Source organism: Pseudomonas sivasensis (assembly GCF_052938085.1).
Genome location: NZ_CP176442.1, coordinates 3,751,403 through 3,809,073 on the forward strand (window position 1 = coordinate 3,751,403; position 57,671 = coordinate 3,809,073).

Genomic DNA, 57,671 nt, shown 5'->3' on the forward strand with positions numbered 1-57,671 from the left:
CCGGCGCTCGCCCTCGTCCAGCAGTGGCGCATGCTCCAACACCGCCTGATCGTTATCGACCATGGCCTGCAACACGCGGGTGAAGTAGCCGACGTAACGCTGCATCGTCGCTTCATCGAACAGCGCCACGGCGTATTCCAGCGCGCCGATAATCGTGCCCTGCACTTCGCCGAGGTTCAGCGACAGGTCGAACTTGGCAAAGTGGCTGTTCTCCACGATGCCTTCCAGGGCCAGGTCGCCCAGGGCCAGGATCGGCGCGCTGCTGTCCTGCCAGGCCAACAGGGTTTGGAACAGTGGGCTGTGGGCCAGGCTGCGTACCGGCCGGGTGATTTCGACCACTTGCTCGAAGGGCAGGTCTTGATGGGCCTGGGCCGCCAAGGTCAGCGCCTTGACCCGCGCCAGCAGCGCTTCGGTAGTGGGCGCGCCCGAGGTGTCGATGCGCACCGCCAGGGTGTTGACGAACAGGCCGATGAGGCCTTCGACTTCAGTGCGCGTACGGTTGGCGACCGGCGAGCCGATCACCACATCTGCCTGCCCCGAGAGCCGCGCGAGCAAGGACGCCCAGGCGGTCATTACCGTCATGTACAGCGTGCTGCCATGGCGTTGGCTCAAGGCCTTGAGCCCGGCGGTGAGGCGCTCGTCCAGACGGATCTCCACGCTGCTGCCGGCGTAGTCCTGCTGCGCCGGGCGCGGGCGGTCGGTGGGCAGGCTGAGCAACGCTGGCGCACCAGCCAGGGCCTGTTGCCAATATCGGCTCTGGCGGTGAAGTACTTCGCCGCTGAGCCACAAGCGTTGCCACACGGCAAAGTCGCCGTATTGGATCGGCAGTGGCGGCAACGGGTCGGGCTGCCCATGGCTGAAGGCCTGGTACAGCGCCATCAGTTCGCGGGTGAGTACGCCCATGGACCAGCCATCGGAGACGATATGGTGCAGGGTCAGCAACAGCACATGGTGCTCGTCGGCCATCACCACCAGGCGCCCGCGCAGCAGCGGGCCGCGTTCGAGGTCGAACGGCGCCGACGCTTCGCCGTGGATCAACGCATCCAGCGCCTGTTGCGGTTGCGGGTGGCGGCGCAAGTCCTGCACTTGCAGCGGCAGCACGTCGTCGGCCGCGACGATCAGCACCTGGGCGTCGTCACCGTGCTGGGCGAAGCGGCTGCGCAGGGTTTCGTGCCGCGCAACGATCCGCGCCAGCGCCCGTTGCAAAGCCTGCACATGCAGTTGCCCGCGCAGGCGCAAGCCGATGGGTATGTTGTAGGCCGTGTTGGCGCCTTCCATCAACGCCAGGAACCACAAGCGCTGCTGGGCGAACGACAGCGGCACCGGCTCATCGCGGTTGGCCGGCAGGATCGCCGGCAAAGTGCTGCGACCGGCCTGGGCCAGCACGTCGGCAACGGCGGCCAGTTCGGCATTGGCAAACAGGTCGCTGAGCAACAGCTCCACGCCCAGTCGTTGGCGCACTTGGGACACCATGCGCATGGCGAGCAGCGAGTGCCCTCCCAGTTCAAAGAAGTGGTCGTAACGGCCGACGCGTTCTACCTGCAAGACATCGGCCCAGATCTGCGCCAGGCTGCTTTCGATCTCGCCCTCGGGCGTCGCGTATTGGCGGGTAAACACGGCGGCCCTATCCGGCGCCGGCAGGGCCTTGCGGTCGAGTTTGCCGTTGGCGGTCAAGGGCAGCGCGTCAAGCTTCATGAAGGCGACCGGGACCATGTAGTCCGGCAGGTGCGCCACCAGATGGGCGCGGATATCGCCCACCGCCAATGAGTCAAGTTGCGGGTTTTCGGTGTAGTACGCCACCAGCCGCTCGTCACGCACCAGCACCACCACTTCCTGCAAGCTCGGCAGTTGGTTGAGTTGGGTTTCGATTTCCCCCAGTTCGATGCGCACACCACGGATTTTCACCTGATCGTCATTGCGGCCCAGGTAATCGAGGTTGCCGTCGGGCAACCAGCGCACCAGGTCACCGGTGCGGTACATGCGTCCGACGTTGAACGGGTCGTCCAGGAAGCGTTCGGCGGTCAGTTGCGGACGGTTCAGGTAGCCGCGCGCCACGCCCTTGCCGCCCACATACAACTCACCCGCCACGCCCAGCGGCACCGGGCGTTGTTGCTCGTCCAGCACGTACACCGTGGCATTGGCGATGGGCTTGCCGATATGCAACGCCTGCCCCGCCTCGACCTTTCCGGAGGTGGCGACCACCGTGGCTTCGGTAGGGCCGTAGTTGTTGATCAGCTCAAACCGCTGCGCCCGCCCGAACTGCCGCAGACGATCGCCGCCGACCAGCAAGGTGCGCAGCGTCGGGTGCTCGATGTGCTGGCTGAAGGCGTACTCGGCCACCGGCGTCGGCAGGAAGCACACATCCAGCGGCTGCGCGCACCACCAGGCCAGCAGCGCGTCGATGTCTTCGGGGCCGTCGTGGGCCGGTGGCAAGTGCAGGGTCGCGCCGACACACAGCGCCGGCCACACTTCCCAGGCCATGGCATCAAAGCCGAACCCGGCGACGCTGGCGGTGTGGCGCCCGGCGCAGAGGTCGAAGGCGCGGCAATGCCAATCCACCAGGTTGGTCACGGTGTGGTGTTCCACCATCACACCTTTGGGCAGGCCGGTGGAGCCGGAGGTGTAGATCACATAGGCGAGGTTCGCGGGAGTCACGGCGACGCTGGGATTGCTCGCCGCGTGGTGGTGCCAGGTGTAGCGGTCCAGGTTGATCACCGGCACGTCCAGCTCGGGCAGGCGTTCGAGCAACGCGTGCTGAGTCAGCACCGCTACCGGGGCGCTGTCGCTAAGCAGGTAGGCGAGGCGCTCGGCCGGGTGGGACGGGTCCACCGGTACGTAGCAGGCGCCGGCTTTAAGGATCGCCAGCAACCCGGCCAAGGTGTCCAGTCCACGACGGGCGACGATGGCCACGCGGTCATCGGGTTTGACGCCCAGCGCCAGCAAGTGATGGGCCAGCAGGTTGGCTTGCCCGTTGAGCTCAGCGTAGGTCAGCGAGCGTTCAAGCTGCACCGCCGCGATGGCATGTGGCGTGAGAACGGCCTGGGCTTCGATACGCCCATGCAAGGTGGTGCCTTGGGGGAACTCGGCCTGGGTGGCGTTGAACTGTTCCAACAGCAACCGCTGCTCGACGGCGGGCACCACCGGCACTTGATTGAGCGCGGTTTCCGGCGCCTGCTCCAGGGCCGTCACCAGGTTTTCCAGGGCAGTTTGCAGGTAGGCGCAGACCCGCTGCGGGTCCACCTGGGTGCTGGCCAGCAGGCTCAGGCCAAAGCCTTCGCCCAGGTCATCGACGCTCAGGGTCAGTGGATAGTTGGTGCGTTCTTCAGCACTGAGGGCGGCGATGCCTTGCCACGCCGAGACGGCTTCGGCGCTGGCGGCGGGCGCGCTGTGGCGATAGTTGAGCAGCGCGCTGAACAACGGCGTCGGCGCGGTCACCCCACTGCAGCGCTGGGCCAGGGCCAGTGCCGCATGCTCGTGGCGCAGCAGTGTGGTGAGCCGACCATGGGTGGCCTTGACCCCGGCGCGCACGTCCTGACCGTCCACGTCCACGCGAAACGGCAAGGTGTTGATGAAGATGCCCAAGGCGCGGTCCGTGTCATGACTGCCTTGCATACGGCCCATCAACACCGTGCCGAACACCACCTGTTGCTTGCCGGCCAATGCTCCCAACACCTGCGCCCAGCCCAGGTGAAACAGGCTTGCCGCGCTTACCCCCAACTGCCGCGCCTGGGTGCGCAAGCGCTGGCTCAATAGCGCCGCCAAGGGCAGGCTGAGCTCGCTGATGCCCCGCGCATCGCCCTGCACATCCTGCAAGCCAAACGGCAAGGTCGGCTCGCTGATATCGCCAAGCATCTGGCGGAAGAAGCCTTCGTGTTCCTGCTCGCTGATGCCCAGCCGTGCCTGGGCTACATAGTTGCGAAACGGCACCGCCTGGCCCAACGCCGCGCCCTGCCCCAGCAGGCACGCCTGCATTTCATGGCACACCACTTCCAGGGCGCTATGGTCCAGGGCCATGTGGTGGAACAGCAAGGTGGCGACGATACGCCCATTGGCCGGGTCATCGGCACGCACCAAGCGCAGCAACGGCGCCTGGGTCACGTCGAGGCGATAGTGGCGCGCATCGAACAGGGCGTGCAGTTGGGCGGCGATCTCGCCATCCGCCGGGTCGAGTTGCAAGGCCTGCACCGGCAGGCGCGCCGTGCGCCACACCACTTGCGACGGCTGTTGCAGGCCATCCCAGACCACGCCGGTGCGCAGGATGTCATGGCGGTCCATCACCGCTTGCAGCGCCTGGGCGAACGCCTCGAAGCGCGCCAGACTGTCGAACGCGAACTGAGATTGCATGACGTACGGGTCGCCCTGCTCGGCGCTGACATGGTGGAACAGGATGCCTTCCTGCAACGGTGCCAGCGGGTAGATGTCCTGGATATTCGCCACGCCGCCGTCGACGGTGGCGACGATGCGGTCGATCTCGTCCTGGCTGAGGCTGGACAACGTCAGCATGTCCGGTGTGATGTGCTGGGCGCCGGCCGGGATGCCATTGGCCGGCACGTCGACTTCACCGGCCTTGGTGGCGGAATACTCGCCGGCCTTAATAAGCTCGATCAGCGCCGGTTTGTGCTCGCGCAAGGCGGCAAGGAGCGCCGGGTCACTCAACGCTTGCTTGTTGCCTTGCACCGACAACTGCTCGCCCTTGAGCGCCAGTTGAATGTCCTTGGTTTTCAGGGTTGCCAGCAGCTCTAAGAGGCTCACAGGACGATCTCCATTCGTTCGGTCATTGCGGCGTAGCCGGCCAGGGTCGGCTGTTCGAACAGCGCCCGGACGTCAGCTTCCATGCCTTCCTGGCGCAAGCGCCCGATCAAGCTCACGGCAAGCAGCGAGTGCCCGCCCAGTTCAAAGAAATTATCCTGGCGCCCGACCCGCTCCACGTTGAGCAACTCGGCCCACAGCTGCGCCAGCAGGATTTCGGTGTCGCCTTCCGGCGCTTCGTACTCACGCACGGTCAAGGCGTACAGGCCGGGCGCTGGCAAAGCCTTGCGGTCGAGTTTGCCGTTGGGGCTCAAGGGCAGCGCGTCGAGGTGCACGAACAGCGCGGGCACCATAAAGTCCGGCAGGTGTTGCAGCAGGTGAGCGCGCAGTGCATCGATCTCGGTTGGCGTACCGGTGTAGTAGGCGACGAGGCGATCCTCACGGGCGACCACCGCCGCTTCGCTGACCTGTGGGTGCTCAAGCAGACGCGCCTGGATTTCCCCCAGTTCGATACGCAGGCCACGGATCTTGACCTGGTCGTCATTGCGGCCCAGGTATTCGATAGTGCCGTCGGGCAAGTAGCGGCCAAGGTCGCCGGTGCGGTACATCCGACCCTCGTGGAACGGGTCGTCGAGGAAGCGCTCGGCAGTCAGCTCAGGGCGGTTCAGGTAACCCCGCGCCACTTGCACGCCGCCGATAAACAGCTCGCCGACCACACCCAGCGGCAACGGCTGCAACTGCGCATCCAGCACGTACATGCGCGTATTGGCGATGGGCTTGCCGATGGGAGTGTTGTCCGGCACGTCGGGGCGTGCGCAGTTCCAGGCGGTCACGTCCACCGCCGCTTCAGTCGGGCCGTACAGGTTGTACAGGCCGATCCCCGGCAACTGCGCCTTGAAACGCCGCACCAGGCTGCCCGGCAGCGCTTCGCCGCTGCACATCACCCGCACCAGCCCAGCCGCCTGGCTCACATCGCCATGGGCCAGGAACACATCAAGCATCGACGGCACAAAGTGCAGCGTGGTGATGTGCTCCGCCTGGATCACCTCACACAGGTACGCCGGGTCTTTATGCCCGCCGGGGCGCGCCATCACCAAGCGTGCGCCGGTGAACAGCGGCCAGAAGAATTCCCATACCGACACGTCGAAACTGAACGGGGTTTTCTGCAACACCGCGTCATCGGCGTTGAGGCCATAAGCGTCCTGCATCCACAGCAGCCGGTTGACCACCCCGGCGTGTTCGTTGATCACGCCTTTGGGCTGGCCTGTGGAGCCGGAGGTGTAGATCACGTAGGCCTGATGCCGGGCGGTCAGGCCCGGTACCTCGGGGTTGCTCAGCGGCTGATGCTGCCAGGTGTCCAGGTCCAGATTGAGCAGCGGCACGTCGCCCAGCAAGCCTACGGTGGCGTTCTGGGCCAGCACCACGACCGGCGCGCTGTCGTGCAGCATGTAGGCGATACGCTCCAGCGGGTACGCCGGGTCCAGCGGCACATAACCGCCACCGGCCTTGAGGATGGCGAACAGGCCGACGACCATGTCCAGGCCGCGCTCCAGGCAAATCCCCACCCGGGCATCCGGCTGCACACCCAGCGTGCGCAGATGATGGGCCAGGCGATTGGCACGCTCGTTGAGTTGTTGGTAGGTAAGCTGCTGCTCGCCCGCCTTCACCGCGATGGCGTGCGGCGTACGCTGAACTTGGGCTTCGAACATCCCGTGCAGGGTCTGGTCGAGGTTGTAGTTCACCTCCGTGGCGTTGAACGTCACCAGCAGTGTGTGTCGCTCCTCGGAACTCAGGATCGGCAGGCGATTGAGCGCCTGGTTCGGTGCCTGCTCCAGGGCCTCGACCAGCCCGGACAGGGCCACTTGCAGGTACCCGCAGACGCGTTGCGCATCGACCTGGGCCAACGCAGTCACGTCGTAGCCATCACCCAGGTCATCCACGTTCAAGGTCAGCGGGTAGTTGGTGCGCCCGTCGTTGACCAGGGTCTGCATACCTTCCCAGGCGTGTTGCGCCTCCTGGGAACGGGTGGCGCCGCCGCGATGGCGATAGTTGAGCATTGAGCTGAACAACGGCGCAGGTGCAGCCACCCCACTGCAACGCTGGGCCAGGGCCAGGGAAGCGTGCTCATGACCGAGCAAAGCGGTGAGCCGCGCATGCGTGGCGCGTACGGCGGAGCGTGCGCCCTGACCGTCGATATCCAGGCGCAGCGGCAACGTATTGATGAACACGCCCAGCGCACGGTCGGCCCCTTCACCGCCTTGCAGACGCCCCACCAACACAGTGCCGAACACCACACTCTGGCGCCCGGACGTGGCCGCCAGCACTTGGCCCCAAGCCAGGTGGAACAGGCTCGCGGTGCTCACCCCCAGCAAACGGGCCTGGGCACGCAGGCGGCGGTTGAGGTCGCTGTCCAGATGCAGGCGGTGCTCTTCGATGGCGTTACCGTCGCCGCGCACGTTTTGCAGGCCGAATGGCAGGGTTGGCTCGTCGACATCGCCGAGCAGGGTGCGGAAGAACGTTTCATGCTCCTGCTCACTCACCCCCAAGCGCGCCTGGGCCACGTAGTTGCGGTACGGCATCGGTGCAGCGGTCGGCGCCGGATGGCCCAGCAGATAACCCTGCATTTCCCGCAGCACCACGTCAAAGGCGGTGTGGTCGAGGGCGATATGGTGATAGAGCAGCACCACAACCACACGCTGGTTGGCCGGATCGTCGGCGTAGGCCAGGCGAATCAACGGCGCTTGGCTGATGTCCAGGCGGTAGCGGCGTGCATCAAAACGTTGATGCAGGCCGGCCAGTACATCGCCTTCAAGCTGCAGCTGTTCAAGAGGCAACCGGGCCTTGCGCCACACCACTTGCAGCGGTTGCACCAGCCCTTCCCACACCACGCCGGTACGCAGGATGTCGTGGCGGTCGATCACCTGTTGCAGCGCCTGGGCGAAGGCGTGCAGGCGCTCGACACTGTCGAACGCCAGGTGCGATTGCAGCAGATACGGGTCGCCCTGCTCGGCGGTGAGGTAGTGGTAGAGAATGCCTTCCTGCAACGGCGCCAACGGGTAGATGTCCTGCACATTGGCAGCGCCACCGGGCACCTGGGCCACCACTTGATCAAGGGTGGATTGGTCGAGTTCCACCAGCGACAACAGGTCCGGGGTCAGGCGCTGGCAGTCGATCGGGATGCGGTTGGCGGGCACCTGCACTTCGCGCCCACTGCCCACCGCTGCCGCCAGCGCGGCCAGGGTCGGCTGGCTGAACAGCACGCGCACATCGGCGCTGAGGCCGACCTGGCGCATGCGTTCGATCAGGCTGACCGCCAGCAACGAATGGCCGCCCAGCTCAAAGAAATGATCGTGGCGACCCACCTGCTCAACCTGCAACACCTCAGCCCAGATCACGGCCAGGGTGGTTTCCACTTCACCCTGAGGCGCTTCGTAGTCACGGGTCAGCAACGCGGCCTGATCCGGTGCCGGCAAGGCACCGCGGTCGAGTTTGCCGTTAGCGGTCAGGGGCAGCGCGTCGAGTTTGACGTAGGCCACCGGCACCAAAGCCTCCGGTAACTGCGCCTGCAATTGCTCGCGCAGGCTTTCAATCAGCAGCGGCTGTTGCTCGGTGAACCAGGCGATCAAGCGGCCTTCGCGCACCAGCACCACCGCGTCGCCGACGCCTTGCAGTGCCGCCAGGCGGCTTTCGATTTCGCCCAGTTCAACGCGCACGCCACGGATTTTTACCTGGTCATCGTTGCGTCCCAGGTACTCGATATTGCCATCGGGCAACCAGCGCACCAGGTCGCCGGTGCGGTACATGCGCCCGTCATTGAACGGGTCTTGCACAAAGCGTTCAGCGCTCAAGTCCGGGCGATTGAGGTAACCCCGCGCCACGCCGCTGCCGCCCACATAGAGTTCTCCGGCCACCCCCACCGGCACCGGACGCAACTGCGCGTCCAGCACGTATACGCTGGCATTGGCGATAGGTCGGCCGATATGCAGCGCCTGCCCGGCACGCACGCGGCCCGAGGTGGCGACCACGGTGGCTTCGGTGGGGCCGTAGTTGTTGATCACCGCAAAGCGTCGCTCCTGGCTGAACTGGCGCAGGCGGTCGCCGCCGATCAGCAGGATGCGCAAGGTGGGGTGCTGCAAGTCCTGGCTGAACGCGTATTCGGCCACCGGCGTGGGCAGAAAGCTCACGTCCAAGGGCTGCGCCAGCCACCAGGCGAGCAGTTCGTCGATGTTTTCGTTGCCCACATCCTCCGGCGGCAGGTGCAGGGTGGCGCCCACGCACAGCGCTGGCCATACCTCCCAGGCCATCGCATCAAAGCCAAAGCCGGCCACGCTGCTGGTGTGGCTGACGGCGTGCAGGCCAAAGGCTTCACAGTGCCAATGCACCAGGTTTTCCACGGTGCGGTGTTCCACCATCACGCCCTTGGGCTGGCCGGTGGAGCCCGAGGTGTAGATCACATAGGCCAGGTGGGCCGGTGTCAGGGCGGCGAGTTGCGGATTGCTGACGGGGTGGTGCCAGGTTGCGTGCACGTCGATGCTGGTGACCGCGCCCAGCAAGTCGCGGGTGCTCGCTTCGGCCAGCACCGCTACCGGTGCGCTGTCCTGCAATAAGTAAGCAATGCGCTCGGCGGGATACGCCGGGTCAATCGGCACATAACCGGCGCCGGCCTTGAGAATCCCCAGCAACCCCACCAGCATCTGCGGCCCACGACGGCAGCACAGGGCGACGCGGTCGTCCGGCTGCACACCCTGTGCGATCAGGTGATGGGCCAACTGGTTGGCACGGTGGTTGAGCTGCTGATACGTCAGCGACTCGCCGTCCTGTACCACGGCTATGGCATGAGGTTGACGGTCGGCCTGGATTTCAAAGGCACCCTGCACGGTGTGGCCGCTCGGGAAATCCGCAGCCGTGGCGTTGAACTCGCGCAGCAGGGTTTCGCGTTCGCTGGCGGGGAGAATAGGCAACTGATTGAGCGGGGTTTGCGCGGTGTTTTCCAGGCTATCGACCAAGTGTTCAACGGCATTGGCCATGTACTCGCACAGGCGCTGGGCGCCGATGCGGGGCAAGGCCAGCACGGTCAGGCCGAAGCCTTCGCCCAGATCGTCGACGCTCAGGGTCAGCGGGTAGTTGCTGCGCTCTTCACCGCCCAGCAACTGCACGCCTTCCCAAATACCTTGGCCGTCGCGGGCCATGGCGCCGGGATGGCTGTGACGGTAGTTGAGCAACGCGCTGAACAGCGGCGTAGAGGCCGCCACCCCACTGCAACGCTGAGCCAGGGCAAGGGACGCGTGTTCATGGCCGAGCAACGCGCTCAACCGTGCATGGGTGGCCTTGACGGCGGCGACCGCACTGACTGCGGTGTCCACCCGCAGCGGCAAGGTGTTGATGAACATCCCCAAGGCCCGATCCGCACCGTCGCCGGCCTGCATACGGCCCATCAATACGGTGCCGAACACCACGTCGTCACGCCCACAGACCAGCCCCAGCACCTGGGCCCAAGCCAAGTGCATCAGGCTTGCCGCGCTCACGCCCAGGCGCCGCGCCTGTTCACGTACGCGTTGGGCCAGCGCCATGGTCAGGGCCTGTTCGGCCTCTTCGATATCACGGCCGTCGCCCTGCACGTCCTGCATGCCGAAGGGCAAGGTGGGCTCATTGATGTCGGCAAGCATTTCGCGGAAAAACCGCTCATGCTCGTCGACGCTCACACCCAGGCGCGCCTGGGCCACGTAGTTGCGAAATGGCGCGGCCGCCGGCAAGTCCTGGCCGTGGTTGAACAGGAACGCGCCCATCTCCTGGCCGACCACGTCCATGGCGGTGTGGTCCAGCGCCAAGTGGTGGAACAGCAGGATAGCTGCCACATGCCCGTTCACTGGATCCTGGGCGTAAACCATGCGCAACAGCGGCGCCTGGGTGATATCCAGGCGGTAATGCCGCGCATCGAAACGGACGTGCAGCTGTTCGAGGATGTCGCCCTCGGCGGGATCAAGGTTCACCTCCTGCACCACCAGCTGCGCCTCACGCCAGACCACCTGCACCGGGCTGTCCAGGCCTTCCCAGACCACGCCGGTACGCAGGATGTCGTGACGGGCGGCGACCTGTTGCAGCGCGCCCATAAAACCGTGCAACCGCTCAAGGCTGTCGAAGGCCATGCGTGATTGCAGCAGATACGGGTCGCCCTGCTCGGCGCTGATGTGGTGGTACAGGATGCCTTCCTGCAAGGGCGCCAGCGGGTAAATGTCCTGCACGTTTGCCGCGCCGCCGGGGACATTGGCGATGATGCGGTCGATGGCGCTTTGGTCGAGTTGCACCAGGGTCAGCATCGCTGGCGTGATGTGGGTGCAGCCCGAGGGAATGCCATTGGCCGGCACCACAACCTCCCGACCACTGCCCACCGCCGCCGCCAGCGCCGCCAGGCTCGGCTGGTTGAACAGCACCCGCACATCCGCGCTCAGGCCCGCCTGACGCATGCGTTCGATCAGGCTGACCGCCAGCAGCGAGTGCCCGCCCAGCTCAAAGAAATGGTCATGCCGGCCCACAAGGTCGAGCTTGAGCAGGTCCTGCCAGATCTGCGCCAGCAGGCATTCCACCTCGCCTTCCGGCGCTTCATAACCACGGCTGAGCAGCGCGCTTGCATCCGGCACCGGCAGGCCTTTGCGGTCCAGCTTGCCGTTGGCGGTAAGCGGCATCAGCGCCAGCCAGACATAGGCCGACGGCACCATGTAGTCCGGCAACTGGCCTTGCAGGTGGGCGCGCACCGCTTCGATTGGCAGCGGCGCGGCGGCGGTGTAGTACGCCACCAGACGCTTGTCGCCGGGTTCGTCTTCGCGCACCAGCACCACCGCATCGTTCACGCCAGCGAAGGCTCCCAGGCAGGCTTCGATTTCACCCGGCTCGATGCGGAACCCGCGAATCTTCACTTGCAGGTCGTTGCGTCCCTGGTACAGCAAGGTGCCGTCGGCCTGCCAGCACGCCAAATCGCCAGTGCGGTACAGCACGCCCTCGCCAAACGGGTTCGGGATAAATTTTTCGGCGGTCAGTTGCGGCTGGTTCAAGTACCCCTTGGCCACGCCCGCGCCACCGATATACAGCTCGCCGACCGCGCCCAATGGCAACAGTTGCTGGCGCACGTCCAGCACATAGGCCTGGGCATTTGCCATCGGCCGGCCAATCGGAATACTGCCCTCGCCCAAGTGGGTAATTTCATGGGTGGTGGAGAACGTAGTGGCCTCCGTCGGCCCATAGCCATTGAGCAAGTGCCGGGGCTTGCCGTGCTTGAGCACGCGGCCGATCACCTGCGGGTCGAGCACATCGCCGCCGACGATCAGATAACGCAACTGCGGGAACACCGGGAGCAGCGCATCGGCGTACTGGTGGAACAACCCGGCGGTCATCCACAACACGCTGACGGATTGCTCCTGCAACAGCACGGCAAACGCGGCCTGGGACAACAGCACTGCCTGTTCGACCACCACCACGCAGCCGCCATTGAGCAACGGCGCCCACACGTCGAGGGTGCTGGCGTCGAACGCCGGGTTGGAAGCGAAGGCCACGCGGTCCTGAGGGTTGAACTCGGCATAGCCGTTATTGAGCACAAGGCGCGAGATCGCGCGGTGTGGTACCTGCACGCCCTTGGGCGCACCCGTGGAACCGGAGGTGTAGAGGATGTACGCCACGCTGTGGGAGGAAAGTACCAAGTCGAGGTTGCGCGGGGACAGCGCGTCCAGATTCAGCTCGGCCAGGGAGTTGAGCACCCGCTTCGCGCCACTGTCCTGCACGATAAACGCCTGGCGTTCCAGCGGCGCATTCACGTCCAGGGGCACGTACACGGCGCCACACTTGAGGATCGCCAGTTGGCAGATCAGCAGATCGAGGGAGCGCGGCAACGCAATCGCCACGCTTTCCCCCGGTTGCACGCCCTGGTTGATCAGGTGATGGGCCAGACGGTTGGCGCGGCGATTGAGATCGCGATAGCTCAAGGATAACTGGCCTTGCACCGCCGCCACGGCTTCGGGACGCGCCAGGGCCTGGGCTTCGAACAGTTGGTGCACGGTCAGTTGCGATGGGTAATCGCGGGCAGTGGCGTTGAATTCCACCAGCAGTTGGTTGCGCTCGGCAGGCGGCACAATCGATACGCCTTGCACTGGCGTGGTCGGCGCTTGTTGCAACGCGGTCACCAGATGGCGCAAGGCCGTGAGCATGTAGTCGCCGACGCGCTGCACGTCCAACGTGGCTACGCCTTGCACGGTCAGCGCGAAGCCTGTGCCCAGGTCATCGACGTTGAGCACCAGCGGGTAGTTGCTGCGCTCCTCGGAGCTCAGGATCTGGATGCCGGACGCCGCAAACGGGCTGTCTCCCGGCGCTTCATCCGGCGCGCTGTGGCGGTAGTTGAGCAGCGTGCTGAACAACGGCAATGAGCCCGGCACCCCGCTGCAACGCTGGGCCAGGGACAGCGACGCGTGCTCATGCCCGAGCAACTGCGCCAGGCGCGCGTGGGTGGCGCGCACGGCGGCTTGTACGCCGACTGCGCCGACGCTGACCCGCAGCGGCAAGGTGTTGATAAACATCCCCAGGGCGCGGTCGGCACCCTCGCCGCCCTGCATACGGCCCAATAGCACGGTGCCGAACACCACGTCCTGCTGACCGGAGACTTGCCCCAGCACATGCGCCCAGGCCAGGTGCACCAGGCTCGCGGTGCTCACGCCCAATTGCCGCGCCTGTTCGCGCAGGCCCAGGCTCAGGGCCGGTTCCAACGGCAGGTGCGCCTCGACAATGCCGCTGCCGTCGCCGTGCACATCCAGCAAACCGAAGGCCAGGGTTGGCTCGTCGATATCACCCAGCATCTCGCTGAAGAACGCTTCATGCTGGGCCTGGCTCACCCCCAGCCGCGCCTGGGCCACGTAGGTGCGGTACTGCACCGCGTCAGGCAGTTGCGCGCTGCGCCCGGACAGGCTGGCGCTCATCTCCTGCACCAGCACGTGTAGGGCGGTGTGGTCGAGCAGGATATGGTGCAGCAGCAGGATGCCGACGAAGCCGCCCGGCGCTTCGGCGTAGGCCAGGCGCATCAACGAGGCGCGGGACAGATCGAGGCGATAGTGGCGTGGGTCGAAACGCTGTTGCAGGTGGGCCAGGGCATCCACGCCTGGGGTTTCGACCCGCTCAACAGCCAACGGCGCCTGGCGGCAGACCACTTGCACCGGCTCGTCCAGGCCTTCCCAGAGGATCGCGGTGCGCAGGATGTCATTGCGTTCGATCACGCTGTGCAGCGCCTGGATAAACGCGTCCAACGCCGCTTGATCGTTGAAACCCAACTGCACCTGCAACACGTAGGGATCTCCGTCGGTGGTTGCCAGGTGGTGATACAGGATGCCGGCCTGCAACGGCGCGAGGCCGTAGATGTCCTGCACATTGCCGATGCCGCCGGGCACCTGTTGCAGGATGTGGTCGATGGCGGCCTGTTCGAGTTCGATCAGCGGCAGCATGTCCGGGGTGATGACGGGGCTGTCTGCGCGGATCTGGTTGACAGGCACCCGCACTTCCCGTTGCCCGCCCACCGCCGCGGCGAGTGCGGCCAGAGTGGGTTGGCCGAACAACACACGCACATCGGCGCTGAGGTCGACCTGGCGCATACGCTCAATTAGCTTGACTGCCAGCAGGGAATGACCGCCCAGTTCGAAGAAGTTGTCGTCGCGCCCAATGCGTTCAAGTTTGAGCAGGTCTTGCCAGAGGGTCGCGATGGCTACTTCAACGGGGCCGCGTGGCGCCTCGTAATCACGTCGGGCCAACGCGTCGGCATCCGGCGCGGGCAAGGCCTTGCGGTCGAGCTTGCCGTTGGGGGTCAGCGGGAAGGTGTCCAGCAACACGAAGGCGCTGGGCACCATATGGTCAGCCAGGCTCAGCCGCAAATGATCACGCAGCATCGCGACGTTGATGTCGCCTTCGGCGATCACATAGGCCACCAGGCGCTGATCTCCGGGCGTGTCTTCACGGGCGATGACTACGGCGTCGCGCACACCTTGAGCGGTGGCGAGGCGCGCCTGGATTTCGCCCAACTCGATACGGAAACCACGGATTTTTACCTGGTCGTCGTTACGTCCCAGGTATTCCACGCTGCCATCGGCCAACAGGCGGCCGAGGTCGCCGGTTTTGTAGAGGCGCTGGCCGGTGGTTGGGTTCGTCAGGAAGCGCTCGGCGGTTAATTCGGCGCGGTTCAGATACCCCCGCGCCACACCGGCACCACCGACGTACAACTCGCCGACCACGCCCAATGGCAGCGGCTCGCGCTGTGCGTCCAGCACATACAGTTGCAGGTCGGGAATGCGCACGCCAATCGGACTCACGCCCACCAACTGCGCATCCGCGGCGTGCAGCGCTCGATAAGTCACGTGCACGGTGGTTTCGGTGATGCCGTACATGTTCACCAGTTGGGTGCCAGCATTGATCGCCCGGGCGTACCACGGCTTGAGCATGCCCGGCTCCAGGGCTTCGCCGCCGAAAATCACTTGGCGCAGCGAGTGGGCCTGGGGGCTGTTGCCCTGGGCCGCAATCAACTGGCGGAAGGCGCTTGGCGTTTGGTTGAGGATGCTCACGCCCGCTTCGCACAACAGCGTGTAGCACTCGTCCGGCGAGCGGCTGACCAATTGCGGCACGATCAGCAACTGGCCGCCGTGCATCAACGCGCCCCAGATTTCCCACACGGAGAAGTCGAACGCGAAGGAATGAAACAGTGCCCACACATCGGTGTGGTCGAAGCCGAACCACTGCTCAGTGGCGCTGAACAGTCGCGCCACCTGGCGGTGTTCGATCATCACGCCCTTGGGCTGGCCGGTGGAGCCGGAGGTGTAGATCACATAGGCCAGGTGCTGCGGGCTGACCGCAACGTGCGGGTTGATCAGGGATTCACCGCGCAGGCCATTGAGGTCGATCTGCGCCAGTTCGCCCACCAAGTGACGGGTGTTGGCCTGCACCAGCACCGCCAGCGGTTGGCTGTCGTGCAGGGTGTAGGCGATGCGTTCCAGCGGATACGCCGGGTCGATCGGCACATACCCCGCGCCGGCCTTGAGGATGCCCAGCAGCCCGATGATCATTTCCGGGCCGCGCTCCACGCAGATCGCCACGCGGTCATCGGGGCGCACGCCCTGGGCCAGCAGGCGATGGGCAACCTGGTTGGCGCGTTCGTTGAGTTGACGATAGGTGAGGCGTTGCTGCTCGAAACGCAGCGCGATGGCGTCGGGATGGGCCGCGGCGTGGGCTTCGACGTGCTGGTGGATCAGGGCGGTGTCGGCGTAAGCGCGGGGGGTGTGATTGAGATGGTGCAGCAGGTGATGACGCTCGGTCTCAGGCAGGATGTTCAGGCCGCTCAGCGGCATCTCCGGTCGCTGTTCAAGGGCGTCGGCCAGGCTGTGGAGCGCTGTGTGCAGGTAGCTCGCCACACGGGTTGCGCCAATGGAGGCGTCCACCATCACTGTCAGCGCGAAGCCTTCGCCCAGGTCATCCACATTCACCGTCAGCGGATAGTTAGTGCGCTCCTCGGCACCCAGCACCTGGATGCCCTCGGCCACCTCGATCACCTCGGCCATATCCGTCGCGGCACTGTGGCGATAGTTGAGCATCGCACTGAACAGCGGCGTCGGCGCGGCGACCCCGCTGCAACGCTGGGCCAGCGCGAGGGATGCATGCTCGTGATTGAGCAATGTGGTGAGCCGCTCATGGGTGGCCTTGACCCCGGCGCGCACGCTCTGCTCGCCCACATCCACCCGCAACGGCAGGGTATTGATAAACATCCCCAACGCCCGCTCACCGCCCTCGCCCGCCCCCATGCGGCCGAGCATCACGGTACCGAACACCACGGCTTCACGGCCCGAGACCACGCCCAATACCCGGGCCAGCGCCACGTGCATCATGCTTGCCACGCTGACGCCCAAGGGCCGCGCGAGGCTGCGCAGGCGGCGGCTCAGATCAGCGTCGACAGGCATGCGCGCCTCGTCGATCCCCTGGCCATCGCCCTGCACATCCTGCAAGCCAAACGGCAGGGTCGGCTCATCAATGTCCCCCAGCATCTCGCGGAAAAACCCTTCATGGGCCTGCTCGCTGACGCCATGGCGCACCTGGGCGATATAGCTGCGAAACGCTACCGGCTCAGCGGCCTGGGCTTGCTGGCCGGCCAGGTACAACTGGATCTCGTGGCGCACCACATCCAGCGCGGTGTGGTCGAGGATGGTGTGGTGGAACAGCAACATCGCCGCTACCCGCTGATTGCCTGGGTCGTCGGCAAACACCAGGCGCAGCAGCGGCGCCTGACCCAAGTCCATCCGGTAAGTCCGGGCGTCGTAGCGGGCGATCAGTTGAGCCAGGGCATCGCCACCGCTGAAATGCGCTTCCTCACACGCCAGCGTCGCCTTGCGCCACACCACTTGCAGCGGCTCGTCCAAGCGCTCCCAGACCATGGACGTGCGCAAAATATCGTGACGGTCGATCACCCATTGCAGCGCCTCGGCAAAAGCGTGCAGGCGCGCGCGGCTGTCGAACACAAACTGCGCATGCAGCACGTAAGGATCGCCTTGCCCGGCCGAGAGGTGGTGATACAGCATGCCCTCCTGCAACGGTGCCAACGGGTAGATATCCTGCACATTCGCCACACCACCGGGGATGGCCGCGACAATACGGTCGATGGCCGTCTGATCAAGGCTCACCAACGGCAACATCTCAGGCGTGATGCGGTAAGCCGGGCTCAGCCAATCACCGCCATGCTCAGCCACCAGCGCCAGCAGGCTGGGCTTGTGAGCGATCAACTGATCCCACAGCCGGTCATCCAACGCCTCATCGTCACCGAGGATGATCAGATCGCCCTCTTCCAGTTGCAGACGGATCGCATGGGTGGAAATCGCTGCCAATAATTCGCTGAACTGCATGGGGGTAACCTGCCTGGTAAGTCACGGTGGAGGAGAAAGTCCGTTTTCAGCTGCCGTTTGAATCGGATGCGCTGTGCGCCCAACGTTAAAAAGCGGGCGCAGCCGGGGGCCTGGAGAGGCTTCCGGTAGGGGTAGGAAATTAAGGGATTTGGGGGGTGGGGGGTGACATGGGAAGCGGGGACAAGGGGACGCCGAGATGGTTCCGTAATTTTCTGCCGTTATCCGGCGAGCTGTTTGCGAGGTGTCTGGAGGATGCGGGGCGACTCATTCCTTTTGCACCAACAGGACAGCTAGACCGTAGGTCGTCAGGGAGGGTGCAAAAGGGATGCAACTTGACTGCAGAAAGGATGCAAATAGGATGCAAGAAGGCGGCAAAAAGGGTGCAGATAGGGTGCAAAAACACCGGCGCGAGGCCGGTGTCGAAAGTGTCAGATCAAGTTGAAACTTCTACAACTCACCAAACCTCATGGGTCTCGGCTCTGTAATTCTTTTCAATACGCTCAACAAGCAATGGCGCACTGATAATTCCTCTTGTGGAATGCTTCAGCTCTTCCGAGCTAATCTCTCTCTCCAGCGGAAGTGCTTCGCTTCCATTCCATAGCCAAATAGAGCCTCCCGGCCCGCCATTCCTGGAACGGAACGTAGGAAACACTTGTAACCTTTCGGGAACCGGAACATTTGCCACAGCGGATAGAAGGCCTTGATTTACCGCACTTTGAACAACAAAAAATGCGGAAAATTGTGGTTCACCATCAACAACAACCGAAAAATCTTTTGGTTTTTCAATATGAAATCCGGGGAAAACACTTATTAAAAAACCAAATTCCGGATGCTTATGAGTAACTTGCGCATATGCGACACCCCGCGAGGTTAACACCTGCAAAATGTCGCCCAGCTTTACCTTCTTAGCCATTTAAAATCCTTCATATCCAGCTTTTTTCAGCAGCTCGGCGCCGCGAATCAAACCCTGCTCATACTTAGTCGGGTTTTTGACAGACGATATAGAGTTAATCTTATTGATTAACGTGCCGTCATCTTTACCAAGGCCATGGTAGTCGATCAGTGTTTGCTCGACTGCCCGTGCGTCAGCACGTGAAAGGCTCTGTAAACCCTCTATTCTGTCAATCGTGATGCCTTTTTCTCTGAGGTGAGCTTGACCGCGCTTAACTATGTCGTCGGTTATTCCAACATAACGAGTCACGCCATCAACAACACAGTATAAACACAGGTCTTTCCGCCTATAGAGGCAACTTCACCTGCGCCTTTTGCACCTACTCAGGAATAATTTTCAACTCACTCCATAGTGGTTTTAGTCCTAGACTTTCCATATAAGTCCCATAGTCGAAAAAGGCCCTAACCCCAATGTCTTCGTATAAAAACCATGAGGCCTCGCACTCTTGACATACGAACAAGCAAGTGTTGTCAGCTATAATTTCAGCTTTGACAATATCTCCCTGCTCACACCTTGGACACAACATATAAAACTTCTCTATTTAACAGGATAGGCGGTAATGACCTGACTGGTCCCAGGCCGAACAATAATTTTAATACTCGTTTCTCCCGAAGTACCAATCGCTCGGCCCATCGGGACAACATATGCACCCGGATCACCTACTACAGGACTACCTTTCTTGAGCCATGCTTCATCGACAGCGCCTAAAATCTCTTTTCTGTCCATACTAAAGACGCTATGTGTTGTCTTGGCAGGATTCGGCTCCGCATGCTCTAAAACATGCAAAACTCTGTTTCCTTGAACCGATCCTTGTCCATAGTCTAGACCAGCTGGAGTTGTCCAAGTCCGGGTAGCCTTGTCAAACGTTAGCTCTACTGCACCACCTGTTACTTTTGCACCACCCGCCACAGCCCGTTTGTAAGCCACCCCCCCTGCAACAGTACCCAACCCTACAGCCAGCGCAACCTTAAGACTATCCGCAATGTCCTTCGCCTGGCTATCGCTCAGCTCCCATTTCGCCTTGATCGAATCGACCATGGCGCCGACTGAATGCTCGGTCGTGGCTGTCGCCAGCATTTCCTGGAATTCAAAATTGCCGTTGATGAGGTTCTGTACCGCATCCCGGGCACCGGGCGAGGCGTATTCAGCGATGTCTTTGATGGCGTCCAGATTCGCCATGGTGTTGGCGACTTCTTTGGACAATGCGGCACAAGACCTGGGATCAGCCTTGCAGCCGACAATAGCGTCAATGTCCTGCTGCAGGCTTAACTCTTTGAACTTACGTGTGGTGTCTTCGATGCAGGAGGCATCGGTGCAGCGGGTTATCTGTTTGGCGGCTCGCTCAAGTTGGTTGTGTGCCAGGTAGTTGTACTGCGTTGCGTTCTTTGCAACCCAACCGCCTTTCTCCAGCGCGGCCGCATCCGTATCTTCTTTTGCTGCAGCCGCTAACACGCCGACGATTTGTGAGCTCATCGTCAACAGGTTGTCATTCCCCTTGACCAAGGAATCCAGCTGGGTGACCAACGCCTCGCTTGCAGCGGCGGCCAAGGCGCCAGTTCTAAAGTCTCCGCCCGTGGCTTCTGCCAGCAGTCCACCGACCATGGCGTGAATCGCTACCTTCGGCGCCGAACCATCCGCGAGGACGTTTTTGGTGTAATCGCCCACCAGGTTGAAGCTGGCTGCAGCCAGTGTATTGAACAGCGCGTTTTTCAATGCATCACTGACGCTTGCGCCCTGCCCCAGCGCCTTATTCAGTAACAGAGACGTGCCATTCTGCAGCCCCTGATTGGCCGCAAATTGGCCTACGCCAGTCCAGGTGTTCAGCGAGCCCGATGCAGTGACTTTCTCTAGGGCCGTATTGGTTTGGGCCCCCGTCCACTGATCAAAATACCCCACAGTCAGACCAGCGGTGATTGCCGAAACGGCGTACCCATTCATCGCGTCGGAGGACGTCACGTCCTTGAAGACGGCGCCGAGATTGCCTCGGTTATTGATCGCGCTGACGCTGGCATTGGTAGAGGCGCCTGTTGCTACAGCACCTACCATGGCGCCCCCCACACCGCCCCCTGCGGCGGCGGCAGCCATTGGCCCGATAACCGCCGACATCACAATCGCGATGATGATTTGCGACGCAGGTCCTAGCCCCGAGTGGCTGTACTTGAAGCTGTCGTGCACCTCCCTGACTTGGCGCCAGTCCACATCACCGCGATTTTCTGCGTCCTTGAGCCAAGCCAGTTGTGGATCTGCTTTGACCATTGCCTCGATGGACTGGCTGACGGTCTGCTGATTAACCTGTTTGATATCGATCTTCAAACCTTCAACGGCCTTGATCGCAATACTGCCCTCGGCAACCAACTGACTTTGCCGCAGCGTTTCGTCGGTACTGCCCTTGCCCCTGGATGAAACCCAGAACGCGCTGTTGTTACTCTTCTCGTGACTCTCCTGGCGCAAATCCTTCACCGCCTCAAAGGTCACTGCACCACCGCTGCTAATGGTGATATCCGCACCACTCTCCAGCCGCGCGCCCTGGTACAACTGGTCGCCGCCACTGACGAGGTTGAGGCTGCCGCCGGTGCTGATCTGGCTGCCGACAGCGCGTACGTCGGTGACTTCATCGCGCTGGGTTTTGATCGCGCCAAAACTGCCCTTTTTCTTGTAGTCGTACAGGCTGTAGTCGCTGTCATTGGCGCTCAATAACTCCAGTTGTCCGCCCGCGATCAGGTAAGCATCCTTGCCGCTGGTGACTTGGCTGGCATGCAGCAGGATGTCTTGCCCGGCCGTTGCCGTGAGGTTGCCGGCCGCGTTGAGTTGGCTGCCGACTTGGCGCACTTGGGTGGTTTGTTCGTGGGTCTTGGCACCGTTGCGTTTGCTGTGTACCTCGTGGTCGGTTTCGTTGGCGGCGGCAAGTAGGTTGATGTTTCCGCCGGCGGCCACGCTGAGGTCTTTGCCGGCATTGGCCTGGCTCGCCAACAGCGTGATGTCGCCGCCGGCTTGCAGGCTCAAGTTGCCGGCGGCGTTGACGTTGGCGCCAAGGTGTTCGGTACGGCTGTGTTGGGTGACAAGGTGCCCGCCGTTTTGCGTGGTGCGCACTTGCTGGGTGTCGGTGACAGCGATGAGGTTGATATCGCGGGCGGCGGTCAGGCTCGCGTCGCCGCCGCTGCTGATGGCGCCTCGGTTGTTAATGTCGCGCCCGGCATCGAGAGCCAGTTGCTGGCCCGCGCTGATCTGGCTTGCGTGATCGAGATGGGTGATGAGCGTGCCGTCACCCTGGTATTGGGCGTGGGCGGTTCGCTCATTGACGATGTCGCCGGTGAGGCTGGTGAGGTCCACATGGCTGGCGCGGATTTCGCCGGCCATAGCGTTGCGGATGCTGTCGGTGGCCAGCAGGCTGAGGCGTTCGCCTGCAGTCATCGAGCCACCGTTGAGCAGGCTGCCATCAGCCATGGCGGTCAGGTCCTGGGTGGCCCTGAGCGTGCCGACACTGACGATATCGCCGCCGCTGACCAGGTTGATGTCCTGGCCCTGCACCAGGCTGGCGCCACGCAGGTTCTGGTGGTTAACCGTCGCCAGGTACAACACCGGTACCAGCACGTCTTCGCCTTGTACCTGGCGTTTTTCCATCCATACGATGTCGTGGGTCAGCGCGGCGACTTGTTGCGCGGTGAGGCCGACGCCGACGCTCAGTTGCAAGCTGTCGCGCGCGCTGAGGCCGTTGTCCATCAGGTGACGAAACTGCGCTTCATCGCTGTTCTGACCATCGAGAAAGCGTTGCCCGGTCTTGGCCAGCACGGCGTCACGGATCAGGCGACTTTCGTAGTAGCCGTCGCCGAGGCGGCGCCACGCCTCGTCGGTGTTGTAGCCGATCTTATCGAGCAGGTACTGGGAACTGAGGAAATTGCCCAGGTGGGTGAACAGCGGGTTGGTCTCGATGAGGTACGGGCTGCCGGGATCCTTGCTCGGGATAAACAGGCCGTACTCGCCGCTGGGCAAGTGAAACTCAGGCGGACGGGTCAGGTCATCGCTGAGGCGGTCGGGGCTCAGTTCAAGGTCATTGGGGTTGTGGCCGACCTCACCAATCAGCTGCGCCAGGGTGTTTTCGCGCAGGGTGCCATTTTGCAGGTATTGCGTGGCGTTCAGGTTGAGGCTGCCGCCCGCTTGAAGGGTGGCGGCGTACACTTCTCGGCCGTCTTCACGCCAGGTTGTGAGGGTGCCGGGGTTGCTGAAGCCGGGGCCTTCGGAACGGGCCTTGAGTTCGGCAAAGCGCAACGGATCAAAAGGCGCGCTGTTGAAGGCCGGCAGGTCGTGAAACTCCATCTGGTCCCACAGGGCTTTGTCGATGCGCCCAGGGGTGCCGATGATCGTGCTGGACAGGCCGGTTTGTGAGGCGGCGCCCTGGTTGAGCAAGCGACGCGCGCTGAGGTGCATGTCGCCGTTGGCGGCCATCAGGCTGTAGCGGTTTTCCAACGTGTCGGCGTCGATATACAACTGTTGACCGGCCACCAGGCGGGCAGCCTTGGTGGAGCCGGGAGCGGCGGTTTCTCGCCAGGTTTCGGTGATGTAGATGGTGCCGCGCTTGAAGCTGTCATCGCCGTCACAGTGCTGACCACAAACCCATTGAATGCTGCCGCCGACCAGTTCGCGCTCAAGGGCAAGCACCGTGCGGGCGTTCTCGAATTCACGCGTCTTGATGTGCAGGTTGCCTTCGCTTTCCACGGTGCCGGACAGGTTGCGAAAGCTCGTCGCCTGGCCGCCGTCGGCGGCGGCGAAACTGAAATCGCCTACGCTGTAGACGTCGCCTTCGAGGTTGCTGAAATGCTCGCCGCGTATGTGCAAGTCACCGCCGCTGAACAGCAGTCCGGTATTGGCCACGTTGGCGCTGATCAGCAGGCTGCCTTGACTGCCCAGGCTGCCGTCGTTATTCAGTTGGGTTGCGTTGAGCTGCAGGTGACGGGCCGCACTCAGCACACCGAGGTTGTGCAGCACATCACGTACGCGCAGTTGGATGTCGTTGCCGCTGAGGATCTGGCCGTGGTTCTGGATGAGGTTGCGGGCGCTGAGAGTGGCATCGCCCTTCACGGCGATCAGGCCACTGTTGTGCAGATCTGCGTCTAGGGTGAGTTGCAGGTCACCATCGCTGAGCAGTTCGCCGCTGTTGTCGAAGGTGTTTGCGGCGAGGGTAATGTTGCCTGCCGCAACGGTCTTGCCGCTGTTGCTGACAGCATCGGCAATGAGATTCAGGTGGCCTTCGGTATGGAGCGTGCCGCTCTGGTTGTTGACCTGTTGAGCCGATAGGCTCAGTTCGCGGGCGGTGACGATCTGCCCGCTGTTGTTTATTTGTTGGCGGGCTTCGATCTTCGCGCTGTCTGCAGCGATGTTGCCGCTGTTGTCGACAACAGCGGTCTTGATGTCCAAATGGCCGCTTGCGTTGAGCTCACCTTGATTGTCCAGGCGTTCGGCGGTGATCCTGAGTTGCTTGCCGGCAATACGCTGGTCCTCCTGAATCCCACTGACCACCTTGCCCTGATTGCTCACGGTTGCCGCTTGCAAGTGCACATTGCCTGCACTGGCGAGGGTGTGCTGAACCACCAGATCGCCCTTCGCCTGCAGGTCCACATCTCCTGCCGCAAAGGTCGGGCCTTGCAACTCAATTGACGCGGCCGTGGCGTTCAACGCGCCGACGCTGGTGGTGTGGGCCAGGCTCAGGCCACCGTTGGCATTGATGACTATGTCCCCGGCAGTACTCGCCATATCCCCGGCCAGCCTTACGCCCACGCCTTGTTCCGTGCCAATCAGACGAATCGCCCCGGCATACATGCCGCCAAGGGCGCTGGCGTCGATGGCCAGTTGCGGCTTTTCGCGACCATCATCGGCATGGGCACGAGTCTGCAGGCTGTCGGCGCTGACGTCATTGCGGCCGGTAATGATGTTGAGCTGGTCGGCGTGCAACTGCGCATTGAGTTTGGCGGTGCGAGTGATCAGATCGAATTGGCCGACATTGCGCGCATTGAGTCCGGCGCCTTCCAGGGCGATATCACCGCCGTCCACGCGAAAGTGATCCAGACGCCCGCCGTCCAATACTGGTTTGCCAGTGGTCAGCGTCGCCCGTGGCGTATTGATAAAACCGCAGCCATTGCAGGTGATGCCATGGGGGTTGGCGACAATCACGCGCGCAGCCTGTCCGGCCACTTCGGTGTAGCCCCCCAGGTGGCTGCGATTGCCACCGGTGACCTCATTGAGAATCACGCTGGCTGCCTGCCCCTGCAAGCCGGGGTTGCCGAGGATCACCCCACCGAGCTGGGTGTTTTGCGTGGCATTCGTGGCGTTGTTTAGGATCAACCCGTTGCTGCCGACGTTGTAGTCGGTGAACAGGTTATGGGACAAGCCGCTGCCGTTGGGACCGGCGATATTGACCACCGGCACGCCATTGGGCGCTTGATCGATGCTGGTGCCGGGGCTGGCGGGGTCGACGCTCAGTTGCGCGGCAGCCGAGACGATCGGGTTGAGAAACAAAATACCTGCGAGGCTCAGGGCCAGGCACTGGTTAAAGGGGCTGCGCGCGTCCATAGGCAAGGTTCCTTGTTGTTAGAAGAAGAGGTCGATTCGGGCGTACATCGGGTGCTCGCGGTGCTCGATCACGGCCGGGCGCTCCAGAGCACGGGCGAATACCAGCGATGCGGCAAGGTGCCGGCCGCGCGCGCTGAGTTCCCAGGCATTGCCAGTGAGGCGCCCGGCCACGTCGGGGTTGTGCGGCCCACGGCGAATAACCCCAACGTCGTAGCCGAAGCCGACGCCCACTTCGTGCACCCACGGGCGCAAGGCGTCCCAACCCACGGCGTGGCGCCAGCGCAGTTGGCTGCGCCAGTAGCCGCCGCTGTTGCCCGAGAGATTCTGTTCGCTGAACCCGCGCACCGCGCCAAAGCCGCCGACGCTGAGGCGTTGTGGCCCATAGAGTTCGTCTTCGGCACGTTGGCCGGTGGCCAGGCTGTCGACGCTCCAGTGTTGGTCCAGCCAGCGAAAGGACTGCAGGTAACTGAGGGTCAGGCTGTATTTCTGATAGCGGGAGGTGGGGGCGCCGGAGCGTGTGGAGAGGTCGCGCTGGGCGTCCAACGCGCCGATGCCTTGCTGCCAACCGGCATCAAGGTTGAAAAACGCATTGCCGATGCGACGCCCATGGTTGACCCCCAACTGGCGCTCAGTGATGCGATGGCTGGACGTGCGCAACAACGCGTCTTCCAGGTAGTTACGTGTACGCAGGTGGCTCAGGCCGATGTTGAGCGCGGTCTTGCCGAGGTTGTCGCGGTGTAGCACGCGTTCGGCGCGAAGTTGCTGGGTGGAGGTGTCGCCGGACAACGCGAAGGCAAAGCCGGACGCGTCATTTCGGGTGCGGTAATAGCTTTGGCTGTGGCTGAAATTGAAGGTCCACCAGCCATACGGCAAGCTGTAGAACAGGCTTTGGCTTTCGGAATGTCGCCAATGGTCGCTGACCGTGTCACGGTTGGCGCGCAGGCTCAGTTGGTCCGCCAGCCCCAAAGGGCTGTCCCATTCAAGGCCAAGACCGGCCTGCTGGCGGCCGGTGCTTTCGTCTCCATGGTTGTTGCGGTTAGCCGAGACGCGCCAGGGCTTGAAGCGTTCGCCCTTGAGTGCGACACGGCTACCGCCCACCGCTTGGCCCGGCATCAACTCAAGCTGCGGCTGGCGCGAGGGCAAGCGTCCCAGCTGATCGACCCATTGCTCCAACTCGCGTAGATCCAGCACGTCACCGACGCTGCCAGGAAAGGTCATGGCTGACTCGGCGGGACTGGCCAGTGATGAGCTGTCGAGGCCTTCGAGGCGCCCTTCCACCACGATGATTTTAAGCTCGCCGTTTTTCAGGTCTTGCTGCGGCAGGTACGCCCGGGTGGTGACGTAGCCACGGCGTAGGTAATGGTCGGTGAGGCTTTTGAGCACCTCGTTTAGCTGAGGAACGCCAAGGCAGCGCCCCGACCAGGGAGCAAGCAAGGCCTCGCGCTTTGCCTCGGAGAGCAAGGTGGCACCTTCAACGGTGATGCGCGTGAGGGTCACGCACTGGCCGTCTTCAACCAGAGCAGGTGCTTTGCGTACTGCGGCTTTTCCAGGAAGGTTTTGCAGTTCATCCAGACGTCGACGCTGCTCTTCCAGCACTTGCTGTTGTCTTTCGCGGGCCAGCTCTCTGTCGCCCGGTAAGGTTTGCGCCGCGGCAAGAAGTGGACCGCAGAGCAGCGCCACGCCAAGTAACGCGGGTCGTAAAACGGCTGACATCCTTTTCACCCTCACTGGTACTCATATGGAAAGAGCACGCAGCTTGCCGAGGCTGAATCGGTTAAGGAAAAGCGGAAAGGTTACAAAAATCCCAGGATTGCGAAGGGTATTCCTACGTCTGTCGCACAGCGCTCAGGACACCGTCAGTTTTTTCCTAAAAGTGTGGGAAAAGATGAGGCTCTTGGCGGGAAGAAAGATGAAAAAAATAAAAGTGTGGTTTTTTCTCCCACTCAAAATCTTCAAACCTACAAGCGCAGTGGAAAAAGGAAAGTCGATGGGTAGATCAATCTCTCAGAGAGGTAAGACAGGACGCTTAACCATCAGGCTTTTGCGCTTACCTGAAAACGAAAACCGCAGATTAATACCCCGCAGCTACCGTTTTACATCGTAAAAATCGTAGTTTCATCGACAAGCGGTCACGCTTCCCGCGCCTTGACCTTCAAATGCCGCGCATACCACGGCCGCTTCGGCACGCGCTTGAACAACCCTGTGAGCGCATCGTCGTCGGCACCAAAGGTAATACGCAACGCGAGCTTCATGGTCTCCGGGTCCATTTCCATCGACTTGCCCATTTGCAACCCCGGCGTGGTGCTGCAGCCGTGGGTGTCCGGGCCGAGCCACGGGTCGCCGACTTCGACCCAGCGGCCCGGGGCGAACCAGGCTACGCCGTTGACCTCCAGCCGCCTGACTTCGCCTGGATTGAAGCGTTCATGGGCGCGGAACCAGTCTTCGATGCGGTCGTCGATCCAGCCGTGGAAGTGCCAGAACACCGGGTTTACGTGGGAGGAAAACGGGTCGCCAAGGAAGTCGTTTTCGGCGGCGTACCACCGCGCGGCAAAGTCTGCCGGGTCGCGGGCAAAGGGCACTGGCGCGCCGTTGGAGGGATCGCGGGGCACGGAGGCCCAGCGCATGTGCAGCCAGTCGTGCAGGCCCAGTTCCATCTCGGAACCCAGTTGGCCCAAGGTGTATTTGGCCAGGTAACGCGGGTCGCGGTATTGGGACTCCCAGACCTGGAAGTTGCTGTGGTACGTCTCTTGCGACTTGATGTCGCTGACCCACTGGGTGTATTCGCTGTCGTCGGGGGCCAACCAGGTGGGCGGCAAGGCGAAGCCATCGTGGTTGTCGAAGTAGCGCACAAAGCCCAGGCGATCACGCTCCAGCGCCGGTTGCGGTTCGGGGAAGGCCGGCCAAGAGGGTAAGTCCTGCATGGCGCGTGCAGTGCCGAGCATGTGCCGATGCATAAAGAAGAAATCGATGCCCGAGCCGTTGCGATCTTTGCGCTTGCCACGGGCGTCGCGCTCCTGGCCCCGTGGGCCGGGTTGCCAGCCGATGCCGCGCAGGGCATCGCGTTTTTCTTCGGAGAGTTTGTGCCATTGGTCGCGAGTGGCGTGCCACAGCTGGTGGAACAGGCGGTGTTCGGGGGCGATCAGCCAGGCGAGCAAGGTCGGGTTGTGACCGATGCGCTCGCGGGCTTCAGGAAACAGCTGTTTGTGGGCGATAAAGCGGTTGTCGCGTTCGGTCAGGGCCAGGGGGCGATTCAAGTCGAGGATCTGCCCGCTGAGGGTGCCGCTGCCGGCGTTGCCGAAGTCGGCCCAGACTTCATCAAGGGTCATCTTGAATTCATAGGCGGGCCTGCCATCGGCCGAGTCGCGGTCGATCAAGCGCCAGTAGAGCAACGCGCCCTCGCCCGTCAGCAAATCGCCCAATACCCGGTAACGCGGTTCGCCTTCGGCACGCAGGTTGGCGGCGGTGTCCAGGTAGCCGCGCAGGCCTCGGCCACGGGGGGCGATGTCGAGCAGCAGTTCCAAGCCTTGCAGCGGCAGGCCCTTGAGGCCAGCGTCGCGGCCTTCCAGGCGCAGGCTCCAGACGCCACGCAAGGTATTGGCCAGTTGCTGGCCGGCGGTGTCGGCCAGATCGACCGTGGCTTCGCCGGGGGTGATGGGGAATTCTTCACGCGTCCACTCGCGATGGGCATAGAAAGCTGCCGGCACAGCGGCGCCGGTGAGCGCGAGGCCTGCGATGAACCCACGTCGAGAGATGGTCATTGTTTACCTTAGGAAACGGCTTGATCAGAGCTAGAACGTTTGCTGGCAGGGGAAATTTACCGCCGCCGTCTCGCCCGCCTAAATTTCCCCGCTCATCGCTCGTTCTTCCCAGATAGCAAAGGCCTCAACTGACTGAGATGGCAATGACAAAATCACGTTCGAAAAAGGCGCTGTATATCGGCCTGCCGCTGGCCCTGGCCGTCGGCGCTGGCTTGCTGGTCTGGGATCACTGGTTCAGGGGCAACGCCGGCTACTCGCTGGAGGTGATCAAGCAGGCCAACGAGATGCAGGATCGGTTGTTGTCGTTCGACAGCCATATCACTGTGCCGGTGGATTTCGGCACCGCAGGCAAAGAAGCGGACAAGGACGGCAGCGATCAATTTGACCTGGTCAAGGCCAGTCGGGGCCGCTTGTCCGGCGCCGCCCTGACCATCTTCGGCTGGCCGGAAATCTGGAACGGCCCGAACGCACCGCACAAGCCCACCGAAGGGTTTGTCGAAGCGGCACGCCATGAACAGGAAGTGCGCTACAAGATCATCAGCGCCATGGTGCGCGACTTCCCCAATCAGGTCGCCATCGCCTACACCCCGGACGACTTCCGGCGCCTGCATGGCGAGGGCAAGTTCGCGATCTTTATGAGCATGCTCAACGCCTACCCGCTGGGCAACGATCTGAACCAGTTGGACCTGTGGGCCGCGCGCGGCATGCGCATGTTCGGCTTCAGCTATGTGGGCAATAACGCCTGGTCGGACTCATCGCGCCCGCTGCCGTTCTTCAATGATTCGGTGGATGCGCTCGACGGGCTGTCCGACATCGGCAAACAAGCCGTGCACCGTCTCAATGACCTGGGTGTGATCATCGATGTGTCGCAGATGTCGACCAAGGCCCTGGAACAGGTGGCGCAGCTGAGCCGCACACCAATGGTGGCGTCCCACTCGGCGCCGCGTGCGGCGGTGGATATCCCGCGCAACCTCAGCGACAAGGAATTACAGCTGATCAAGCACAGTGGCGGCGTGGTGCAGATCGTGGCCTTCTCGGCCTACCTGCGCCCGCTGAGCCAACCAACCCAGGACAAGCTCAACACGCTGCGCGCCCGTTTTGACCTGCCGCCCCTGCCGAACCTGGCCATGGCCCTGATGCCAGGCGATCCCATCATCGCTGCCTGGCCCGAGCAGCGGTTCGGCGAGTACGCCAGCGCGCTGTACGGCATCCTCGACGAGGAACCCAAGGCCACCCTCAAAGACCTGGGCAACGCGATCGACTACACCGTGCGCAAGATCGGCATCGACCACGTCGGCCTGTCTTCAGACTTCAACGACGGGGGTGGCATCGACGGCTGGAACAACGTCGGCGAAATCCGCAACGTCACCGCCGAGCTGATCCAGCGCGGCTACTCCGAAGCCGACATCGCCAAGCTGTGGGGAGGCAACTTCCTACGGGTCTGGGACCAAGTGCAAAAAGCCGCCAAACCATTGGCCAACCGTTAACCCTCTAGAAGCCAGTCCATGACCGACCGCCGTACGTTTCTCAAGCAGGCTGGGGTACTTGCCGCCAGCCTGCCGCTGGGCGCTGCCATCCTGCCTCAGGCGCAAGCAGCCGTAACACAAGACCCATGGACCGGGTTCAAGCGACTGTTCAACCAAGACCCGGACTACCTGCACTTCTCCAACTTCCTGGTGACCTCGCATCCCAAACCGGTACGCGAAGCCATTGAGCGTTACCGCGCACAGATCGACCGCAACCCAGGGCTGGCCATGGACTGGGACTTGCAGGAAACCTGGAAGCGTGAAGGCCAGGTGCGCGAATGGGCCGGCCGCTACCTGAAGGCCTCTCCCCCGCAGATCGCCTTGACCGGCAGCACCTCCGAAGGGCTGGCGATGATCTATGGCGGGATCAAGGTACGGCCCGATCAGGAAATCCTGACCACGGTTCACGAGCACTACGCCACCCAGAACGTGCTGGACTTTCGTGTGCTCAAGCAAGCCACACAGGTACGCCGGATCACACTGTTCGACAACGCCAACCAAGTCTCTGTCGATGAAGTACTGGGCAATATCCAGCGCAACATCCGCCCCAACACCCGTGTGTTGGGCATGACCTGGGTGCAGTCCGGCAGCGGCGTGAAGCTGCCCATCGGCGAGATCGGCAAGCTGGTGGACGAGCACAACCGCAACCGCGATGAGCAAGACCGCATCCTCTACGTGGTGGATGGCGTGCACGGCTTCGGCGTGGAAAACCTCGATTTCCCCGACATGCACTGCGACTTCTTCATCGCCGGCACCCATAAATGGATGTTCGGCCCGCGCGGCACCGGTCTGGTGTGCGCCCGCGACCCCGAGAACAAATACGTCACGCCGATGGTGCCGACCTTCTCCGAGGACAAGGACTTCGCCACCAGCATGACGCCTGGCGGCTACCACGCCTTCGAGCATCGCTGGGCCGCAGATGAAGCCTTCAAGCTGCACTTGCAGTTGGGCAAGGCCCAGGTGCAGACACGCATCCATGGACTGAATACCGAGCTGAAAGACCAATTGCTGGCGCAGCCACAGGTCGAGCTGGTCACCCCGCGCAACCCCGCGCTGTCCGCCGGCTTCACCTTCTTCCGAATCAAGGGCCAGGACAGTGAAGCAGTGGTGGCCCACATGATGAAACACCGTGTGGTGATCGATTCGGTGGACCGTGATGTCGGCCCCGTGATTCGCACCTCGCCTGGCCTGCTCAATAACGCCGACGAAATCCAGCGGTTCATGACCCTGCTGCGCCAGCGGGTGTGACGCTCACTTTTCCCTTTGAACGAGATGCCCACATGATTCCATTCCGACTCAAACCCTTGACCACCCTGGCGCTCACCGCCCTGTGCAGCGCCCTGCTGCCAGGCGTGGCCCAGGCCGCCGCGCCACAGCCGGGCAAGGTGTTCAAGGACTGTAAGGACTGCCCGGAAATGGTCGTGCTGCCCGCCGGCACCTTCACCATGGGGACGCCTGAGGACGAGGTCGGTCGCGAGCCGGATGAAGGCCCGATGCATGACGTGACCTTCGCCAAACCGTTCGCCATGAGCCGCTTCCACATCACTGCCGGTGAATGGGACAGCTATGTGCGCCAGACCGGCGTGAAGATCGCCAATGGCGACACCCGCCCCGGCCGCGAATGCATCGCCAGCAAGCCGCGCTATCCACAAGGCCCGCGTCAGCCGGCGGTGTGCATGGACATGGACGACATCAAGGCCTACGTCGCCTGGCTGTCGAAAAAGACCGGCCAACACTACCAAATGGTCAGCGAAGCCCAGCGCGAATACGCCGCCCGTGCCGGCTCCACCGGGCCTTTCCCATTCCCCTTCGATGAAGGCAAGGGCTACAGCATCGCCGAACACGCCAACACCTACGGGCCTGCGGACGGCTACAGCTACTCGTCGCCAGTGGGCAGCTACCCGCCCAACGCGTTCGGCATGTACGACATGCACGGCAACGTCTACGAGCGCGTCGCCGACTGCGAACATACCAACTACATCGGCGCCCCTGCCGACGGCAGTGCCTGGGTAGAACCTAACTGCGAGTCCTATCAGATTCGCGGCAATGACTGGGGTGAAGCACCGGTATTTTCGCGCTCGGGCAACCGCAACACTATCTACCCGCAGACGCGGGGCGACTGGATCGGCTTCAGGGTTGTGCGTGATCTCTGATTACGCACACTGAAACCGGCAAAAAAAAACCGCCTGGCATGAGCCAGGCGGTTTTTTTATGTCTGGAGGGCGCCGGCACACGTGCCGGCTCCCGGTGGATCAGAACGCGTACTTGGCGTTGATCATTGCGTTGCGAGGTTCGCCGTAGGAGCCCGAATTGAACGTGCCCATGCCGTCGTAGTACTTCTGGTCAAACAGGTTGTTGACGTTCAGCCCCACACTCAGGTGGTCATCCACTTGGTATTTGGCCAACAAGCCAACCACGGCGAACGGATCCTGCGTTGCCTTGTAGTAAGGGCCGGAGTAGTTGATTTGCGACGCAGCGTACATCTCGCTTTGCCAGGTCACGTTGCCACCGACAGTCAACTTGTTCCACTCACCCGGCAGGCGATAAGTAGTGCCGAACTTGAACTGGTTGATCGGCTGGTTGGTCTGCACCCGCCCCCCGTCCTTGTCATGGGACTCGCGGTAGGTATAACCACCAAACACGTTCCAGCCACTGACCACTTCACCCGAGATCTCGGTCTCGACGCCACGGGTGTTGGTACCACTGATGGCCTTGTACACAGCGCGGCCCGAAGAATCCGTGCCCGACTGTTCCGGCGTGTTCTTCTGATTAATCTCAAATACCGCAACGCTCGCGTTCAGCGCGCCGTCGAAGAACTCACCTTTGAGACCGATCTCGTAGTTGTCGCCTTCAAGCGGCGCCAGCGAAGTGCCCGACGCTGTTTTGTAGAACGTCTGCGGCAAGAAGATGCTGGTGTAGCTGGCGTACGCCGAATAGGTGTCGTTCAGCTCATAGACGATACCGGCATACGGCGTGACAACGCCGGTCTTTTTGGTCTTGTCGGTCGTCTTGGTGCCATCGAGATAGTTCTTGACCTCGTCATCCTGATTCCACCAGCTGAGCCGGGTACCCAGAATGATGGTCAGCGGATCGAACGGTTTCAAACGCAGGGCGCCGTACATGCCGGTCTGCTGCAAGGTCGTGACGGTACCGCCATCCTTTTGATACTCACGATTGCCGTACTCACGGCCGTCCCAGTTGAAAATATTCGCCGAACCGTAGTCGCCGTCATCATTGTGGCTGGCGTAGTTAGGGAAGTTCAGGTGAGTGCGCGATGCACTGGCACCCACCACCAACTCATGCTCGCGACCGCCCAGGTTGAACGGGCCGGACGCATAGGTATCGAGCGTATCCTGGGTCTGGTAGCTGTCCAGGCGGTAAATAAATACGCCCGTACCTTCACCGGTCACAGGGTCAGGGTAGCCGCCACTTGCCGATGCGCCCTGGCCTTTACGGTAGGAGTATTGATGGCTGTAGGCAGTCTTCAGGCTCCAGTCATTGTCCAGCTTGTGATCAAGCATGGCGGTGAAGTTATAGCTGGTGTTGTCCATGTAACTCGAACGCGAGGCCGGGTTGAATGAACGGGAGAAATTGGTTTGCTTGCCATTGCTGAAGAACAGCGGGATATGCCCGTAGCTGGTGCCTTCGGCGTCGTTGTTCTGGTAGTCGAGGCTAGTGCGCAGCGTAGTGCTGTCGTTCAGATCGATATCCAACGCGCCGTACATCACGCGCTTTTCCTGGCTGTACCAGTCAATGAACGAATTTTGCTTCTGATAAGCCGCGACGAAACGTCCACGCACATTGCCGGTTTCTGTCAGCGGACCCGAGACGTCAACTTCGGAGCGGTAACGGTCCCACGCCCCCGCTTCTCCGGAAACGTAGGCCTGGAAGTCCTTGGTCGGACGCTTACGCACCAGGTTGATGGTGGCCGACGGAGTGCCCGCACCGCTCATCAGGCCGGTCGCGCCGCGCACCACTTCGACACGGTCATAGATGGCCATGTCCGAGATTGCGCCTACGTATTGCTGGGACTCGTTGGCCACCTGGGACGGGATGCCGTCGTACTGGAAGTTCTGGATCGCAAAGCCACGGGAGTAAAACGTGTAACGCTCACTGTCGCGGTGGTTGATGCTGATACCCGGCGTGAACGCCATCACTTCGTTAAGCGTCGAAAGATGCTGGTCGTCCATCAGTTGACGGGTAATCACGCTCACCGACTGCGGCGTTTCGCGCAGGGACAAGGGAAGCTTGGTGGCGGTGCTGGTCGCCCCCGTGGTGTACGAACCGGTGTTTTCAGTCGTCTCCCCAAGACCCTCGGCACTGATCGTGGTCGCGCCCAGGTTCAGCGCCGAACCGCTGGATGGCGCCATCACGATATAGCTGCCGCTGGCTTCGCGACTGGCCTGCAAGCCACTGCCCGACAACAGTCGAGACAGGCCTTCATCCACGCCAAACTGCCCTTTCAACCCTGGAGTGGAGCGCTGGCTGGCGATCGCTGGATCGTAGGAAATCGAGACACCGGCCGCCGAGCCGAATGCCATCAGCGCATCCGATAATTTCCCGGCCGGAATCGCGAAGGCAACCTTGCCGGCTTCGCTCTGGGCAAGTGCGACGCTCGGCATCAATGTGGCGGCAGCCGGCACAGCCAGCGCGGCGCCCAACATCATCAGACGCACGGTCTGCGGCAATTTCTTCAGCGCGTAATGCTTGGGCGTAGACAACCAAAGGAGATAAGGCATCGACAGCAATCCTTGAACAATGAGGCGTGTGTTTGGCAGAAATTAGTGGCGTCTTTGAGCGCCTCTGGTTAATAAGACGGTTCAGGTAATGAAAACCAGACTCATTTACCTGCTTTTTTTTACCACCCCTCTAAACGCGCTCAACCCTCAACCGCCAGGGGCATTGAGGGTCGAGCACGCCTGCTCATAGAAATGAAAGCGTCCATGGGAAGGGAACGGCGCACCGGCCTACGGGTGCCGGCCATGAAACATGGCCGCATCCAATCTATAACGTGGGGCTGGCGGACAAATTTAGGGCCCGCGCCCAACGCAATGAGGCTAAATCGCGCCGTAGTCGAAACGTCTTCTACAAAAGCCCGTGAGCGATCAAATGGATCGCCGGGCCTCCACTCGCCCTTAGCACGTAGCCACGTCGCGACCGAGGTAGTTTCATGACTGCAAAACCGCGTAGCGCCCTCAGCGAACTCTTGAGCCTGCTCAAGCCCTATCGCTACACCGTCATTCTGTCGATTCTGTTCGGCATCCTTGGAGGGGTGAGCGTCACGGCTCTGCTTGCCACGGTTAACCAGGGCCTGCACAGCGAGTCCGGCCTCACCACCGCAGTGGTCCTGGCCTTTGCCGGGCTGTGCCTGCTCGCCCTGCTCAGCAGCATTGCCGCCGACATCGGCAGCAACTTAGTGGGCCAAAAAGTCATCGCCAGGCTGCGCAAGGACCTCGGCGCCAAGGTGCTATCAGCGCCAATCGAACAGATCGAACGGTACCGCAGCCACCGCCTTATTCCGGTACTGACCCACGACGTCGACACCATCAGCGACTTCGCCTTCGCCTTCGCTCCGCTGGCCATTTCCATCACCGTTATCCTCGGCTGCCTGGGCTACCTGGCGAGCCTCTCGCTGCCGATCTTCATCATGACCCTGCTGGCCATCGGCATCGGCTCGGCGATCCAGTTCATCGCGCAAAGCAAAGGCATCAAGGGCTTCTACGCCGCGCGGGAAGCGGAAGACAACCTGCAAAAGCATTACTCGGCCATCGCCGAAGGCGCCAAGGAACTGCGGATCCATCGCAAGCGCCGTCACGCCATGCTGACCCGCAACATCCAGGCCACCGCCGACCACATCTGCGACACCCACGTGCGCTCGATCAATATTTTCGTGATCGCCAAGAGCCTGGGTTCGATGCTGTTCTTTGTGGTCATCGGCCTGGCACTGACCCTGCAATCGTTCTGGCCCAGCAACAACCCGGCCATGATGAGCGGCTTTGTACTGGTGCTGCTCTACATGAAAGGCCCGCTGGAAAACCTGATCGCCAACCTGCCGATCATCAGCCGCGCGCAGATCGCCTTTCGACGCATTGCCGACCTGTCCGAACGCTTCTCGTCGCCGGAACCGCACTTGCTGCTTGACGCCGATGAGAGCCGCACGCCGACCATGAAGCATCTGGAATTGCGCGACGTGCAATACGCGTTTCCGCCCGTGGAAGGCAGCGCGCCCTTCAAGCTGGGCCCGGTGAACCTGACCATCGAGCCTGGGGAAATCCTGTTTATCGTCGGCGAAAACGGCTGCGGCAAGACCACCCTGATCAAACTGCTGCTGGGCCTGTACACCCCGCAGCAAGGTGAGATCCGCCTCAACGGCACAACGGTGGACGCCCTCGGCCTGGATGATTACCGGCAGATGTTCACCACCATTTTTGCCGACTACTACCTGTTCGACGAACTGGTGCAAAGCGATAAAGCCCTGCCGGACGACGCCAACCAATACCTGGAGCGCATGGAAATCGCGCACAAGGTCAGCATCCGCGATGGCGCTTTCACCACCACCGACCTCTCCACCGGGCAGCGCAAGCGCCTGGCGCTGATCAACGCCTGGCTCGACGAGCGTCCAGTGCTGGTCTTCGACGAGTGGGCCGCCGACCAGGACCCGACCTTCCGCCGCGTTTTCTACACAGAGCTGCTGCCGGACCTCAAGCGCCTGGGCAAGACCATCATCGTGATCTCCCACGATGATCGTTACTTCGATATCGCCGACCAACTGGTGCGCATGGAAGCCGGGCGCGTCATTACCGAAAAAGCCTTCGCCTGACCTCCCCCTCCGGCGAGCGCCCTGCCGCTCGCCGCTGCCTGCCAAGTCCCACGTCACACCTAAATCTCGTCGGCCACGCTTCGTCTTTCTGACAACGCATATTTACGCAGCCGATGGCGACGAGACCAAACATGAACCCACTGAATCAACTCCCCGACGACGACTTGCTGGCTTTGTTGATGGCCGACGACGTCGGTTCAGAGCATTCCATCAAGGCTTCCACCCATCGCGGCCCCACTCCCCTGTCCTTCGCCCAACAACGCCTGTGGTTCCTGCAACAACTCTCGCCCGACAGCAGCGCCTACAACCTGCCTAACGCGCTGCACCTGCGCGGCCCGCTGGATACATCGGCGCTCGCCGCGGCCTTGCAGCAGATCATCGACCGGCACGACGTGCTGAAAACCGCGTTCCAAACCGTCGATGATGAACCCCGGCAAGTGCTTGACCCGCAAGCCCGCATCCACGTGCGCGAAGAGGACCTCTCAGGCCTGGCACCGCACGCCCGTAGCACCGCCGTGACTGAGCGGCTGGCCGCCGAGGCCGGTGCACCGTTTGACCTGGGGCAAGCCCCGCTGATTCGCGCCACCCTGATCACCCTTGAGCGCGACGAGCATATCCTGCTGTTGAACATGCACCACATCGTCTCGGACGCCTGGTCCAACCCGATCCTGATGCACGACCTGATCCAGGCTTACCAACGCGCCTGCCAGGGCGATACCACGCCGCTGGCGCGACCTGCGATCCAGTACGCGGACTACGCCCGCTGGCAGCGCGAGGAGTACCCGAACACACCCGAACAACAGCGGGCCGCCGACTATTGGGCCGGTTACCTGGGACGAGAGATTCCCACGCTGGACCTGCCTACCGAGTTCCCCCGCAATGCCGAACAACAACACCGTGCCGGCAATCTTCAACTGTCAGTGCCCACAGCCCTGAGCCAACAGTTGCACAGCTTCTGCCAGCAACAGGACCTGACGCCGTTTATCGTGCTGCTGGGCACCTGGCAACTGCTGCTCAGTCGCTACAGCGGCCAGCAGGATTTCACCGTTGGCGTGCCGAATGCCAGCCGTAATCAGAGCGAGACCCAGGACCTGGTGGGGTTCTTCGTCAGCAGCCAGATCTATCGCACGCAACTCACCGACGACCTGACCACAGGCGAGTTTCTCCAAGCGCTGCGCCAGCAATCGCGGGCGGCGATGGAACATGCCGACTACCCGATTGAACTGATCATCGAGCGCTTGCAGCTGCAACGCAGCACCCAGGCCAACCCGTTGTTCCAGACCCTGTTCAACTGGCGGGTGAGCCAGGATCAACCGGCCGCTCTGACGCTGGGTGAGCTGAGCCTGGCGTTCCTGCCGGTGGCGCAACATGAGGCCAAGTTCGACCTGTCGATGGACGTGGACTACACGCCACAACAGATCACGGCGAGCATCGAGTACAGCACGGCACTGTTCGGCGCGGCGACGATTGAACGCCTGGGACAGCACTGGCTGCGCTTGCTGCAAAGCCTCGTTGACGGGCCGCAGCGGCGACTGGCCGAACTGCCGATGCTCGACCACGCCGAGCAACATCAGATGGTCAGCGCATGGAACGCCACCGCCACCCACTACCCGCTGCACTACAGCGTCCAGCAACTGATCGAAGCCCAAGTGGCGGCCACACCCAATGCCACGGCGCTGGTGTTCGGCGACCAGCAGCTGAGCTATCACCAGCTCAACCAGCGCGCCAACCAGCTCGCCCACAAGCTTATGGAACTGGGCGTCGGCCCCGATGCACTGGTGGGTATCGCCACCGAGCGCAGCCTGGAGATGGTCATCGGCCTGCTCGCCGTGCTCAAGGCCGGCGGCGCCTATGTGCCGCTGGACCCGGAATACCCGCAGGACCGCCTCAGCTACATGATCGAGGACAGCGGCATTGGCCTGCTGTTGACCCAGCAGCATCTGCTCACGCAGTTGCCGATTCCGGCTGCGCTGCCGGTGCTGACCCTCGATCAACTGGACGTCAGCGCTTATGCCGACACCAACCCGGAGGTCGCCGTTGACGGTGAAAACCTGGCCTACGTCATCTACACCTCAGGTTCTACCGGCAAGCCCAAAGGCGCCGGCAACCGGCATTCGGCCCTGACCAACCGGCTGTGCTGGATGCAACAGGCCTATGGGTTGACCGCCGACGACACGGTGCTGCAAAAGACCCCGTTCAGCTTCGACGTGTCAGTGTGGGAGTTCTTCTGGCCGCTGATGACAGGCGCCCGTTTGGCCGTTGCCGGGCCTGGCGATCATCGCGACCCGGCCATCCTGATCAGCCTGATTCAGCGTTACCAGGTCACGACCCTGCACTTCGTGCCGTCGATGCTGCAGGTGTTCCTGCTGGACGAACAGGTCGCCCAGTGCACCGGCCTGACACGCATCATCTGCAGCGGCGAAGCCTTGCCGGTGGACGCCCAACAACAGGTGTTCGCCAAGCTGCCGAACGCCGGGTTGTTCAACCTCTACGGCCCCACCGAAGCCGCCATCGACGTAACCCACTGGACCTGCCGCGAAGAAGGCAAGGCCAGCGTGCCGATTGGCCAGCCGATCGCCAACCTCACCACCTACATCCTCGATGCCGAACTGCAACCGGTGCCCGCCGGCGTCATCGGCGAGTTGTACCTGGGCGGCGAAGGCCTGGCCCGGGGTTACCACCGCCGCCCTGCCCTCACCGCCGAGCGCTTCATGACCAGCCCGTTCGGTGATGGCCAACGCCTCTACCGCACCGGCGACCTGGCCAGCTACCGGCCCGACGGCGTGATCGAATACCGTGGCCGTATCGACCACCAGGTAAAAATCCGTGGCCTGCGCATTGAGCTGGGGGAAATCGAAACCCGCCTGATGGAATTGGACTGCGTGCGCGAAGCGGTGGTGATCGCGGCTGACGGGCAGTTAGTCGCCTACGCCGTGCCCGCTCAAGCCCGTGACGCCGCTGAATTGCGCAGCGACATCAAACACCGCCTGAGCGAACACTTGCCCGACTACATGGTGCCGGCCCAGTTGATCTTCCTCGACCAACTGCCCCTGAGCCCCAACGGCAAACTGGACCGCAAGGCTCTGCCGAAACCCGATGCAAACCTGCTGCAAAAAGCCTACGTGGCGCCGCAGAGCCCACTGGAGCAGCAGATCGCTGTCATCTGGCAAGACGTGCTCAAGCGTGAAACCGTCGGCCTGCACGATGACTTCTTTGAGCTGGGCGGTCATTCACTGTTGGCTACCCAGGTCGTCTCCCGTGTGCGTCATGCCCTGAACACCGATGTGCCCCTGCGCAGCCTGTTCGAGTGCAGCACCTTGCAGGCGTTCGTCGCCACCTTGGCCCAAGAACCGGTCCGCCACGAGCCGCCCTTGGTCCGGGTCGCACGCGACCAGCCGCTGCGCCTGTCTTACGCCCAGGAACGCCAGTGGTTCCTCTGGCAACTGGACCCTCAAAGCACCGCGTATCACATCCCGGCGGCCCTGCGCCTGCGCGGCCATCTGGACACCCAGGCACTGCAGCACAGCTTTGAGCACCTGATCGAGCGCCATGAAAGCCTGCGCACCTCGTTCACCCAGGACGGCGAGCGTACCGTCCAACAGATCGCCGCCCACGCTCCGCTGGCGATCACCGTCGAGTCACGGCTGGGCGCAGACGAGCAGGCGATCCAGGCGTGTGTTGAACACGAAATCCAGCAGCTGTTCGACTTGCAGCATGGCCCGCTGCTGCGGGTCAAACTGCTGAAACTGGCGGATGACGATCACGTCCTGATCCTCACCCAGCACCATATTGTCTCCGATGGCTGGTCGATCAACGTGATGATCCAGGAGCTGATTGCCCTGTACGCCGGTTTCAGCCAGCAGCAACCGGTCAGCCTGCCTGACCTGCCCGTCCAGTACGCCGACTATGGCGTGTGGCAGCGCCAGTGGATGGAGGCCGGAGAGCGCGAGCGCCAACTGGCCTACTGGACCGAGCAGTTAGGTGGCGAGCAGACGGTATTGGAACTGCCCGCCGACCACACCCGGCCGTCGGAGCAAAGCTACCGCGGCGCCCAATTGGAACTGGCGCTGGGCCACGAGCTGAATCAGTCGCTCAAGCAATTGGCCCAGCAGCAAGGCGTGACGTTGTTCATGCTGTTGCTGGCCTCGTTCCAAACCCTGTTGCACCGCTACAGCGGGCAAACCGACATCCGTGTCGGTGTGCCGATTGCCAACCGCAACCGCGTGGAAACCGAAGGTCTGATCGGTTTTTTCGTCAACACCCAGGTGCTGCGCGCAGAGCTCAACGGCCAGGCGCGGTTTGTCGACGTGCTGCAACAGGTCAAACACCACGCCTTGCAAGCCCAGGCTCACCAGGACCTGCCCTTCGAGCAACTGGTGGAAGCCCTGCAACCGGAGCGCAGCCTCAGCCACAGCCCGCTGTTCCAGGTGATGTACAACCATGCCGGCGTGCAGCCGCAAAACAGCGTCAGCCTGCCCGGCCTGAGCCTTGAAGTCTTGGAAGGCACGCTACCCAGCACCCAGTTTGACCTCTCGCTGGACACCGCCGAGTCCGCCGACGATCTGCTGGCCACCCTCACCTATGCGATCGACCTGTTTGAAGCTTCAACCGTCCAGCGCCTGGCCGGGCATTGGCAAACCCTGTTGCAGTCCATCGTCCGTAACCCGCAGCAACGCCTGGGTGAACTGGACATGCTTGGGCATGAAGAACGGCACCTGATGCTCCATGACTGGAGCAGTGCCACCCTTGATTACCCAAGTGAACAACGGGTCCATCAACTGTTTGAAGCCCAGGTGGCGAAGCAACCATCAGCCCCGGCCTTGCTCTTCGAAGACCGCCAGTTGAGTTACGCCGAACTCAACGCCCAGGCCAATCGCCTGGCTCGCCATCTGGTGAGCCTGGGCGTCGGGCCCGACGTGCTGGTGGGGATTGCCGTGGAGCGCGGTCTGGACATGATCATCGGCTTACTGGCGGTGCTCAAGGCCGGTGGCGCCTACGTGCCCCTGGACCCTGAATACCCGCAGGATCGGTTGCTGTGCATGATCGAAGACAGCGGCACGCAACTGATGCTGACCCAGAGCCACTTGCGCGAACGCCTGACGATTCCTGCCGAGGTGGCGCACCTGTGCCTGGACCAGAACCAAGCCTGGGTCGATCTGGACGACAGCAACCTGGTCAATCGCGCCCATGCCGATAACCTTGCGTATGTGATGTTCACCTCCGGCTCCACTGGCCGGCCAAAAGGCGTGGGCATCAACCAGTCCTCGCTGACTCGCCATGCCTACGTGTCGTTGGGGTTCTTCAATCTCAATGGCGGCGACCGCATCCTGCAGTTTTCCACCTTCAACTTCGACGGTTTCGTCGAGCAGCTGTACCCGGCCCTGATATGCGGCGCGTCGGTGGTGCTGCGCGGCACCGAAATCTGGGACACCGAGACCTTCTACCACGCCCTGATCAAGCACCAGATCAGCGTGGTCGACCTCACCACGGCCTACTGGAACCTGCTGGCCAAGGATTTTGCCGCGGCTGGCCCACGGGATTACGGGCGCCTCAAGCAAGTGCACGCCGGTGGTGAAGCCATGCCGCCAGAAGGCCTCGCCGCGTGGAGCCAGGCCGGCCTTGGCCACGTCAAATTACTCAACACCTACGGCCCGACTGAAGCCACGGTGACGGTCACGGCCCTTGATTGCACCGACTATGTAACCGGCGCACGCCCCACGCCCTTGACCATGCCCATCGGCAAGGTCCTGGCCGGACGCAGCATCTACCTGCTGGACGACAGCGGTGCCCCGGCGCCGATTGGCGTGGTGGGCGAACTGGTGATCGGCGGCGAGTTGCTGGCGCGGGGTTATTTCAATCGCCCGGACCTGACGGCCGAGCGCTTCATGCCCGACCCGTTCAGCCAAAGTGGCGGCCGCTTGTACCGCACCGGCGACCTTGCGCGCTACACCCCCGACGGGGTGATCGAGTACGTCGGCCGGATCGACCATCAGGTGAAGATTCGCGGGTTCCGGATCGAGTTGGGCGAAATCGAAGCCCGACTGCTGGAGCACGACATGGTGCGAGACGCCATCGTCCTCGCCCAACCGGCCGCCAGCGGTTTGCAGTTGGTGGGTTATGTGGTGCCCGAGGCCACGGCCGTGCCGCACGCAGAGCTGCGCCAGTCGATCAAAGCCGCGCTGGCAGCCGTGCTGCCGGACTATATGGTCCCGGGCTTCCTGATGTTCCTTGATGTATTGCCCCTGAGCCCGAACGGCAAGCTGGACCGTAAAGCGCTGCCCAAGCCGGATGCCAGCCAACAGCAAAACCACTATGTGGCGCCGCGAACGGCCCTGGAAATCCAGGTCGCCGGAATCTGGCAAAGCGTGCTCAACCTTGAGCAGGTGGGCCTCACGGATGACTTCTTCGCACTGGGCGGCCATTCGTTGCTGGCGACCCAGATCATCTCCAGGGTGCGTCAGGCCCTGGGGCTGGATGTGGCCCTGCGCAGCCTGTTCGAACGCAGCGTGCTGGGGGATTTCGTCGCCGGCCTGGACGGTCGCGCGCGGCAGCATGAGCTGCCATTGGTGCCCGTCGAACGCACTCAATCGCTGCCCCTGTCCTACGCACAGGAGCGCCAGTGGTTCCTCTGGCAATTGGACCCGCACAGCGCCGCGTACCACCTGCCGGCCGCCCTGCGCCTCAAGGGCACGCTGGATGTCGCGGCGCTGGAGCACGCGTTCAATCAACTGATCGCGCGTCACGAAGCACTGCGCACCACCTTCGTGGTGGACAACGAACACCCCCGCCAAATCATCGCCGACCAGGCACCGCTGGCGTTGGTGGTCGAGACGCTGAACGGCACGCCGGACGACGCCACGATCAAGGCCTTTGTGGAGCACGAAACCCGGCAACTGTTCGACCTGCAAAACGGCCCGCTGCTGCGGGTCAGGCTGCTGCGTCTGGCGGACGATGAACATGTACTGGTACTGACCCAGCACCACATCGTTTCCGATGGCTGGTCGGTGCAGTTGATGGTGGAGGAACTGATCAGCCTGTACGGCGCCGCCCAATCTGGACAGCCTCACGCACTGGCACCGTTGCCCATCCAGTACGCCGACTATGCCGCCTGGCAACGGCAATGGATGCAAGCCGGCGAGCGTGAACATCAACTGGCGTACTGGACCGGCCAGTTGGCCGGTGAACACAGCGTATTGGAGTTGCCGACGGATCGCCCGCGCCCGGCGGAGCAAAGCTACCGAGGTGCCCACCTGTCAATCACCCTGGCGCCCGGCCTGGGCGATGCCGTGCACGCCTTTGCCCATCGCGTTGGCGTGACGCCGTTCATGCTGTTGCTGGCGTCTTTCCAGACCCTGTTGCACCGCTACAGCGGCCAAAACGATATCCGCGTCGGTGTGCCGATTGCTAACCGCAACCGGGTCGAAACCGAGGGGCTGATTGGCTTCTTCGTGAACACCCAAGTCATGAAAGCCGAGTTCAGCTCGCACCTGCGGGTCGAGGCTCTGCTGCAACAGGTCAAGCAACATGCATTGGATGCCCAGGCGCATCAGGACCTGCCATTCGAACAACTGGTGGAGGCCTTGCAACCGGAACGCAGCCTCAGCCACAACCCGCTCTTCCAGGTGATGTTCAACCACCAGAGTGCCGACAAACCCAGCGCCACCGAACGTCCGTCACTGCCTTCGGCGTTGCAGGTCGAGGGATTGGACTGGGAAGGCAGCACCTCGCAATTTGACCTGACCCTCAGCACCAGCGAATCGGCCGAAGGCTTGAGCGCGACCCTGACCTACGCCACCGACCTGTTCAACGCCACCACCGTCGAGCGCCTTGGGCGGCATTGGCAACAGCTGCTGCACAGCCTGATTGGCGACCCACAACAGCGAGTTGCAGATTTGGCGATGCTCAACCACGCCGAGCAACATCAGATGGTCAGCGCATGGAACGCCACCACCACCCACTACCCGCTGCACCACAGCGTCCAGCAACTGATCGAAGCCCAAGTGGCGGCCACACCCAATGCCACGGCGCTGGTGTTCGGCGACCAGCAGCTGAGCTATCACCAGCTCAACCAGCGCGCCAACCAGCTCGCCCACAAGCTTATGGAACTGGGCGTCGGCCCCGATGCACTGGTGGGTATCGCCACCGAGCGCAGCCTGGAGATGGTCATCGGCCTGCTCGCCGTGCTCAAGGCCGGCGGCGCCTATGTGCCGCTGGACCCGGAATACCCGCAGGACCGCCTCAGCTACATGATCGAGGACAGCGGCATTGGCCTGCTGTTGACCCAGCAGCATCTGCTCACGCAGTTGCCGATTCCGGCTGCGCTGCCGGTGCTGACCCTCGATCAACTGGACGTCAGCGCTTATGCCGACACCAACCCGGAGGTCGCCGTTGACGGTGAAAACCTGGCCTACGTCATCTACACCTCAGGTTCTACCGGCAAGCCCAAAGGCGCCGGCAACCGGCATTCGGCCCTGACCAACCGGCTGTGCTGGATGCAACAGGCCTATGGGTTGACCGCCGACGACACGGTGCTGCAAAAGACCCCGTTCAGCTTCGACGTGTCAGTGTGGGAGTTCTTCTGGCCGCTGATGACAGGCGCCCGTTTGGCCGTTGCCGGGCCTGGCGATCATCGCGACCCGGCCATCCTGATCAGCCTGATTCAGCGTTACCAGGTCACGACCCTGCACTTTGTGCCGTCGATGCTGCAGGTGTTCCTGCTGGACGAACAGGTCGCCCAGTGCACCGGCCTGACACGCATCATCTGCAGCGGCGAAGCCCTGCCGGTGGACGCTCAACAACAGGTGTTCGCCAAACTGCCGAACGCCGGGTTGTTCAACCTCTACGGCCCCACCGAAGCCGCCATCGACGTAACCCACTGGACCTGCCGCGAGGAAGGCAAGGCCAGCGTGCCGATTGGCCAGCCGATCGCCAACCTCACCACCTACATCCTCGATGCCGAGCTGCAACCGGTGCCGGCCGGTGTCATCGGCGAGTTGTATCTGGGCGGCGAAGGCCTGGCGCGCGGTTACCACCGCCGCCCTGCCCTCACCGCCGAACGCTTCATGACCAGCCCGTTCGGTGATGGCCAACGCCTGTACCGCACCGGCGACCTGGCCAGCTACCGGCCCGACGGCGTGATCGAATACCGTGGCCGTATCGACCACCAGGTAAAAATCCGTGGCCTGCGCATTGAGCTGGGGGAAATCGAAACCCGCCTGATGGAATTGGACTGCGTGCGCGAAGCGGTGGTGATCGCGGCTGACGGGCAGTTAGTCGCCTACGCCGTGCCCACTCAAGCCCGTGACGCCGCTGAATTGCGCAGCGACATCAAACACCGCCTGAGCGAACACTTGCCCGACTACATGGTGCCGGCCCAGTTGATCTTCCTCGACCAACTGCCCCTGAGCCCCAACGGCAAACTGGACCGCAAGGCCCTGCCGAAACCTGATGCAAACCTGCTGCAAAAAGCCTACGTGGCGCCGCACAGCCCGCTGGAACAGCAGATCGCGGCCATCTGGCAAGACGTGCTGAAACTGGAACGCGTCGGCCTGAACGACAATTTCTTCGAACTGGGCGGTGACTCCATCATCTCCATTCAGGTGGTCAGCCGCGCCCGCCAGCAAGGCATCGCCTTTACACCCAAGGAACTGTTCCAACACCAGACCGTGCAAGGCCTGGCCAGCGTGGCCCGTGTCGGCGCAAGTGCCCAGGTGATCGACCAGGGACCAGCCGCCGGCCCGCTCACGTTGCTGCCGATTCACCAGGTATTTTTTGAAACGGCGATCCCTGAGCGCCATCACTGGAACCAGTCGGTACTGCTCCAACCTGCGCAACCGCTGGTGGCCGAGGCACTGCAACAGGCGTTGCACGCGGTGATTGAGCACCACGACGCCCTGCGTTTGAGCTTTGAGCAACACCCCGGCGGCTGGAGCGCCCAGTACCGGCCAATGGTCGACTGGCAGTTGCAACAGGTTGACGCCACCGCCGAGCAATTGTCGGACCTGTGCGATCAAGCCCAAGGCAGCCTCGACCTGCAACACGGCCCGCTGATCCGCGCCTTGTTGATCCACTTGGCTGACGGTACCCAGCGCTTGTTGTTGGTGATCCACCACCTGGCAGTGGATGGCGTGTCCTGGCGGATTCTTTTTGAAGACCTGCAAAACGCCTATCAACAGGTCAGCGACCAGCAGCCGGTGCAGCTGCCGGCCCGCACCAGTTCGGTCAAGGCCTGGGCCGAGCGCCTGCAACGCCGCGCGCAAAACCAGACGTCCCAGGACGAACTGAACTACTGGCTGGCGCAACTCGACACCAACACGCCCGACCTGCCATGCGAACGTCCCCATGGCAGCCTGGATAATCGCCACAGCCACACGCTGCATACCCACCTCGACGCCCGGCAGACAAAACAATTGCTGCAGCAGGCGCCCAAGGCCTATCGAACGCAGATCAACGACTTGCTGCTAACGGCCCTGGCACGTGTCATCAGCCGCTGGACCGGCGCCCCGCACTGCCTGATCGAGCTGGAAGGTCATGGCCGCGAAGACCTGTTCGATGACATCGACCTGACCCGCACGGTGGGTTGGTTCACCAGCCTGTTCCCGGTCAAGCTCGTGCCGGCCGCCAACCTTGGCGACTCCATCAAGCAGATCAAGGAACAGTTGCGGGCAATCCCCGACAAAGGCCTTGGCTATGGCGCCCTGCGCTACCTGGGCACGCCGCAGGCACGGGCCAGCCTCGGCGCCTTGCAGGCACCACGCATCACGTTCAACTACCTTGGCCAGTTCGACGGCAGTTTCGATGCCAGTCAGGGCTCGTTGCTGGCCCCTGCTGCCGAAGGCAGCGGCCGTGAGCAGGCGCTGAATGCGCCACTGGGCAACTGGCTGAGCCTCAATGGCCAGGTATACGGTGATGAACTGACCCTAGGCTGGCAATTCAGTCGGGAGATGTTCGACGAAGCGACCATTGCGCACCTGGCCGATGACCTCAAGCGCGAGCTGCTGGCCCTGATCGAGCATTGCTGCGACACCGCCAACGTGGGGGTCACGCCGTCCGACTTCCCGCTGGCGCGGATCAGCCAGGCGCAACTGGATCGCCTGCCGGTGCCGTTGCCACAAGTCGAAGACGTCTACCCGTTGTCGGCGATGCAACAGGGCATGTTGTTCCACACACTGGAAGCACCGGAAAGCGCTCTGTACGTGAACCAGATGGCCGTCTCGGTCACCGGCCTGGACGTTGCGCGGTTCACAGCAGCCTGGAACGCCGTGATTGAGCGCCATGAAATCCTGCGTACCGGGTTCTGGGCCGACAACCAACTGGCCGAACCGCTGCAAGTGGTCTATCGCGCAGCGACGATGCCTGTCGACGTACTCGACTGGCAGCAACGGGGCGTCACCGCCCAAGACCTGGAGGTACTCGCGAGCCAGGATTGCGCCCGTGGCTTCGAACTTCTGCGTGCGCCGCTCACACGCCTGACCCTTGTGCAGCTCGACCCGCAGACGCACTACCTGATCTGGACCAGCCACCACATCCTCATGGACGGCTGGTCCAACTCGCGGATGTTGGGTGAAGTCTTCGCGATCTACAACGGCCAGGCCGCACCGGCCAAACGCGGGCATTACCGCGATTACATCCGCTGGCTGCAAGATCAATCCCAGGCGGTACTGGAGCAGTTCTGGAAAACCAAGCTCCAGGACTTGAACGGCACCTCGTCCCTCGCCAACAGCCTGTCGCCCAAACCGGCCATGGAATTGGAAGGCCACGCGGCGCTGTATCTGAATTGGGATGCGCTGCAAACCGCACACTTGCGTGAGCAGGCCCAACGTCTGCGCGTCACCCCGAACACGCTGATCCAGGCCACGTGGTTACTGCTGTTGCAGCGCTATACCGGCCAGGACACCGTGTGCTTCGGCGCGACGGTCGCGGGTCGTCCAGCCAGCCTGCCAGGCTCGGAGGACATGCTCGGGCTGTTTATCAACACCTTGCCCATTATCCAGACCCCGCAACCGCACATGCCCGTCGCCCAATGGCTGCAAGCGTTGCAGGCCTATAACCTGGAAGTGCGCGACCACGAGCACGCGTCCCTGGCGGACGTACAACGCTGGTCGGGCCAAGGTGGCCAGCCGCTGTTTGATAGCATTCTGGTGTTTGAAAACTACCCGGTGGACGAACGCCTGCAGGAAGCCGGGCAAGAACGCCTGAGCTTTGGCGACGTCAGCAGCCGCGATGTGACCAACTTTGCCATGGACCTGGCGATCAACCTCGGCGACACCCTGAAGATCGAGTTCCTGTACCTGCGCAACCGCTTTACCGAGGCCGCCACCGCACAAATCCTGCGCAGCTTTGAAACCCTGCTGCTGGAACTGCTGAACAACGCCCAGGCCAACGTCGGCAGCCTCACTATGCTGGCAGGCACCGAACAGCAACTGTTGCTGCAACGTAACGTGCTGAGCCCAGCCATGGCACCACGCGCCCACCTGGCACAGGTGATCCGTCAACACGCACTGGAGCGCCCTGACGCAGTGGCGGTGGTGTGCGACGGGATCGAGTTGAGCTACGGCGAACTGGATGCCCGGGCCAACCGCCTGGCCCACTGCCTCATGGCCCAGGGCATCGGGCCGGAGATGTTCGTTGGCGTCGCTCTGGAGCGTTCGGTGGACGTCATTGTCGCGTTCTATGGCGTCATGAAAACCGGCGCCGCCTACGTGCCGCTGGACATTGACTACCCGCAGGACCGCGTGCAGTGGATCGTCGAAGACTCTGCCATGAGCGTACTGATCAGCCAGCACTCGCTGCGGTCGCGCTTCGACGGCCTGGGCGAGGCGACGCTTATCGACCTGGATCGCCTGCCGCTGTCGGACTGGCCGGCGACGTGCCCGGCACCGCAGGTGCACGACGATAATCTGGCTTATCTGATTTACACCTCGGGCTCCACCGGCAAGCCCAAGGGCGTCGCCGTGACCCATGGGCAAATTCGCATGCATTGCCAGGCGATTGCCGAGCGTTACGAGATGGACAGCGGCACCCGCGAATTGCTATTCATGTCGTTCGCCTTCGACGGTGCCCAGGAGCGTTGGCTGTCGACACTGCAAAGCGGCGGGTGCCTGGTGGTGCGGGGTAACCAGCTGTGGACACCGGAAGAAACCTGGCAGGCGCTGAACGCCCACAGCATCAGCATCGCCTGCTTCCCTCCGGCGTATCTGCAACAGCTGGCCGAGTACGGCGACAGCCAAACCGATGCACCACCGCCCGTGCGCATCTACTGCTTCGGCGGTGACGCGGTGGCCGAGGCCAACTTCGAGCTGGTCAAACGCGTGCTCAAGCCGCAGTACCTGACCAACGGATACGGCCCCACCGAAACCGTGGTTACCCCGCTGCTGTGGAAAGTGAGTGCCGACGAACGCTGCAACGCGGTGTACGCGCCGATCGGCACCCGCGTCGGTGAACGTACCCTGTATGTGCTGGACGAACACCTCAACCCAGTGCCCGATGGCGTGGCGGGCGAGTTGTACATCGGCGGCGAAGGCGTTGCCCGTGGGTATCACCAGCGGCCCGGCCTGAGCGCCGAACGGTTTGTGGTTGACCCGTTCGCTGCCAACGGCACACGCCTGTATCGCACCGGAGATCTGGTGCGCCAACGCCCCGACGGCGTGATCGACTACCTTGGCCGCCTGGACAACCAGGTGAAAATCCGCGGTTTCCGTATCGAACTGGGAGAAATTGAGTCACGCCTGCGCGAGATCCCCGACGTGCAAGACGCCGTGGTGGTCGCCCGCGATACGGCCGGCGGCAAGCAACTGATCGGTTACGTGGTGGCCGATGCTTCGGCCGGGCTGGGCGAACGCCTGCGTGCAGCTTTGCAGGTGGAATTGCCCGACTACATGGTGCCGGCGCAAATCCTCGCGCTCCCGGCCTTCCCGCTCAACCCCAACGGCAAGCTGGACCGCCTGGCCCTGCCTGACCCGGACTTCAAAGGCCGCGCCTTCGTTGCACCGCGCAATGCGTTGGAGGCACAACTGGCAGCGATCTGGCAGGAGGTGCTGGAGTTGGAGAGTGTAGGCGTCACCGACAACTTCTTTGAATTGGGCGGCGACTCGCTGCGCATTCTCAAGGTGCTGTCGAAGGTGCGCAGCCAGCCGGATATCGGCATCGAACTGAAACTGCGGGACATGATCGGCAAACCCACCATCGCTGAGCTGTCCGGGTTTGCCGAGGACGATGCCAGCCTGAATCCGCTGCTGCTGCTCAACAGTGAAACGACGCACAGCTCGCCGTTGTTCTGCCTGCATGCCGGTTTTGGCACGGTGTTCGACTACGAGCCCCTGGCCCGTCGCTTGGATGGACAGCGCAGCGTCTACGGCCTGCAATGTCGCATGCTGCTGGACCGCCAGTGGAACGATGATTCCCTGGCGTCCATGGCCATCGATTACAGCCAGTACATCCGCCAGCAGCAAGCCAGCGGCCCGTACCACCTGGTGGGCTGGTCGCTGGGCGGCACCCTCGCGGTGCTGGTGGCCCAGGAGCTGGAAAGCCAGGGCCAACGCGTGGAGTTTCTCGGCTTGGTGGACAGTTTTGTGCCCACTGGCGAAGACGTCTTGAGCGACGACTGGAGCGACGACTTGCGCGGGTTCCTCGCGGTACTGTTCGGCCTGTCGGCTGAGGCCTTGCCAGCCTTCGACGTCAGGGCGACGACGGACAGCGCGGTGCTGGAGCAACTGATCGCACAGGTCCAGTCAGGCGCTGCCGCGCGTTCGGTGTATGCCGCAATCAGCACCGAGGAGCTGGCTCACACGTTCCAGGTAGCGATGAAACTCAAGGCGTTGTCCACGGGACTGGACGGCTTGCCGCCCACCCAGGCGCAAGCCCATTGCTGGTGGGCCAAGGCGCTTGCCGACCAGCCGGCATCGAACCTGGCCAGCGCCCGGAGCAATGAACAGATCGCCGCCGGCCACTACGACATGCTTAACCACCCGACCCTGCTTCAGGGTCTGTTGCAGCACCTGGCGCTGCAACCCGTAGCCAGTTGAAACGTCGCCGCCCCTGATGGTCAGGGGCGGCGCTTCAGCCTATTTCACAAGGAATATGCAATGCCCCTGGACCCTGATCTCGAAGGTTTTCTGGAATTGGCGCAGATGGGTCGCCTGACCGGTAAAAGCCAACCCATGCACGCACTGAGTGTTGAACAGGCACGGCGGGAGTTCGAACAGACTTCGGCCATTCTCGACCCCAGCCCGCCGGGGTCGGTGGTGGTCACCCACCTGACGGTCACCGCCCGCGATGGCCATGCACTGCCCGCCCGCCTTTACCGGGCGCCCGGCACCGCGCAGTTGCCGGTGATTGCGTACTTCCACGGCGGCGGTTATGTGGTGGGCAGCCTGGACTCCCACGACTCCATCTGCCGCAGGCTCGCGGCCAGCGGTCAGTACGCGGTGTTCGCGCCCAGCTACCGTCTGGCGCCACAGGCGAGCTTCCCGACCGCAGTGAATGACAGCCTCGACGCCGCCAATTGGCTGGCCGAACAGGCCGGCAACCTGCAACTGGACAACCGCCGGATTACCCTGGCGGGTGACAGTGTGGGGGCAACGCTGGCGACCGTCCTGGCGATCACCGCAGTGAAGGCGCCGCAGCAACTGGCGTTCAAACCCTGGGCCCAGTTGCTGTTTTACCCGGTCACTGATACCTCGCGGCAGCGTGATTCCCATCGCCACTATGCCGAGGATTACCTGCTGGAAACGGCCACCCTGGAATGGTTCTACCAACACTATTGCCCGAACGCCCAACAGCGTCTGGACTGGCGAGTCTCGCCGTTGCTGGCCGAAGGGCTGACTGCACTGGCACCGGCCTATATCAGCCTGGCCCAGTACGATCCGCTGTATGACGAAGGGCAGGCGTACGCCCAGATGCTGGCCGCGAGCGGCACAGCGGTCAGCCTGCACGTGCAGTCGGGGCTGACCCATGACTTCCTGCGCATGAACGGCATTACCAGCGCGGTTGCAGGCATTTATGAAGGCGTGTTGAGTTGGTTGGGGGAACAGCGCTAAGCAACACTTGACCGTTCCCGCCATTAAACAACGGGGCTGATTGCCAGCCCCGTTTTACATCCCTACCCCTGCTCCTTGCTCGCCTGCAACTGCCTGGCCTTTTCCATAAGCGCCGCTTTCTCTTCAGGTGTCATTGCATCCATGCGCAAACGTGCCTGGGCGATTCTCTCCAACTGCCCAGCGACAGTTTCACGCTCGCGCAGCTCCCGCGCCAATGCCGCCACGCTTGGGTGATCAAACACCACACCGGGATGAATCTCGCATTGCAGCAGCTTGCGGATGCCTGCCACCAGCTTGATCACCAACAAGGAATGCCCGCCTGCGGCGAAAAAGTCCTCCTCGATGCTCAGCCGTTCCAACCCGACCAATTGGGCCATGCGCGTGGACAACAGGGTTTCAAGCGCATCCCGTGGCGCGACGTACACCGCCTGGGAAACTACAGGTTGAGCGTGCTGCAGCGCCTTGCGGTCAACCTTGCCGTTTGGCAGGCGCGGCATGCGTTCAAGGCTCACAATCTGGCGCGGCACCATGGCCGCCGGCAGATGCTGGGCCAGTTGGTTTTTCAATTGAGGCCCTACGTCCTCTGCCGTCGCCGCACGCATTACCACAAACGCTTGCGGCTCCTCTTGCACCAGCACCACCACGGCCTCACTGACCTCGGGCAAACGCAGCAACTGCGCCTCTATCTCGGCCAGCTCAATGCGGAAACCACGCACCTTGACCTGATGATCGCGACGGCCATACAGCTGCACGCCCCCCTCCACCCGATAACGGGCCAGGTCTCCCGTGCGGTAAAGGCGCTCGCCGTCCACCAGCGGGCTATGGATAAACGCGTCTGCATCCGCCTCGCCCTGCAAATAGCCTCGGCACAGCTGGTGGCCACCGATGAACAACTCACCGAGTTCACCCGTTGCCAGCAATTGCGCGTCGGCGCCCAGTACGAAGACTTGGTTTCCGGGAAGCACGTGGGTCAGCGGCACGCCATGGGACACGTCTTCCGCAGGCAGTAACGGATGCACCATCACGCCCACTGTCGCTTCGGTGGGGCCGTAATGGTTGAACACGCGACAGTCGGGCCGCAGCTGACGAATGCGCTGCACCAGGCTCGCGCCGATGGCTTCACCGCCCAGCACCAGCGTGTCAGGCAATACGGCGGTATCAGCCTCAAGCAAGGCGGCCAGGTGCGAAGGCACGATTTTCAGGCAATCGATGCTGTTTTCCCGCAGGAACCCTGCGAAGCCCTGGGGATCTTGCAGGGTCGCATCGTCAGCTATATGCAAGGTCGCGCCGTTGTAGAGCGCGCCGAACAAGGCGGTGTTGCCGAGATCCGCCGCTACCGTGGAACTAAAGGCAACGTGGCGGCAGGCGGACAGGCCCAGTTGCTGGCTGCTGCTCGCGGTGTAGTTGAGTAACGCGCCATGCTCGATCACCACGCCTTTGGGCTGGCCGGTGGAGCCGGAGGTGAACAGCACATAGGCGACGTCACGGGCCTGCACGGACACCGCCGGGGCCACCGTGGCATCCTGGGTTGATGCGCCCGGATTGAGCAGTTTGAACGCGGTCAGCGGGTCGTCCTGGCCTGGCGCGTGAGTCACCAGGATCAAGCTCGCGGCGGCGTGCCCTGCGATTTCAGCCTGGCGCGCCACTGGCCATTGCGGGTCCAGCGGCAGATAGGCTGCGCCCGCACGCCAGGTGGCAAGAATGGCGACGACCAGTTCCGCCGAACGCGGCAGCGCCAGGCCCACGATCGACCCAGCGCCCACACCCTGGCGCAGTAATTCGGCACTCAAGCGCGCAGTACGGGCGTCCAGTTCAGCGTAGCTAAGGGCCTGGCCCGCAGCGACCAACGCCACGGCATCCGGCGTCTGATCAGCCCACGCAGCGATACGTTGCGGCAACAACTGCGGCGTTTGCATGATTTGCGCCGGCGGGTTCAGTGCCAGCAACCGGCTCTTTTCGTCGGCACCCAACAGGTTCAGGCGTGCAAGGGTTTCATCCGGTTTGTCGGCGATGCTGTGGAGCAACTCGCGGAGCTGGCCCAACAGCGTCTCGACGGCGGGCGCCGTATAGCGTGCGGGATTGAAGTCCAGTGATAAACCTTGAGGTTCGCCAGACGCTGCGATTTCCAACTGAAGGGCCAACTCGAATTCAGGCAGACGGGCCGGCAGGTCGCTGCCCACCCAAACCATCCCGGCCACTTCACGCGGTTCCGAAACCAACCGATTGCCAAAACCGACCGCAGGCGCGGCCTGTTGCGGGAACGACAACGGTGTCCAGTATTCCTGCCAGGTGCGGTGCTGATCCAACTGCGCGGCCAAGGTGGTCACCAGCTCACGGAAGGTGCTGGCCGGATCAATGCGAATCGCCAACGGCAGGGTTTTCTCGAACAGGCCCAGGCTGTGGCTGAAACATTCATAGTCCAGGCGCGCATCATGCCGCCATCCCGCCAGGAATGACTCCCGACCACTGATGCGCGCCAGCAGTACCCACCAGGCGGCGTGCATCAGCACGTCCAGCGGCAACCCTGCCGTGCGCAGGCGAGCCAACAGCGATTGATCCAGTGGCACGCTCAAGCGTTCTGCCGGCAGGACTTCTGCGCACGTCAGGCGATAGGGCAAGTCTGGCCCGCTGACCAGCCCCTCGTGCCCTTGCAGATACTGCTGCCAGTAAGCCTTGGCGGTGTCTGCGTCTTCGTCGAAGATCACCTCGCTGCGCCATTCCAGGTACTGGGAAAACTGCCCCGGCTCGTCCTCTTCAAACCCTTGCTGCCCATAAGCGGCCAACAACTCCTGCTGGATCAGGGCCAAGGTCCCGGCGTCGGCGGCGTAACGCGAAACGCCTATCAACAGTTGCCAGTGGTCCGTTTCCAGGCGCTGCAACAACGCACCGATTAGCGGCTGGTGCTGCTGCAACCACTGCTGTTGGCGTGCAATCACCTGTTGGGGCGACGCCACGTCGAGCCACTGGGTCAAGCTCACCGCTTCAGCCGGCGCGACCCGCTGGCGCAATCCGTGATAACCACTGACGGGCGCAAACTGCGCACTCAATGCTTCGTGGCGCACCGCCAGGCTATCCAACGCGTGTTGCAGGCGCACCGGGTCCAGCTCGCCACGAATATCCAGTTTCAGGCAGTGGGTCAGATCCCCCCAGCTCGCCCCTTGTTGCCGTGCGTCCAGATGCTGTTGCTGCTCGACCAGCAACGCCAGTCCCGCGTCCACGGTTCCCTGTTGTGCAGTACTCATGCTCCGGCCTCTTCCTTTTCGGTCTCGCTATGCGCTAGGTGCAGCGCGCTGCGTTCAATCATTTCGCCCATTGCCACAACGATCTTGCGCGGTCCTTCGAAGGGATCACGTGCGTGGGCAGCCAGCATGTTGTCCAGCAGGATGACATCGCCCTTGTGCCAGTCGAACCGCACCGCGCAGGCTTCGTACAGCTCGCCCACCAAGGCCATGACTTCGTCTTCAATCGGCGAGCCATCGCCGTAGTACACGTGCCGAGGCATACGCTGCTCGCCGAACAGAGCCAGCAAGTCTTCGCGCACATCCGGGTCCAGGCAGAAGATGTGGTGCAACTGAACCTGGTTGAAGAAGGTTTTTTCCCCCGTCACCGGGTGCCGGATGATCGCCGGGCACGGGGTGCGGATTTGCAGTTCATCGTTGTCCAGCCAGGTCCACGCGATGCCCGCTGCCCGGCAACGCGCCTCGACGTCGGCACGCACGTCGGTCTTGAAGAAGTGCTGCCAGGAAACGTCCAGCTTGTCGGCAAAGGTGCGCACGTACAGCAACCCCTTGTCCTCGAAGCGCTCGCGGATCGCCGCCGGCAACTTGAGGTACATCTGCCGGCAGTCCACCACCGGTGTGGCGCCGCCGATTGGGGATGGCTGTTCGCAGAAGAACAGCTGCTTGCGCGGCCAGCGGTCCTGATGGGAGCTTTCGTTATGGAACAGGATCATTTTCTTTTCGGGGTACGGCGTGGACCGGTAGGTGTTCTTACCGCCCTCTTTTTTCGGCAAGTCGCCGTATTGACCATAGAGGCCCGGCTGTACAGCTTCAGCAAACGCTTCGAAGTCATGAATATCGCGCAGGGCAAATCCACGGAAAAGAATCCCCGCATGGCGAGCCAGTTTTTCTTCCACCAGGGCGCGGTTGTCCTTGATCCAGGCCACCAGGTCCAGGCCCGGATCAGTGGGTTCCATCAGCAATGGAAAATCCTGCCCGGGTACCAGCAGCGATTCACGCATCAACGCACCGGCAGGCCTGTCGGTGCGGCTCTGGGATTTTTTCAGGAACTTGCCCAGCTTGTCGGCCTTGATGGCTGGCGGTACGGGCGTCGTGGTTTGTTCCAAGGTGTTGGTAGGCAT

The 57,671-nt window shown here is 62.7% G+C and carries 16 protein-coding genes (2 of these 16 running past the window's edge); 6 read left to right on the forward strand and 10 right to left on the reverse strand.

What is annotated here, in order from left to right:
- The 7 genes from ACKZ62_RS17375 to pvdP all read right to left on the reverse strand — a co-directional run.
- Positions 1 to 4,752, reverse strand: partial view of a non-ribosomal peptide synthetase gene (locus tag ACKZ62_RS17375; RefSeq protein WP_447095576.1) — the 5' portion only. It extends 6,576 nt beyond the left edge of the window; only the first 4,752 of its 11,328 coding nucleotides appear in the window; its start codon is at positions 4,750 to 4,752; its stop codon lies off the left edge, out of view.
- Complete coding sequence (locus ACKZ62_RS17380; RefSeq protein WP_447095577.1) at positions 4,749 to 17,654, reverse strand: non-ribosomal peptide synthetase; 12,906 nt, start codon at positions 17,652 to 17,654, stop codon at positions 4,749 to 4,751. Before ACKZ62_RS17380 ends, ACKZ62_RS17375 begins: the two co-directional genes overlap by 4 nt.
- A gap of 454 nt (positions 17,655 to 18,108) precedes the next feature.
- Positions 18,109 to 18,567 (reverse strand): hypothetical protein, encoded by a 459-nt coding sequence (locus tag ACKZ62_RS17385; RefSeq protein ID WP_447095578.1) that lies wholly within the window; start codon positions 18,565 to 18,567, stop codon positions 18,109 to 18,111.
- Complete coding sequence (locus ACKZ62_RS17390) at positions 18,568 to 18,855, reverse strand: hypothetical protein (RefSeq protein WP_447095579.1); 288 nt, start codon at positions 18,853 to 18,855, stop codon at positions 18,568 to 18,570.
- Positions 18,856 to 19,143: 288 nt separating this feature from the next.
- Positions 19,144 to 25,170: a two-partner secretion domain-containing protein gene (locus ACKZ62_RS17395; RefSeq protein WP_447095580.1), complete on the reverse strand. Its 6,027-nt coding sequence runs from the start codon at positions 25,168 to 25,170 to the stop codon at positions 19,144 to 19,146.
- Positions 25,171 to 25,188: 18 nt separating this feature from the next.
- Complete coding sequence (locus ACKZ62_RS17400; RefSeq protein ID WP_447095581.1) at positions 25,189 to 26,883, reverse strand: ShlB/FhaC/HecB family hemolysin secretion/activation protein; 1,695 nt, start codon at positions 26,881 to 26,883, stop codon at positions 25,189 to 25,191.
- A gap of 416 nt (positions 26,884 to 27,299) precedes the next feature.
- A complete protein-coding gene (pvdP, locus tag ACKZ62_RS17405) occupies positions 27,300 to 28,928 on the reverse strand; it encodes a pyoverdine maturation tyrosinase PvdP (RefSeq protein ID WP_447095582.1) in 1,629 nt (542 codons plus the stop codon).
- Between the two features lie 143 nt (positions 28,929 to 29,071).
- On the opposite strand from pvdP, the gene pvdM reads away from it, so the two are divergent.
- From pvdM to pvdO, 3 genes are read left to right on the forward strand one after another with little or no spacing between them, the layout of a single operon-like run.
- Entirely contained in the window at positions 29,072 to 30,415 is a 1,344-nt protein-coding gene (gene pvdM, locus ACKZ62_RS17410) for a pyoverdine-tailoring dipeptidase-like protein PvdM (RefSeq protein WP_032885334.1), read from the forward strand.
- Positions 30,416 to 30,433: 18 nt separating this feature from the next.
- On the forward strand, positions 30,434 to 31,702 hold the full coding sequence (gene pvdN, locus ACKZ62_RS17415; RefSeq protein ID WP_447095583.1) for a pyoverdine-tailoring periplasmic protein PvdN: 1,269 nt from the start codon (positions 30,434 to 30,436) through the stop codon (positions 31,700 to 31,702).
- A gap of 32 nt (positions 31,703 to 31,734) precedes the next feature.
- Positions 31,735 to 32,607, forward strand: a complete 873-nt coding sequence (gene pvdO, locus ACKZ62_RS17420; RefSeq protein WP_032885336.1) for a dihydropyoverdine dehydrogenase — start codon at positions 31,735 to 31,737, stop codon at positions 32,605 to 32,607.
- Positions 32,608 to 32,706: 99 nt separating this feature from the next.
- On the opposite strand, the gene ACKZ62_RS17425 is transcribed toward pvdO, so the two are convergent.
- Complete coding sequence (locus ACKZ62_RS17425; RefSeq protein ID WP_032885337.1) at positions 32,707 to 35,193, reverse strand: TonB-dependent siderophore receptor; 2,487 nt, start codon at positions 35,191 to 35,193, stop codon at positions 32,707 to 32,709.
- A gap of 431 nt (positions 35,194 to 35,624) precedes the next feature.
- On the opposite strand from ACKZ62_RS17425, the gene ACKZ62_RS17430 reads away from it, so the two are divergent.
- From ACKZ62_RS17430 to ACKZ62_RS17440, 3 genes are all read left to right on the forward strand, one after another.
- On the forward strand, positions 35,625 to 37,274 hold the full coding sequence (locus ACKZ62_RS17430) for a cyclic peptide export ABC transporter (protein WP_447095584.1): 1,650 nt from the start codon (positions 35,625 to 35,627) through the stop codon (positions 37,272 to 37,274).
- A gap of 131 nt (positions 37,275 to 37,405) precedes the next feature.
- The gene (locus ACKZ62_RS17435) at positions 37,406 to 52,297 is read left to right on the forward strand and encodes a non-ribosomal peptide synthase/polyketide synthase (RefSeq protein WP_447095585.1); all 14,892 of its coding nucleotides are present in this window, start codon (positions 37,406 to 37,408) and stop codon (positions 52,295 to 52,297) included.
- A 60-nt stretch (positions 52,298 to 52,357) separates the two neighbouring features.
- Positions 52,358 to 53,311: an alpha/beta hydrolase gene (locus ACKZ62_RS17440; protein WP_181644312.1), complete on the forward strand. Its 954-nt coding sequence runs from the start codon at positions 52,358 to 52,360 to the stop codon at positions 53,309 to 53,311.
- A 62-nt stretch (positions 53,312 to 53,373) separates the two neighbouring features.
- On the opposite strand, the gene ACKZ62_RS17445 is transcribed toward ACKZ62_RS17440, so the two are convergent.
- Together ACKZ62_RS17445 and ACKZ62_RS17450 are read right to left on the reverse strand one after the other, a co-directional pair.
- On the reverse strand, positions 53,374 to 56,553 hold the full coding sequence (locus ACKZ62_RS17445) for a non-ribosomal peptide synthetase (RefSeq protein ID WP_447095586.1): 3,180 nt from the start codon (positions 56,551 to 56,553) through the stop codon (positions 53,374 to 53,376).
- Positions 56,550 to 57,671, reverse strand: partial view of a non-ribosomal peptide synthetase gene (locus ACKZ62_RS17450; protein ID WP_447095587.1) — the end only. 9,081 nt of this gene lie beyond the right edge of the window; the window shows 1,122 of its 10,203 coding nt (coding positions 9,082–10,203); the start codon falls outside the window, past its right edge; its stop codon occupies positions 56,550 to 56,552. The genes ACKZ62_RS17445 and ACKZ62_RS17450 overlap by 4 nt, the downstream gene beginning before the upstream one ends.

What these genes read in the sequence shown, in the direction of transcription:
- ACKZ62_RS17380 (WP_447095577.1), bottom strand. Translation starts at nt 17,654, where the DNA reads ATGCAGTTCAGCGAATTATTGGCAGCGATTTCCACCCATGCGATCCGT.
- ACKZ62_RS17385 (WP_447095578.1), bottom strand. Translation starts at nt 18,567, where the DNA reads ATGGCTAAGAAGGTAAAGCTGGGCGACATTTTGCAGGTGTTAACCTCG.
- ACKZ62_RS17395 (WP_447095580.1), bottom strand. Translation starts at nt 25,170, where the DNA reads ATGGACGCGCGCAGCCCCTTTAACCAGTGCCTGGCCCTGAGCCTCGCA.
- ACKZ62_RS17400 (WP_447095581.1), bottom strand. Translation starts at nt 26,883, where the DNA reads ATGTCAGCCGTTTTACGACCCGCGTTACTTGGCGTGGCGCTGCTCTGC.
- pvdP (WP_447095582.1), bottom strand. Translation starts at nt 28,928, where the DNA reads ATGACCATCTCTCGACGTGGGTTCATCGCAGGCCTCGCGCTCACCGGC.
- pvdM (WP_032885334.1), top strand. Translation starts at nt 29,072, where the DNA reads ATGACAAAATCACGTTCGAAAAAGGCGCTGTATATCGGCCTGCCGCTG.
- pvdN (WP_447095583.1), top strand. Translation starts at nt 30,434, where the DNA reads ATGACCGACCGCCGTACGTTTCTCAAGCAGGCTGGGGTACTTGCCGCC.
- pvdO (WP_032885336.1), top strand. Translation starts at nt 31,735, where the DNA reads ATGATTCCATTCCGACTCAAACCCTTGACCACCCTGGCGCTCACCGCC.
- ACKZ62_RS17425 (WP_032885337.1), bottom strand. Translation starts at nt 35,193, where the DNA reads ATGCCTTATCTCCTTTGGTTGTCTACGCCCAAGCATTACGCGCTGAAG.
- ACKZ62_RS17430 (WP_447095584.1), top strand. Translation starts at nt 35,625, where the DNA reads ATGACTGCAAAACCGCGTAGCGCCCTCAGCGAACTCTTGAGCCTGCTC.
- ACKZ62_RS17435 (WP_447095585.1), top strand. Translation starts at nt 37,406, where the DNA reads ATGAACCCACTGAATCAACTCCCCGACGACGACTTGCTGGCTTTGTTG.
- ACKZ62_RS17440 (WP_181644312.1), top strand. Translation starts at nt 52,358, where the DNA reads ATGCCCCTGGACCCTGATCTCGAAGGTTTTCTGGAATTGGCGCAGATG.
- ACKZ62_RS17445 (WP_447095586.1), bottom strand. Translation starts at nt 56,553, where the DNA reads ATGAGTACTGCACAACAGGGAACCGTGGACGCGGGACTGGCGTTGCTG.